46 protein-coding genes (1 of these 46 running past the window's edge) are annotated in these 57671 nt (G+C 66.8%); 29 read left to right on the top strand and 17 right to left on the bottom strand.

The window, feature by feature from the left end; all coding sequences use genetic code 11:
* The 8 genes from ACTOXK_RS08785 to ACTOXK_RS08820 all read left to right on the top strand — a co-directional run.
* Positions 1-510 (top strand): hypothetical protein (locus ACTOXK_RS08785; protein WP_482279903.1); only part of this gene is annotated, 510 nt, incomplete at its 5' end.
* Positions 511-1206: a 7-cyano-7-deazaguanine synthase QueC gene (gene queC / locus ACTOXK_RS08790; protein ID WP_482277782.1), complete on the top strand. Its 696-nt coding sequence runs from the start codon at positions 511-513 to the stop codon at positions 1204-1206.
* A 3-nt stretch (positions 1207-1209) separates the two neighbouring features.
* Positions 1210-2151: a preQ(1) synthase gene (gene queF, locus ACTOXK_RS08795; protein ID WP_482277783.1), complete on the top strand. Its 942-nt coding sequence runs from the start codon at positions 1210-1212 to the stop codon at positions 2149-2151.
* A 93-nt stretch (positions 2152-2244) separates the two neighbouring features.
* Positions 2245-5586 (top strand): single-stranded-DNA-specific exonuclease RecJ, encoded by a 3342-nt coding sequence (recJ, locus tag ACTOXK_RS08800; protein ID WP_482279904.1) that lies wholly within the window; start codon positions 2245-2247, stop codon positions 5584-5586.
* A gap of 88 nt (positions 5587-5674) precedes the next feature.
* Entirely contained in the window at positions 5675-7984 is a 2310-nt protein-coding gene (locus ACTOXK_RS08805) for a RelA/SpoT family protein (protein ID WP_482277828.1), read from the top strand.
* Positions 7985-8170: 186 nt separating this feature from the next.
* Entirely contained in the window at positions 8171-8845 is a 675-nt protein-coding gene (locus ACTOXK_RS08810; RefSeq protein ID WP_482277785.1) for an MBL fold metallo-hydrolase, read from the top strand.
* Between the two features lie 118 nt (positions 8846-8963).
* Entirely contained in the window at positions 8964-10019 is a 1056-nt protein-coding gene (locus ACTOXK_RS08815; protein ID WP_482277786.1) for an inorganic phosphate transporter, read from the top strand.
* A gap of 18 nt (positions 10020-10037) precedes the next feature.
* Complete coding sequence (locus tag ACTOXK_RS08820) at positions 10038-10667, top strand: DUF47 domain-containing protein (RefSeq protein ID WP_482277787.1); 630 nt, start codon at positions 10038-10040, stop codon at positions 10665-10667.
* Between the two features lie 89 nt (positions 10668-10756).
* Here the strand turns inward: ACTOXK_RS08820 and ACTOXK_RS08825 are convergent, their stop codons facing one another.
* Positions 10757-11968, bottom strand: a complete 1212-nt coding sequence (locus ACTOXK_RS08825) for a trimeric intracellular cation channel family protein (protein ID WP_482277788.1) — start codon at positions 11966-11968, stop codon at positions 10757-10759.
* On the bottom strand, positions 11962-12129 hold the full coding sequence (locus ACTOXK_RS08830; RefSeq protein ID WP_482277789.1) for a hypothetical protein: 168 nt from the start codon (positions 12127-12129) through the stop codon (positions 11962-11964). The genes ACTOXK_RS08825 and ACTOXK_RS08830 overlap by 7 nt, the downstream gene beginning before the upstream one ends.
* A gap of 222 nt (positions 12130-12351) precedes the next feature.
* Between ACTOXK_RS08830 and ACTOXK_RS08835 the strand changes: the two genes are divergently transcribed.
* The 3 genes from ACTOXK_RS08835 to ACTOXK_RS08845 all read left to right on the top strand — a co-directional run bounded on the left by ACTOXK_RS08835 (position 12352) and on the right by ACTOXK_RS08845 (position 16459).
* Positions 12352-13629, top strand: coding sequence for an aspartate kinase (locus ACTOXK_RS08835; protein WP_482277790.1), 1278 nt, complete (start codon positions 12352-12354; stop codon positions 13627-13629).
* Positions 13630-13876: 247 nt separating this feature from the next.
* On the top strand, positions 13877-14926 hold the full coding sequence (locus tag ACTOXK_RS08840) for an aspartate-semialdehyde dehydrogenase (protein WP_482277791.1): 1050 nt from the start codon (positions 13877-13879) through the stop codon (positions 14924-14926).
* Between the two features lie 444 nt (positions 14927-15370).
* Entirely contained in the window at positions 15371-16459 is a 1089-nt protein-coding gene (locus ACTOXK_RS08845) for a hypothetical protein (protein ID WP_482277792.1), read from the top strand.
* A gap of 342 nt (positions 16460-16801) precedes the next feature.
* Here the strand turns inward: ACTOXK_RS08845 and ACTOXK_RS08850 are convergent, their stop codons facing one another.
* Positions 16802-17536: a TlyA family RNA methyltransferase gene (locus tag ACTOXK_RS08850; RefSeq protein ID WP_482279423.1), complete on the bottom strand. Its 735-nt coding sequence runs from the start codon at positions 17534-17536 to the stop codon at positions 16802-16804.
* A gap of 349 nt (positions 17537-17885) precedes the next feature.
* Positions 17886-20207, bottom strand: coding sequence for an FAD-dependent oxidoreductase (locus ACTOXK_RS08855; protein WP_482277794.1), 2322 nt, complete (start codon positions 20205-20207; stop codon positions 17886-17888).
* Between the two features lie 268 nt (positions 20208-20475).
* Here ACTOXK_RS08855 and ACTOXK_RS08860 point away from each other — a divergent pair, with 268 nt between their 5' ends.
* Positions 20476-22098, top strand: coding sequence for a helix-turn-helix domain-containing protein (locus tag ACTOXK_RS08860; protein WP_482277795.1), 1623 nt, complete (start codon positions 20476-20478; stop codon positions 22096-22098).
* Positions 22099-22142: 44 nt separating this feature from the next.
* Here ACTOXK_RS08860 and ACTOXK_RS08865 read toward each other — a convergent pair whose 3' ends face one another.
* Both ACTOXK_RS08865 and ACTOXK_RS08870 read right to left on the bottom strand, forming a co-directional pair.
* Entirely contained in the window at positions 22143-22778 is a 636-nt protein-coding gene (locus ACTOXK_RS08865; protein WP_482277796.1) for a 4Fe-4S dicluster domain-containing protein, read from the bottom strand.
* A gap of 24 nt (positions 22779-22802) precedes the next feature.
* Positions 22803-25079, bottom strand: a complete 2277-nt coding sequence (locus ACTOXK_RS08870) for a molybdopterin-containing oxidoreductase family protein (RefSeq protein ID WP_482277797.1) — start codon at positions 25077-25079, stop codon at positions 22803-22805.
* Between the two features lie 253 nt (positions 25080-25332).
* Between ACTOXK_RS08870 and ACTOXK_RS08875 the strand changes: the two genes are divergently transcribed.
* Complete coding sequence (locus ACTOXK_RS08875; RefSeq protein ID WP_482277798.1) at positions 25333-26886, top strand: helix-turn-helix transcriptional regulator; 1554 nt, start codon at positions 25333-25335, stop codon at positions 26884-26886.
* Here the strand turns inward: ACTOXK_RS08875 and ACTOXK_RS08880 are convergent.
* Positions 26883-27638, bottom strand: a complete 756-nt coding sequence (locus tag ACTOXK_RS08880; RefSeq protein ID WP_482279905.1) for a TatD family hydrolase — start codon at positions 27636-27638, stop codon at positions 26883-26885. The genes ACTOXK_RS08875 and ACTOXK_RS08880 overlap by 4 nt on opposite strands.
* A gap of 159 nt (positions 27639-27797) precedes the next feature.
* Between ACTOXK_RS08880 and ACTOXK_RS08885 the strand changes: the two genes are divergently transcribed.
* Positions 27798-28124 (top strand): hypothetical protein, encoded by a 327-nt coding sequence (locus ACTOXK_RS08885; RefSeq protein WP_482277800.1) that lies wholly within the window; start codon positions 27798-27800, stop codon positions 28122-28124.
* An 89-nt stretch (positions 28125-28213) separates the two neighbouring features.
* Here the strand turns inward: ACTOXK_RS08885 and ACTOXK_RS08890 are convergent, their stop codons facing one another.
* Complete coding sequence (locus tag ACTOXK_RS08890) at positions 28214-28606, bottom strand: hypothetical protein (protein ID WP_482277801.1); 393 nt, start codon at positions 28604-28606, stop codon at positions 28214-28216.
* 330 nt (positions 28607-28936) lie between these two features.
* Here ACTOXK_RS08890 and ACTOXK_RS08895 point away from each other — a divergent pair, with 330 nt between their 5' ends.
* Entirely contained in the window at positions 28937-31351 is a 2415-nt protein-coding gene (locus ACTOXK_RS08895; RefSeq protein WP_482277802.1) for an ATP-dependent helicase, read from the top strand.
* A 104-nt stretch (positions 31352-31455) separates the two neighbouring features.
* Here the strand turns inward: ACTOXK_RS08895 and sdaAA are convergent, their stop codons facing one another.
* On the bottom strand, positions 31456-33066 hold the full coding sequence (sdaAA, locus tag ACTOXK_RS08900; protein ID WP_482277803.1) for an L-serine ammonia-lyase, iron-sulfur-dependent, subunit alpha: 1611 nt from the start codon (positions 33064-33066) through the stop codon (positions 31456-31458).
* A 219-nt stretch (positions 33067-33285) separates the two neighbouring features.
* Between sdaAA and ACTOXK_RS08905 the strand changes: the two genes are divergently transcribed.
* Together ACTOXK_RS08905 and ACTOXK_RS08910 are read left to right on the top strand one after the other, a co-directional pair.
* The gene (locus ACTOXK_RS08905) at positions 33286-34254 is read left to right on the top strand and encodes a manganese-dependent inorganic pyrophosphatase (protein ID WP_482277804.1); all 969 of its coding nucleotides are present in this window, start codon (positions 33286-33288) and stop codon (positions 34252-34254) included.
* A 250-nt stretch (positions 34255-34504) separates the two neighbouring features.
* Complete coding sequence (locus tag ACTOXK_RS08910) at positions 34505-35728, top strand: M20/M25/M40 family metallo-hydrolase (RefSeq protein ID WP_482277805.1); 1224 nt, start codon at positions 34505-34507, stop codon at positions 35726-35728.
* Positions 35729-35956: 228 nt separating this feature from the next.
* On the opposite strand, the gene ACTOXK_RS08915 is transcribed toward ACTOXK_RS08910, so the two are convergent.
* The 4 genes from ACTOXK_RS08915 to ACTOXK_RS08930 form a co-directional block, all read right to left on the bottom strand.
* Positions 35957-36673, bottom strand: coding sequence for a helix-turn-helix domain-containing protein (locus ACTOXK_RS08915; protein ID WP_482277806.1), 717 nt, complete (start codon positions 36671-36673; stop codon positions 35957-35959).
* Between the two features lie 18 nt (positions 36674-36691).
* Positions 36692-37834, bottom strand: coding sequence for a U32 family peptidase (locus tag ACTOXK_RS08920; RefSeq protein ID WP_482277807.1), 1143 nt, complete (start codon positions 37832-37834; stop codon positions 36692-36694).
* Between the two features lie 80 nt (positions 37835-37914).
* Entirely contained in the window at positions 37915-39579 is a 1665-nt protein-coding gene (locus tag ACTOXK_RS08925; RefSeq protein WP_482277808.1) for an FAD-dependent oxidoreductase, read from the bottom strand.
* 138 nt (positions 39580-39717) lie between these two features.
* Complete coding sequence (locus ACTOXK_RS08930) at positions 39718-40350, bottom strand: cytochrome c3 family protein (protein ID WP_482277809.1); 633 nt, start codon at positions 40348-40350, stop codon at positions 39718-39720.
* Between the two features lie 282 nt (positions 40351-40632).
* Here ACTOXK_RS08930 and ACTOXK_RS08935 point away from each other — a divergent pair, with 282 nt between their 5' ends.
* The 8 genes from ACTOXK_RS08935 to rplW all read left to right on the top strand — a co-directional run bounded on the left by ACTOXK_RS08935 (position 40633) and on the right by rplW (position 47363).
* Complete coding sequence (locus ACTOXK_RS08935) at positions 40633-42120, top strand: response regulator transcription factor (RefSeq protein WP_482277810.1); 1488 nt, start codon at positions 40633-40635, stop codon at positions 42118-42120.
* Between the two features lie 253 nt (positions 42121-42373).
* Positions 42374-42745, top strand: coding sequence for a 30S ribosomal protein S12 (gene rpsL / locus ACTOXK_RS08940; RefSeq protein WP_016309240.1), 372 nt, complete (start codon positions 42374-42376; stop codon positions 42743-42745).
* An 87-nt stretch (positions 42746-42832) separates the two neighbouring features.
* Positions 42833-43303, top strand: coding sequence for a 30S ribosomal protein S7 (rpsG, locus tag ACTOXK_RS08945; protein WP_016309239.1), 471 nt, complete (start codon positions 42833-42835; stop codon positions 43301-43303).
* 14 nt (positions 43304-43317) lie between these two features.
* Positions 43318-45435, top strand: a complete 2118-nt coding sequence (gene fusA / locus ACTOXK_RS08950; protein WP_482277811.1) for an elongation factor G — start codon at positions 43318-43320, stop codon at positions 45433-45435.
* 37 nt (positions 45436-45472) lie between these two features.
* Positions 45473-45781 (top strand): 30S ribosomal protein S10, encoded by a 309-nt coding sequence (gene rpsJ / locus ACTOXK_RS08955; protein ID WP_016309237.1) that lies wholly within the window; start codon positions 45473-45475, stop codon positions 45779-45781.
* Between the two features lie 14 nt (positions 45782-45795).
* Positions 45796-46416 (top strand): 50S ribosomal protein L3, encoded by a 621-nt coding sequence (gene rplC, locus ACTOXK_RS08960; protein ID WP_482277812.1) that lies wholly within the window; start codon positions 45796-45798, stop codon positions 46414-46416.
* A 33-nt stretch (positions 46417-46449) separates the two neighbouring features.
* The gene (gene rplD / locus ACTOXK_RS08965) at positions 46450-47076 is read left to right on the top strand and encodes a 50S ribosomal protein L4 (protein WP_482277813.1); all 627 of its coding nucleotides are present in this window, start codon (positions 46450-46452) and stop codon (positions 47074-47076) included.
* Positions 47076-47363: a 50S ribosomal protein L23 gene (gene rplW / locus ACTOXK_RS08970; RefSeq protein WP_482277814.1), complete on the top strand. Its 288-nt coding sequence runs from the start codon at positions 47076-47078 to the stop codon at positions 47361-47363. The genes rplD and rplW overlap by 1 nt, the downstream gene beginning before the upstream one ends.
* A 139-nt stretch (positions 47364-47502) precedes the next feature.
* On the opposite strand, the gene ACTOXK_RS08975 is transcribed toward rplW, so the two are convergent.
* Positions 47503-47994, bottom strand: coding sequence for a molybdopterin-binding protein (locus ACTOXK_RS08975; protein ID WP_482277815.1), 492 nt, complete (start codon positions 47992-47994; stop codon positions 47503-47505).
* 15 nt (positions 47995-48009) lie between these two features.
* Positions 48010-49596 (bottom strand): molybdopterin-dependent oxidoreductase, encoded by a 1587-nt coding sequence (locus ACTOXK_RS08980; RefSeq protein WP_482277816.1) that lies wholly within the window; start codon positions 49594-49596, stop codon positions 48010-48012.
* A 319-nt stretch (positions 49597-49915) separates the two neighbouring features.
* Between ACTOXK_RS08980 and ACTOXK_RS08985 the strand changes: the two genes are divergently transcribed.
* The 3 genes from ACTOXK_RS08985 to ACTOXK_RS08995 all read left to right on the top strand — a co-directional run bounded on the left by ACTOXK_RS08985 (position 49916) and on the right by ACTOXK_RS08995 (position 55687).
* Positions 49916-51484 (top strand): helix-turn-helix transcriptional regulator, encoded by a 1569-nt coding sequence (locus tag ACTOXK_RS08985; protein ID WP_482279906.1) that lies wholly within the window; start codon positions 49916-49918, stop codon positions 51482-51484.
* 185 nt (positions 51485-51669) lie between these two features.
* Positions 51670-52371 (top strand): ABC transporter ATP-binding protein, encoded by a 702-nt coding sequence (locus tag ACTOXK_RS08990; RefSeq protein ID WP_482277818.1) that lies wholly within the window; start codon positions 51670-51672, stop codon positions 52369-52371.
* Between the two features lie 46 nt (positions 52372-52417).
* Complete coding sequence (locus ACTOXK_RS08995; protein WP_482277819.1) at positions 52418-55687, top strand: ABC transporter permease; 3270 nt, start codon at positions 52418-52420, stop codon at positions 55685-55687.
* Between the two features lie 24 nt (positions 55688-55711).
* Here ACTOXK_RS08995 and ACTOXK_RS09000 read toward each other — a convergent pair whose 3' ends face one another.
* Both ACTOXK_RS09000 and ACTOXK_RS09005 read right to left on the bottom strand, forming a co-directional pair.
* On the bottom strand, positions 55712-56344 hold the full coding sequence (locus ACTOXK_RS09000; protein WP_482277820.1) for a TatD family nuclease-associated radical SAM protein: 633 nt from the start codon (positions 56342-56344) through the stop codon (positions 55712-55714).
* Between the two features lie 33 nt (positions 56345-56377).
* Positions 56378-57205, bottom strand: coding sequence for a pyridoxamine kinase (locus ACTOXK_RS09005; protein ID WP_482277821.1), 828 nt, complete (start codon positions 57203-57205; stop codon positions 56378-56380).
* Positions 57206-57421: 216 nt separating this feature from the next.
* On the opposite strand from ACTOXK_RS09005, the gene ACTOXK_RS09010 reads away from it, so the two are divergent.
* Positions 57422-57671, top strand: the start of a protein-coding gene (locus ACTOXK_RS09010) for a trigger factor (RefSeq protein ID WP_482277822.1). 1097 nt of this gene lie beyond the right edge of the window; only the first 250 of its 1347 coding nucleotides appear in the window; the start codon lies at positions 57422-57424; its stop codon lies beyond the right edge, outside the window.

Consider the following 57671-nt stretch of genomic DNA (forward strand, 5'->3'; position numbering starts at 1 on the left):
GTGTCCTGCGTGACGCTCACCGGCGGCGAGCCGCTTCTGCAGCCCTACCTGCCCGATCTGGTGCAGGCGCTGCTGTCGGTGGAGAGCCCCTGTCCCCTGCGGGTGGAGATCGAGACCAACGGCTCGCGCGATCTGGCCCCCCTGGCCCACTTGCGCGAGGCCTGCGCCGAGGCGGGGCTGCCGGGCAGCCTGCACTTCACCGTGGATTGGAAGACGCCTACGGCCGGTGAGGCCGTGTCGGCCGCCATGCGCCGCGAGAACTACGATTTGCTGGACGACCGCGATGCCGTGAAGTTCGTCGTGGGCAGCGAGGAGGACCTGGCCTTCATGGAGCGTATGGCCGACGAGGCGGCGCTGTGGGATCGCTGCACGGTGCTCGCGAGCCCCGTGTGGGGCACCCTGGAGCCGGCCGCCATCGCCGCCTACCTCATCGAGCACGGCCTGGATCGCGCCCGCTTGCAGCTGCAGCTGCACAAGATCATCTGGCCTAACGAGACCAAGGGAGTGTAGATGAGCCATCGGGAAAAGGCCCTCGTGCTGTGCTCGGGCGGCGTGGATTCCACGACGCTGCTCGCCGGGGCCGTGGAGCGCTTCGGCGCCGAGAACGTGTACGCTCTGTCCATCAGCTACGGGCAGAGGCACATCCGCGAGATCGAGGCGGCCCGGGCCGTGGCGGCCCACTACGGGGTGGAGCAGCGCTTCCTGGACTTGGGGGCCATCTTCGCCGACAGCGCCTGCTCGCTTTTGTCCCACTCCGACGAGGCGGTGCCCGCGGGCTCCTACGGGGAGCAGCAGGAAGCGGCCGAGGGGGGCATCGTGAGCACCTACGTGCCCTTCCGCAACGGGCTGTTCCTGTCCTCGGCGGCTTCCATGGCCCTTTCCCTGGGCTGCTCGGTGGTGCTCTACGGCGCCCACCACGACGACTGGGCCGGCGCCGCCTACCCCGATTGCTCGCCGGCGTTCGTGGAGGCCATGGCCGCCGCCATCGCCGAGGGCACCGGCGGTGAGTTGCGTCTGGAGGCCCCGTTCGTGACCTGGTCGAAGGCAGACATCGTGGCCGAGGGGCTGCGCCTGGCTGTGCCCTACGAGCTGACCTGGTCCTGCTACGAGGGGGGTGCGGCCCCCTGCGGCGCGTGCGCCACCTGCCTCGACCGGGCGGCGGCCTTCGCCGCCAACCATGTTGAAGACCCCGCGTTGAAGGGATAGCCCATGAAACCGATGGAAATGGCCGAAGCGCTGTTCGGGGAAGATACCGATGGGGCGGCAACGGCGAGCACCGAGGGGTCAGTGGACTCCTCGGCCCTGGCCGCCATCGCGGCCCACTTGGAGCGGGAACAGCCCGCCCCGACCTTGTCGTCCGCGCGGGCCGCGACTCGCGGCAGCGAGGCCATCGACTTGGCCAGCGCCCGCGAAGAGGGCCTGCGCACGGCCACGGCACCCCAGCACTACGTAGATGCGGTGAAGCGCCAGAAGATCGCCGCCGGTACGGCCAAGAAGGCGAAGGCGGCGGCTTCGGAGGATGAGGCCGCCCCGAAGGCGACGGAGGCCGCGCCCGCAAAGACGGCGAAGTCCGCGAAGGCCCCGGCGAAGAAGGCCGCGAAAGCCGTCGGCAGCGCCCGGGCCGCGAAGGCCCCCGCTCCGGCCCCGGCCGCGGGCCGCGACGAGGACGAGGCCCGGGCCGGCGGCGTCACGCACCTGGGCAGCCAGGGCACCCAGTACCCGACCGATTACGATCCGAGCGTGCTGGAGACCTTCGAGAACAAGCACCCGGGCAACGACTACTTCGTGAAGTTCAACTGCCCCGAGTTCACGAGCCTATGCCCCATCACCGGCCAGCCGGACTTCGCCACCATCTACATCTCCTACGTGCCCGGCGAGCGCATGGTGGAATCCAAGAGCCTGAAGCTGTACCTGTTCAGCTTCCGCAACCACGGCGACTTCCACGAGGACTGCATGAACATCATCATGAAGGACCTCATCGCGCTCATGGATCCGAAGTACATCGAGGTGTGGGGCAAGTTCACGCCCCGGGGCGGCATCTCCATCGACCCGTACTGCAACTACGGCCGTCCCGGCACCCGGTGGGAGGAAGTGGCCTGGACGCGCCTGGCCAACCACGACCTGTACCCCGAGAAGGTGGACAATCGGTAAAACGGCGCGCGGTCGATGACAGCGGGGGCGCTTTGTGGGAGAATGGCCCATGAGAAACAAGAGCATTTCGCACGTTAGGTAGCCCGAAAGACCATGACAGCGCAGTTCAGTATCAGGGAAGCCGCTCCCGAGGCCGTCCGTTGCCTCCAGCGCGAGCTGGCCCTGCCCCGCTTCATCGCCGCCACCCTCGTCGGCCGCGGCATCGACACGCCCGCGGCGGCGCGGCACTTCCTGAGCCCCTCGCTCGACCGCGACTGGCTGAACCCCCGCGACATCCCCGGGCTGCCCGAGCTGGCCGACGGTTTGGCGGCGGCCCTCGAGGCGAAGAAGCGCATCCTCGTATTCGGCGACTTCGACCTGGACGGCATCTCCGCCACCACGGTGCTCACCCGCGGCCTGCGGGCCCTGGGCGGCTGCGCCTTCCCCTTCATCCCGCGCCGCTTCGAGGAGGGCTACGGCATCACGGCCGCCGCCTTCGAGCGGGCCCGGGAGCTGGAGCCGGACGTCATCGTCACCGTGGACTGCGGCATCGCCTGCAAGCACGAGGTGGCCGAGATCGTGAAGACCGGCATCGAGGTGTACATCACCGACCACCACGAGGCCGCCGACCTGGTGCCCGAGGGGGTGTGCGTGGCCGACCCGAAGATGGAGCCGGGCTGCCCGAGCGCCATTCTGGCCGGCGTGGGCGTGGCCCTGAAGCTCATGCAGATGCTCGGCGCGCGCCTCGGGTTCCCGCACCTGTGGCGCAGCTACACCGACTTCGCCACCTTGGGCACCGTGGCCGACCTCATGCCCATGCGCGACGAGAACCGGGCCCTCGTGGCCGACGGCCTGGCCCGCATGAACGCGAACCCACGGCCCTGTATCGCAGCCCTGCTGGCCACCACGGGCCAGGCGGGCAAGCCCATGACCGCTACCAACCTGTCCTTCTCCCTCATCCCGCGCCTGAACGCCGCCGGGCGCATGGGCAATGCCGATCTGGCCCTGGATCTGCTCATGTGCGACAACTACGGCGAGTGCTGCGCCATGGCCGAGCGCCTGGAAGAGGTGAACAACCAGCGCCGGGCCATCGAGGCCGAGCTCTCCGACATCGCCCGCGCCCAGGCCAGCGAGATCTACCACGGCCAGCGGGCCCTGGTGGTGGCCGGCGAGGGCTGGCACGAGGGCGTGAAGGGCATCGTGGCCTCCCGCCTCGTGAACACCTACGGGGTGCCCTCGCTGCTGTTCACCGTGGACGGCGACGAGGCCCGGGGCTCGGGCCGGTCCGTGGGCAACGTGAACCTGTTCGAGGCCGTGGAGTCGCTCTCGCACCTCACCACCCGCTTCGGCGGCCACGGGGCCGCCGTGGGGGTCACTATCCCCGTGGAGAACCTGCGCGCCTTCGCCGAGGGGCTCGACGCCTACATGCAGCGGCTGCCCGAGGCGGCCTTCCATCCCCTCACCACCGTGGACGCCGCCGTGAGCCTGGACGAGCTGACGCTGGAGACCGTGGCCATGGTGGACCGCCTGGCTCCTTTCGGCCAGGAGAACCCCCAGCCGGTCTTTCTCGCCCGCAACGTCACCCTGGCGAACACCCGGGCCGTGGGCCAGACCAAGGACCACTTCGCCTGCACCCTCACCAACGGCCGGGCCTCGGTGGCCGGCATCATGTTCCACTGCGCCGCCATTGAGGCGCTGCTCGTGAACGATGCCGTGGTGGACGCCGCCTTCACGGTGCAGATCGACGAGTGGCGCGGCCGCCATTCGGTGAAGGCCATGCTGGAGACCATCGCCCCGGCCCGCACCTGCGGCGCCCTGGAGGCCTGCCTCGACCCGGAGGCCCGCACCTTCTGCGAGGAGCTCTTCGCCGAGCGCGACGGGGCCGAGGGCGACGCTGCCCCCGCCCGCGAGGCCATGCCCGATGCCGAGGCGCCCGACCTGGCCGCGGTGCGCCGTCGTTGGGAGGCCGTGGCCGAGCGCGATCCGGCGGGGCTGGAGGCGCAGATCGTGGCCGCCATCATCGGCGAGGCGCCCCTGCACCCGGCCCAGCGCCGCATCCTCGACGCCCTGGCCGCCGGCCAGTCCACCTTCGCCGTCATGGCCACGGGCCGCGGCAAGTCGCTGTGCTTCCAGGTGCACGCCGCCGTGCGCGCCCTGGCGGCCCGCGAGGCGAGCCTGTTCATCTACCCGCTGCGAGCCCTCATCGCCGACCAGGTGTTCCACCTGCGCGCCGGCCTGGAGCGCTTCGGCATTGCGAGCGCGGTCATCACGGGGGAGAGCACCCCCGAGGAGCGGGCCCGGGTGTACGCGGGGCTGGCCGACGGCTCGGTGGACATCGTGCTCACCACCCCGGAGTACCTCATGTTCCACACCGACGAGCTGGCCGCCTCCGGGCGCATCGGCTTCGTCGTGGTGGACGAGGCCCATCACATCGGCCAGGCCAAGGCTGGCCAGCGCGTGGCCTACACCCAGCTGGGACGGGCGCTCGCGCGGCTCGGGGAGCCCACGGTGCTCGCCGTGACGGCGACGGCCAACGACTGCATCGCCGACGATATCGGGGCCGTGCTGCCCCTGAGCGCGTCGGTCATCGACGAGACGGGCCGCGACAACCTGTACCTGGACGACCAGCGCAACATCGCCCATCGGGACGACTACCTGGCCAACTTGGTGGCCTCCGGCGAGAAGACCGTCGTGTACGTGAACTCGCGGGAGCACTCCGTGGCCCTGGCCCGGCTGCTGCGGCGCCGGGTGCCCCAGCTGGCCTGCCTCATCGGCTTCTACAACGCCGGGCTGTCCCGGGCCGAGCGCCAGCGGGTGGAGGAGCTGTTCCGCAACGACGACCTGAAGGTGCTCGTGGCCACCTCGGCCTTCGGCGAGGGGGTGGACATCCCCAACATCCGCCATGTGGTGCTGTACCACCTGCCCTTCAGCGATGTGGAGTTCAACCAGATGAGCGGCCGAGCGGGCCGCGACGGGAAGCCCGCGTGGGTGCACCTGCTCTACGGCCGGGGCGACGCGGCCTTGAACGAGCGCATCCTGGCCGAGGCTACGCCGGACCACGACGTGATGGCCCAGGTGTACCGCCGTCTGCGCCACTTGCAGCGGGAATGCCCCAACGACTACTTCTGCGCCGGGCCGGCCGACCTGGCCCACGGTGCTTCTGACGGCTTCCATACGGTCAGCCCCGTATCCGCCGCCTGCGGCCTGGCGGTCTTCCGCGAGCTCGGTCTCATCGAGACGCGCACCGTGCGGGAAGCCGGCCGGGAGGCCCTGTGGGTGCGGGTGCAGGAGGGGGCCGACCGCGTGGAGCTCACCGACTCGGTGCGCTATCGCGAGGGCATCGACGAGAGAACGGGATTCGGCGGCTTCCGCGATTGGGCCCTGGGGCTCGATGCCCAAGGGCTCACCGTGCACCTGTCGCATCCCATCGTGCCGCAGCGCGGCCGCAACGATTAGGAAGGGGAGCGCTGTGAGCGCTGAGAGAGACGAGATCAACGCCTGCCCGGCCCCGGGCGCGCCGAGCGGCGCGGCCACCAAGCAGACCGTGGACGCCCTGCTCGGGCGCCCCGATCCCACGGGCCAGTCCGCCGCCTCGGCGGCTTCCACTCCCGCCGACCGCTTCGCCGAGCTGCAACGGCTCACGGCCGCCTACATGGACGAGGCCGAGGAGGCCATACTGAAGCGGGCCTTCGAGTTCGCGGCCGAGGCCCATGCGGGCCAGTGCCGCAAGTCCGGTGAGCCCTTCATCATCCACCCCATCGAGGTGAGCATCATCCTGGCCGATCTGCGTATGGATGCCGAGACCATCGCCGCGGCGCTGCTCCACGACACGGTGGAGGACACGAAGGTAACCGGCGAGGAGGTGGAGCGCGTCTTCAACCCCCAGGTGAGAGCTTTGGTGGAGGGGGTCACCAAGATCACCCGCATCGAGGTGGAGTCGCTCACCGACGAGCAGGCCGCCACCATTCGCAAGATGTTCGTGGCCATGTCCAAGGACATCCGCGTCATCGTCATCAAGCTGGCCGACCGCCTGCACAACATGCGCACGCTCGCGGCCCTGCGGGAGGATCGGCGCATCTTCAAGTCCCGCGAGACGCTGGAGATCTATGCTCCCATCGCCCACCGCCTCGGCATCAACTCCATCAAGTGGGAGCTGGAGGACCTGTCCTTCTTCTACCTGGAGCCCAACAAGTACAAGCAGGTGTCCCGCATGGTCACCGAGTCTCGCGCCGAGCGCGAGAAGTACCTGGCCGACGTCATCGCGGTGCTCCACGACGAGATGGACAAGCTCGGCATCACCGCCCAGATCATGGGCCGGCCCAAGCACCTGTACTCCATCTACCAGAAGATGACCAAGAAGGGGAAGGGCTTCTCGGAGATCTACGACCTCATCGCCGTGCGCATCATCACGAGCTCGGTGAAGGACTGCTACTCGGCCCTGGGCGCGGTGCACACCATCTGGCATCCCATGCCCGGCCGCTTCAAAGACTACATCGCCATGCCGAAGTTCAACATGTACCAGTCGCTGCACACGACGGTCATGGGCCCGACGGGCCGGCCCTTGGAGGTGCAGATCCGCACCGAGGAGATGCACCGCAACTCCGAGTACGGCGTGGCGGCCCACTGGCGCTACAAGGAGACGGGCGGCTCGCGCCCCGGCGGCAAGGACAACCTGGACGCCCAGCTGGCGTGGCTGCGCCAGATGGTGGACTGGCAGGACGAGACCGAGGACTCCCGAGAGTTCTTGAAGTCCCTCAAGATGGACCTCGACAACTCCGAGGTGTTCGTCTTCACGCCCCAGGGCGAGGTCATCTCCCTGCGGGCCGGTTCCACCCCCATCGACTTCGCCTACGCCATCCACACCGAGGTGGGCAACCACTGCGTCGGGGCCAAGGTGAACGGCTCCATCGTGCCCCTCTCCTACAAGCTGCAGGTGGGCGACCGCGTGGAGATTCTCACCCAGAAGAGCGCCGGGCCCTCCCGAGACTGGCTGGGGCTCGTGAAGACCCCCTCGGCCCGCAGCAAGATTCGCTCCTACTTCTCGAAGGTGACGCGCTCCGACGATCTTCAGATGGGCCGCGACATGCTGGCCCGGGAGATGCGCAAGCACGGCCTGGGCATCTCCAACGCCCAGTCGCTGCGGGCGCTGAAGCTGGTGGCCGAGGCCATGGGCTTCAAGGATCCCGACGATATGTTCGTGCAGGTGGGCGCTGGTAAGGAGCGGGCCCAGCACGTGAGCAACCGCCTGCTGAAGATCCTCGTGGACAAGGGCAACGAGGAGGCGGGCAAGCCCTCGGTGGGCTCCTCGGCCTCTTCCACGGGCATCATGCCCCCCATGCTCACGAGCGTGAAGCGCCCCAAGAAGCACGAGACCCACACCTCCCAGGGCATTGTGGTGAAGGGGGTCGACGACGTGCTCGTGCGCCTGTCGCGCTGCTGCAACCCCGTGCCCGGCGATGACATTCTGGGGTTTGTGACCCGGGGCCGCGGCGTGTCGGTGCACCGGGCCGACTGCCCCAACGCCATCGACCTGAAGCGCCATCCCGAGCGCATCATCGACGTGGAATGGGAGGGTAGCCCCTCGGCGGCGGCCACCTACCAGGTGGAGATCTACATCGAGGCCCTCGACCGCATGAACCTGCTGCTGGACGTGACCCGGGTGATCTCCGAGATGGGGGCCAACGTGCTGTCCTGCAACACCACCACCCATCGCGACAGCATGGTGGAGATGCGCTTTTTGTTCCAGCTGAGCGATCTGTCGATCATCAAGCGCATGACAAAGCGCCTGACCGATGTGGACGGCGTCTTCGATGCCCATAGAATGATGCCCAACGGGTCTCGTTCGGCTAAGTAGCCGACCGGGACGCCCCGGATGACCTCAAGAAAGAATGAGCTTGGGGGAAGACGTCGGGTGCCTTGACCGAGCGAGTTCCGCAGCGAACGAAACAGTCCGGCGGACTGTTTCGCAGAGCGAGGACTGTTTGAGCGAATCAAGGTATCTGGCGGCTCCCCTCCGGATGATCTCAAGAAAGGACGAGCAATGGCTGTGGAATTGTATGACGTGAGCGGGCTGTGCGTTGATGTGAGGTACATGGTGATGGGGGTGCTCGCCAACAACGTGTACCTCGTCTCCGACGGGGAGGGCACCTTCGTGGTGGACCCCTCCTGCGATGCCGAGAAGATCCTCGCGGCTCTGGGCGAGGCGAGGCTCGACGCCATCGTGCTCACCCACGGCCACTTCGACCACACCGGGGCCGCAGCGGCCCTGCGGGAGGCCACGGGCGCTCCGGTCATCGCCTCGGTGCTCGATGCCCCCCAGATCGAGAACCCCGCCGGCGCCGATCTGGCCAGTCGCGGCGTCCCTTGCCCGGTGGACCGCACCGTGGCCCAGGGCGACATCGTGGAGGTGGGCTCCATGAAGTGGAAGGTCATCGAGACCCCGGGGCACACCCCCGGTTCCCTCTGCCTGTTCAACATCCCTCAATTCGGCAACCATCCCGAGGGGCTGCCGGTGCTCATCTCCGGCGACACCCTGTTCGCCGGCACCATCGGCCGCACCGACTTCGAGGGCGGTTCCATGGCCGATATGCGCGCCTCCCTGAAGAAGCTGGCGGCCCTGCCCGATGACACGGCCGTGCTGCCCGGCCACAACAGCCTCACCACCATCGGCGCCGAGCGCCGCCGCGTCTTCGCCCTCTACGGCGACCCGGAGTAGGGCTCGTGCCAAGATTGACAAAAAACACGGGGAGTTTGCACGGTAAGGCGCCTTGTCATAGGGTAGACTTAGGGCGGTACGCTTTTTCGGCACCGAACCGTCCGTTGGAAGGAACTCCGTGACCATCGAGTGGACTTTTTTCCTCTCTGAGTTGATGCAGAACCCCATCTTGCTGGTGGTGACGCTGCTCAACATCGGCGTCATCATCGTGAATGGCGCCACCGATGCCCCCAACGCCATTGCCACGGCGGTGTCCACCCGTGCCATGAAGCCGCGCCACGCCATCATCATGGCGGCCGTCTTCAACTTCCTCGGGCTCCTGCTCGTGTCTCTCGTGTCCACGGCCGTGGCCCACACCATCTTCTCCATGGTGAACTTCGGCGGCGATTCCCATCAGGCCCTGACGGCTCTCATGGCGGCCATGGTGGCCATCATCGTATGGGGCGCGGCGGCCTGGTGGTTCGGCATTCCCACCTCCCAGTCCCATTCGCTCATTGCCGGTCTTACCGGCGCGGCCATCGCCGTGCAGGGCAGCCTGGACGCCATCAACGGCGCTGAGTGGATGAAGGTGGTCTACGGCATCTTGCTGTCCACCCTGCTCGGCTTCGGCCTCGGCTGGATCAACTACAAGGTCATCGGGCGCGTGTTCCGCAACGCCGACCGGGTCCGGGCCAACCGGTTCTTCAAGTGGGCCCAGGTGGGCTCGGGGGCCGCGGTGGCTTTCATGCACGGTGCCCAGGACGGTCAGAAGTTCATGTCCATCTTCATGCTGGCCATCATGATGACCGCCGGCATGGGCATGGATCTCTCTGGCGTGGCCATGCCCATGTGGCTCATGATCTTCTGCGCGTTCAACATGGGTTTCGGCACCGCCGTGGGCGGCGAGCGCATCATTAAGTCCGTGGGCATGGATATGGTGAAGCTGGAGGCCTTCCAGGGCTTCGCCGCCTCGTTGTCCACGTTCATCAGCCTTTTTCTGGCCACCTTCGGCGGCCTTCCCGTTTCGACCACCCACACCAACACTACGGCCATCATGGGCGTGGGGGCGGCCAAGAGCCCCAAGAGCGTGAAGTGGTCCATCGCCATCGACATGGTGAAGACGTGGGTGCTCACCTTCCCCGGGTGCGGCATTCTCGGCTACATCTGCGCGAAGTTGTTTCTTATGATCCTGTAACGCGAAAAGGAGAACACAGTGGGTAAGAAGCACAAGTACGATTATTTCAGCGCCTACGAGGAGCTGTCCGATCTGGCCGTCCAGGAGGCCGGCGTGCTCATCCGTGCCATGGACGAGTTCACCGATGCCGCGGCCCTGCGTCCCATGCTCGAGGAGGCCCACGAGCTGGAGCATGCTGGCGATACCATCAACCACGACATCTACAAGCACGTGGCCGGCGACTTCATGCCGCCGTTCGACCGCGAGGACATCGTGGCCTTGGCCCAGGCCCTCGACAACATCCTCGACGAGATGGAGGACGTGCTCCAGTACCTGTACATGTACGATGTGCACCAGATTCCCGATGACGCCAAGCGCTTCGCCACGATCATCCGCAAGTCCTGCAAGGCGGTGCACGTGGCCATGGAGGACTTCCGCAACTTCAAGCGCTCCAAGAGCTTCAAGCAGCTGGTCATCGAGGTGAGCAACTACGAGGACGAGGCCGACACACTGTACGTGGAAGTTATCCGCAACCTGCACGTGAACCACGCCGACGAGCCGGTGCACGTGCTGAAGTGGTCGCGCCTGTACGATCACATGGAGAGCTGCTGCGATGCCTGCGAGCACACGGCCGATCTCATGAGCACTATCCTGCTGAAGAACATGTAGCGTTTCGGCCGGCCGCCCCTGCGAGGGCGGTGGACAAGCACGTTATAAAGGCGAGGGCCCCGACACGGTGTCGGGGCCCTCGTGCTGTGCTAGGACGGCTGATTGGGCTGATCGGTCGGATCGGGAGCCGGTTCGTCGGGGGCGGTCGCGGCATCTTCCCCGACGCCGCCGTCTTCCCCGGCCTCGGCGTCTCGGGGCTTTGCGGCCGCTGGCTCCTGCGTCCCCGCCTCCGCTTTCTTGCGGGCGCGGGGGTTGCCGGCCTTCACCTGGCTCTTGGAGCGATGGCGGACCGGCTCGGGGGTCTGGGGCTCGAAGGGATCGCAGGGCGGCTCGGGCTCGGGGGTCGGATCCAGGCCGATGATGCGGTAGAGCTCGTCGCGATCCACGAAGAGGCGGTCGGAGGGGTCGGGGCCGGCGCCCTCGGCGCCGCGGGCTGCAGCAGGGGCCTCCACCACGGGCAACTCCAGCTTGTCCATGAGCACCGTGGGCTGCATCTGCTCGCCGGTTTCATCCATCCACCGGCCGCTCAGGCGGTCGTAGAGGCGCTTGCCCTGGCGCTTGAAGCGCTCGAGGCGGGTATTTCCCTGGCGCTCGCGGGCCGTCTTGCCCACGGGCACGTGCACCTTGCGGGCGATGAAGCGGGCGGGCCGCACGACGCTTTCCACCACGCGGTCGGAGTAGTCCCGCGGCGGCTTGGTGCGCCAGCCCATGATGAGAGACAGGTAGCGCAGGGCCATGATGAGGGCCGCGCAGAGGAACCCTGCCGAATCGGGCAGGATGCCGTTCACCTTCAGCGGGCAGTACACGATGCAGCCGATGAGGGCCGCGCTGCCGTAGATGGGGCCGGTCTGGAAGGCCACGGGCGGCCGGTTCATGAGCACGTCGCGGGAGATGCCCCCGCCGATGGCGGTGATGGTGCCGAGCACCACCGAGGGAATGATGGTGAGGCCGGCCGACAGGCTCTTCGACGCGCCGATGATGGCCCACAGGGCCACGGAGATGTTGTCGAGCAGATCCACGATGGGATCCAGGTAGGTGGCCAGCTTGCCGAAGTAGAACACCACCACGCCGGCCACGGCGCAGGACAGAAGGAACCAGGGGCTCTGGAAGGCGTAGAGGCCGTAGTTCTGCAGGAGGATGTCGCGGATGATGCCGCCCCCCATACCGGTGATGCAGGCGATGGCCACGGTGCCGAAGATGTCGTAGCGGGCCCGCACGGCGGACATGCCGCCGGACAGGCCGCCGGTGACCGTAGCGGCGAACTCGAACCAGAAGGGGAGGGTGAAGGCGGTCTCTAGCACGACGGCGCCCCCGCCTTCGTCGTGAGGGTGCCGGCGGGCGCGACCGTTTGGGGACGGCCTGCGACGGGCGCGGGGCGCAGGGCGCAGAGCCTCCGTCGGCGCTCGATGGGGCAGCGGTGCGGGCCCGCGACAAGGGGGTCGCAGGCGGTGGTGGTCGGCATACAGGCTCCTCCCGATGGCTTCGGATGGCAGGGCGCCGAGGCCCGGGGCGCTCGGCGAAGTGCCTATAGTACGCAACAGGGCCATCATAAACAATGGACGTTCCGTCAGCGGCCCGCGCCCGTCTACCGTCGGAAAACCGACACATGGCCTTGTTTTTGTTATAGTGGGGCTCACTATTATCCGCAAGGCAATTCCCCGCATGCTGAAGAGGAGAGGGTGCCATGTCTTTGATCGTAGCGAAGTTCGGCGGTACCTCGGTCGCGTCGCCCGAGCGCATCAAGAACGTCGCGAAGCGTTTGGTGCGCATGCGGCAGCAGGGGGTGGAGGTCGTGGCCGTGGTATCGGCCATGGGCAAGACCACCGACGAGCTCATGGGCCTCGCGAGCGCCGTGACCGCGGCCCCGCCCTCCCGCGAGCTGGATCGGCTCCTGTCCACCGGCGAGCAGGTGTCCATGACCCTTTTGGCCATGGCCATCGAGTCCATGGGCTACAAGTCCATGAGCTTCACTGGTCGCCAGGCCGGCATCGAGACCGACGGCACCCACAACAAGGCCAAGATCATCAAGGTGCACAACGAGCGTATCTTGGATGCGCTCGAGGCCGGCTACATTCCCGTTGTGGCCGGGTTCCAGGGCATCGACGCCAACGGCGACATCACCACCCTGGGGCGCGGCGGCTCGGACACCACGGCCGTGGCCATCGCCTGGGGCATCAACGCCGATGTGTGCGAGATCTATTCCGATGTGGACGGCGTCTACACCACCGACCCCCGTGTGGCCCCGCGGGCCCGCAAGCTCGATTCCGTCTGCTACGACGACATGCTGGAGCTCTCCAGCGCCGGCTCGGGGGTGCTCCAGAGCCGTGCGGTGGAGTTCGCGCGCAAGTGGAAGGTGGTCATCCATTCCCGCTCGGCGTTCTCCGAGGCGGAAGGCACCTATATCAAGGAGGAGTACGAAATGGAAGAAGCCGTCATCACCGGCATCGCGAGCGACACGTCCGAGGTGAAGGTCACCGTGCGCGGGCTGCCCGACGCCCCGGCCGTGGCCGCGAAGATGTTCTCGGCCCTAGCCGCGAACAATGTGAACCTGGACATGATCATCCAGAACGTGGCCGAGGGCGGCGTCACCGACATCTCGTTCACCACCCCCGGTGCCGATCTGGGCCGGGCCCGGGAGACCCTGGCCCGCGTGGTGCCCGAGATCGGCGGCCGCGAGTTCATCGTGGACGAGGATATCGCGAAGGTGAGCCTCGTGGGCACCGGTATGAAGTCGTCTCCGGGCGTGGCCTCGCGGGCCTTCCAGACCCTGGGCGATAACAACATCAACATCGTGGCCATCTCCACGTCCCCCATCCGCCTGTCGGTGATCGTGGACGCGGCCCAGGCTGCTCAGGCGGTCCAGTGCCTGCACACCGCCTTCGGCCTGGATTCCGACGACCTGTTCGTGGAGACCCAGCTGTCCGCCGAGGAGATTGCCGCGAAGATGAAGAAGGGGCGGTGATGTTCCGTCGTTGCTACGCAACGACGGAACGGGCCGACGCTGCGGTTCCGACGGGCACCTGGCCTTGCGCTTCACCGCTTTCCCTCGCGGCACGAAGGCCGCTCGGCCGCGGTTCGGCCCCATGCCAGGCACCGGTCGAGCCCTCGCTGACTTCCTTGGGCGAACCGGTGATGTGAAGAAGTAGGGCAAGGGCCCATGCCCTTGCCGGACAACCGAGCAGAACACATGAGAGAAGGGGAGAGAACCCATGGCTTGGACGAAAGAGATGCCGAAAAATCCGGTGGTGGCGGTGGCCGGTGCCACGGGCGCGGTGGGGCAGGAGTTTTTGCGCGTGCTGCACGACGTGGACTTCCCGGCTGCTGAGGTGCGGGCTTTGGCCAGTGCGCGGTCGGCGGGCAAGAAGGTGCCCTTCGAGGGCTGCGGCCTGGTGCCGGCCGGCGAGCTGGTGGTGCAGGAGATGACTCCGGCGGCCTTCGAGGGCGTGGACATCGCCCTGTTCTCCGCCGGCGGCTCGGTGTCCAAGGAGATGCGCGATGCCGTGGTGGCGGCCGGCGCCGTCATGATCGACAACTCGAGCGCCTTCCGCATGGACGAGGACGTGCCGCTCGTGGTGCCCGAGGTGAACCCTCAGGACGTGGCCTGGCATTCCGGCGTCATCGCGAACCCGAACTGCTCCACCATCCAGATGGTAGTGGCCCTAAAGCCGCTCTACGATCTGTCGCCCATCAAGCGCGTCGTGGTGTCCACCTACCAGGCGGCTTCGGGTGCCGGCGCCCCGGCCATGGCCGAGCTGTACGATCAGACTCGCGCCTTCCTGGACGGCACGCCCGAGGACGAGCTGGTCATCGACGCCTTCGCCCATCGCATCTCGTTCAACTGCATCCCGCATATCGACGTGTTCTTGGACGACGGCTCCACCAAGGAAGAGTGGAAAATGGTCGTGGAGACCAAGAAGATCATGGGCGACGAGGACATTCAGGTGAGCGCCACCTGCGTGCGCGTGCCGGTGCTGCGTTGCCACGGCGAGGCCATCAACGTGGAGTTCGCCAACGAGGTGACCGTGGACGCGGCCCGCGCCGCCCTGGAAGCCGCCCCGGGCGTGGTGGTCATGGACGACACCGACAACAAGGTATACCCCATGCCCGGCCTGCTCGCCGGTACCGACGGCACCTTCATCGGTCGTTTGCGCCAGGATCCCACGGTGCCCCACGGCATCGCCTTCTGGAACGTGGCCGACCAGATTCGCAAGGGCGCCGCGCTGAACGCCGTGCAGATCGCCCAGCTGCTGCTGCCCTAGGGCATGGCTGGTCCAACTCCGATATCGTAGGCGGCCTTCGGGCCGTCTTTTTTGTCGGCAACATGGGGTCGCGTGCGGGGAGGGGAATGCCCGGCTTTTCCGCTCGGTATCCGAAAGGGACCTTTTCTGCGCAAGATCGCGAGTTATAAGCGCCTCGGGGGACGATTTTTGTTCTGCCGAGAAAGTCTGGCGGTTCATCTGACCGTTTGACCAGGAGTTTTTCGGAGATCCTCCCCAAGCTGTGATTGCGGTGCAGTAGTCGAGACGCTTATAACTCGCGATCTCGTGCAAAACGAGGTGTCTTCGTTGACCGCGCGTGCTCTCAAATGTCCTAGGGGCACGGCGGGGGTAGCCCAAAGAACAGCGCTTCGCTCATGAATGTCAGTTCGATAGATTTGCGACGATTGTCGTCGCCGGCGCGCGAGGCCTGTTATCTTGCAGGACATGGAAACGATCTTCAGCCATACAACGGCCCTCGGCCTTCTCAGAACATGGTCGTGCAACCATCCTCTGACGTTGCGCTCCTTTCACGATCTGCGTACTCGCGATGTGGGGCATCTCCCTTCCGCTCATTTGAAGGGCTTTGGTTCGCTTGCGCGCGCGGCAGATACTGAAGCCGCCGTCCGCGCGGCAATTGCAGACGTAAAGAAGGCCAGCTTGAGGCGTATACTCGAAAAGCTGTGGGAAGATGCTACGGCTGAGAACCCCATCCACGTCATCGCGCGACCTAGAACGGGACGTCACTCCACGAAGCGCATTCGCTTTCATCAGCTTGCTGCAGCGCTTCCGCGCGGGGCTTTCCTTAAAATCGCTCCAGGTGTTGCCGTGTGCTCTCCCGAGCTTGTGTTCGTTCAAATGGCCGAGACCCTTTCCGTCGGCGAGCTTATCGCTTTGGGCTACGAGCTTTGCGGATGCTATCCTTTAGACGGAGAACGGCCAGGTACGCTCGTGAGGGCGCAGCTCACGACATCGGATCGGCTTGCTGCGTTTATCAACCGCGTCAAGCGCGTGAAGGGGCTTCATAAGGCGCGCATTGCCGTGCAATTCGTTGGCGTGAAGTCTGCCTCTGTGAAGGAAACGGAAATGGGCGCCCTGCTTATGACGCCCATGCGATGGGGCGGCCTGGGCTTGCCGTTGGCGCTCGCCAACGAGCCGGTTGTGCTTTCGGAAGGGGCGGCACGCATCGCGCGGGGCAATCGGGTGGTGTGCGACCTGCTGTGGCCGCAGGCGCGCGTTGCGGCAGAGTACGATGGTCGCGCCTACCATACCGAACGACATCAGCAGGCGCACGACTCCCGACGGCGCGATGCCCTGCTCGCCGACGGCTTCGATGTCGTGACGGTTACTTCCTCGCAGCTTGACAGCATCTCCGAGTTTATCGAGATAGCCGACACCCTCTCGAGCAAAACGAGGGGCAGAGCCTCTGCCCGCCCTGCTTCTTTTCCCAGCCGCCACGCGCAACTCCGTCATGATTTACGTGTATTTCATCACCGGCGCCTCTCGTTGTCCGCCCTGGATACAAGCGATACTTAGCTCCGTTTGACTACGGCGAACGGCAGGTAGCTTCTTTGCCTTCGGGGAGGGGGCGGCTTTCTCCCGCTGAAGGACGTCTTCCGTATAGAAGGTGCCAGCCACACCCGTTGTGGTTGGTGCCGTGCGCCTGGCCCTCGGTCGGCGAACTGCCCCGAAATTGCAGCGGATCACGAGTTATAAGCGCCCGATATTGAGGATCGGCGGCGCAGCCGTTTGATGAAAAGTGTCTGACTTGGGATTCTGTCAACGCTCCCTTTCGAAAGACGGAAAGGGGGCGTGCTCAGACGCTGATAACTCGCGATCTCGTGCAGAAACGGAAAGGTTCGTTGGCCGAGGCGGCCGTCAACCTCTTGAATCGTCGCGGTACACGGCGCGGACGAGGTACTCGACGTTGCCCTCGGGGCCGGTGATGGGGGATTCTGCGACGCCGGTCACGGTGAATCCGACGGTCGCAAGGGCCTCCTTCACCTCTTCGACGGTGCGCAGGCGTACGGCCTCATCGCGCACGACGCCGCGGTCGGTCTCGTCGTGGGCCGATTCAAACTGGGGCTTCACCAGGCCGATGAAGACGGTGCCCGCGCGGCTGAAGCGGGGGAAGACCGGAGCCAGGGCTGCCAGGCCGATGAAGGACACATCGATGACGATGAGGTCGAAGGGGGCGCCCAGGGCCGCCGGGTCGGCGTCCTTGATGTTGGTGCGCTCGAAGACGGCCACTCGCGGGTCCTGGCGGATCTTCCAGGCCAGCTGCCCGTAGTTCACATCCAGGGCCGCCACCCGCGCCGCGCCGGCTTGCAGGAGGCAGTCGGTGAAGCCGCCGGTGGACGAGCCGATATCGAGGCAGTTCAGGCCCGCTGCCCCTTGGCCGAAGGCATCGAGGGCCCCCTGGAGCTTCTTGCCCCCGCGCGAGACGAACCGCTTGCGGCCTCGGATGAAGACATCGGCATCGGGCGCCACCTTCGCGGCGGCGCTCGTCGCGTACACATCGTTTACGCGCACTTCCCGGGCTATGACCGCCCGCAGGGCGCCGTCGCGGGTGGGGAAGTCTCCCCGTTCTACGAGCAGGTCGTCCAGGCGCATTTTTTTCGGCTTCTTATCCATGGGGCCATTATAGCGCGACCGGGCCGTTGCGGGGCGCGACCCGCCAGAGGATGGCTCCAGAGGGGAGGGCGTCCGCTGCGACCCAGGGCTTCCCGCTCCGGGCGGCTGCCGTGCGACGGTTGCGCGAGACGGCCCTGCCGATACGGGGGACGGCCGTTGCGGGGCGGCTGTGGTGGCCCGAGGAGGGGGCGACCGCGCTGACGGAAAGGGCGGCCGCGCCGATCGGAGAGAGGGGATCGGCGCGGCCGGGGAGGGAGCCGGAGAATCGCGCGGCCGCGGGGAGCGTCGGGGCTGTCGCGGGGACGGCGGCCCCGACGCAGCGGCGCGGCTACTTGCCGAGGAACGCGGCGATGGAGTCGGCGGCGAGCATGCCCGAGGTGAGGCAGTAGCTCGAGGAGGAGCCGAGGAAGTTGGAGTAGGGGTAGGTGAAGTAGCCGCCGCTGTCCATGCCGGCGAGGTAGAGACCGGGGAAGGCCGGCTGGAGACGGGCGTCCAGGGCGCGGAAGGAGGTGTCCACCCGCACGCCGTTGTAGGTGTTGTCGATGGGCGAGATGATGCGCACGGCGTAGAAGGGGCCCTCGTCGAGCGGGTAGAGCAGGCGCGGGTCCTTGCCGAAGAGCGGGTCGGCGCCGTTGGCGACGGCGGCCCGGTAGTCGGCGATCGCGGCGCTGTAGGAGGCCTCGTCGAAGCCCACGGCCCGGCCGAGCTCCTCCAGGGTGTCGGCCCGGTAGGCCTGGCCATAGGCGATGCACTGCTCCATCTCGTCGGCGATGGTGGCGTAGACCGGCTCGATGATGCGGCTGCGCATCTCGTACTGGTCGCAGTACTCCTTGGTGAGGTGGCCCCACACGCCCTTCTCCCGCAGGCTGTCCAGATCCTTCTGGGTGAGGACGACCCAGCTCCAGGAGGCGCGGCGCATAGCGGCGGCGCCTATGCTGTTGCTCTCGGTGAGGCAGAGCTCCTCGTTCATGAAGCGGGCGCCGGCCGGGTCCAGCATGAGGAAGCCGAGCTGGTTGATGAACTTCATGTAGCCGGCGTAGTAGTCGAGCACGTCGTTGCCGCAGAACTCGGCCAGGGCCGGCGACAGGTCGTCGGACAGCTTGCAGCCGAGCTCTTCGCACAGCACGATGGCGTCGCCGGTGTTGGAGGCCAGGCCGACGTTGTCGAACACGCCGTTGAGGCGCTCGGCCATCATGGAGGGGTTGCCGCCGAAGCCGCCGGTGCACAGCAGCACGGCCTTGCAGGCCACCGTGACCGTGGAGCCGTCCTCGCGGGTGGCGGTCACCGCGGTCACCGAGCCGTCCTCGGCCGTGTCGATGGCCGTGAGCTTCGTGCCGAAGAGCACCGAGGCCCCGGCGGGCAGGATGTAGCCGTCGTAGAGATCCTGGAACTTCTGGGTGCCCTTCCCGTACATGTGCATGAGGTTCATGGGGTCCTTGCTCGGCTTGATGGAGAAGCCCTTGCCCCCGATGGCCTCCCATCGCTCCTGCAGCCAGTCGATCATGGGGCCGGTGCCGTCGATGACGCGGCGCACGAGCGGGGCGTTGGTGCGGCCCTGGTCCTCGGCCATGCGCAGGGAGAAGGCCTCGTCGGCGGTCAGGGTGATGCCGGCCTCGGCGTCCATGGCGGCCCCGACGGCGAAGGGGCCCGAGGAGCAGGCGCCGGTGCCGGAGACGCGGTGGGTGCGCTCGATGACAATGGTGTCGATGCCGGCCTCGGTGGCGCGCAGAGCCGCGGCGGTGCCCGTGAGCCCGGCGCCCACGATGACGAGCTCGCAGCTCAGCTCCTCGGTGGCATCGCTGCGGGCCGGGGCCTTCGCGAAGCCGGCGAGGTCGGCCCCGGCCTCCTGGAGGCATTGGCAGGTGGCGGCGGCGATGGCGGCCGCGGTGAGGGTGGCGCCCGATACGGTGTCCACGGCGAGGGACTGGGCCTCGATGATGCGCCCGGGCATCTGCTCGAGGGCCGGCTCCATGAAGCCGGGGGTGTCCGAGCAGGTGAGCACGGTGATGGCCTCGATGGCGCTCTCGCTGACGGTCACTTCCACCTCGGTGGGCTCGATGGGGGCCGGGGCACCGTGGCGCTCGCCCTCGATGGAGCTCTCCTTCCACTTGCCCCAGGCCTGGGCACGGTAGGTGCCGGGGGTCATGGCCTGGGCGGCCTCGTAGGCGGCCGGGGCGCGGCGCAGGGCCTCCTCGTCGGCCCCGGCGGCCACGGCGGCGTCGGCCACGGCGGCCATGAGGCCGAGGGAGGTGAGGGTGGCTCCGGAGATGGCGTCCACGGCCAGGGACTGGTTGGCGACGATGGCCGCGGGCAGCACCGCGAGGGCCACGTCGCTGAGGTCGGCCGTCTCGGTGTGGCTCTTGACCGCCACGGCCTCGATGGCGTCGGTCGTGAACGTGGCCTCCACGACGATGGGGCCGTGCTTGCCGGTGGCGGTGCCCTCGTAGGTGCCGGCCGTGAACGAGAGGGGCTCGGCGCCCTTCTCGCCGGCGCTCTCGCTGTTCTCGGCGCATCCCGTCAGGTTCCCGGCGGCAAGGCCCGCCAGGCCCGCGGCCCCGGCTACGACCAGGGTGCCCTTGAGGAATCCGCGCCGCGTGGGTACGATGCGCTCGAGGGGCCGGGGTACGTTCACGTGCTGCTCTGACTGCATGGTTGTCCTCCTCCTTTGGTGGGGCGGGGCGCGCTCGCGCTCCGCCGTTTCGGGCCGCCGGGTCCGGGACCCTGTGCGGCCCTGCCAGCATGGCCCAGGGAGGGGCGCCCGCGCAACACCCCCTGGTGGGGATAGGGTCTCGCCGTCACCCCTGAGGGGTGGTTTTTCCCGTCCGGCCTCGGGGAGCGCCCCTCCGCGCCCGCTCCGGTGCCCGCTGCGTGCTACCATGGAGGGAATGGGGTTGGCGAGCGAGCGGAGGGAGGCGCCCGTGGAAAAGGGATACCGGTCCCTTACCGTGGAGAGCGCCCTCTCCACGGTGGTGGGTATGGCCCTGTTCTGGCAGGTGCTCCGCTTCCGGAATGTGACGGCGCTCTTTCCCGAGCAGAGCCCCGCGCTGTTCGCCTTCGTGTGCGCCCTCGCTGTGGGGGCCCTGGCCTGCGCCGCCGCACCGCAACGGATGCGGCGGCTCGTGGCGGACGGCCGCTTCGTCATGGGCTGCGCCGGGGGAGCCTCGGCGGCCCTCGCCCTTCAGGGGATTGCCCTGGCTGCGGGCTGGTGGTCGGCCGCCTCGCCCGCTCCGTGCCTGCTGGGCTTCGGGGCCGGCCTGGGAAACGCCGTGGTGCTCATCGCCTGGTACACGCGGCTCGCCGCCACCGGCACTCCCAGCGACGGGACGACCATGATCCTGCTCTTCGGCTCGGCCGCCCTGAGCTTCTTCATGGGTATCGTGATGTTCTCCCTCTCGCCGGCTCCCGAGCTCTTCACCGTGATGGTGCCGGTGCTGGCCGGCGCGTGCTACCGGCTCGGCGCTGGCGGCCCGGAGGCGGACGAGGGGCCCGACGAATCCGCACCGGGGCCCGTGGCCCTGCCCGACGAGGTGCTCGCCCGCCTGTCGAACTTCGGCGCGCCGCCCTCGGGGACGCTGCTCGTGCTGCTCGTGGTCAGCGGGCTTCTGGGGAACATGGTGCTCGTGGGCGCGCCGCGCACGGTGCTGCCCGAGTACACCCTGTGGCTGAAGTACCTGCTGAGCATCGCGGTGGTGGCCGCGGCCTTCGGGGCGCTGTACCGGGCGGCCAACGAGCGCAAGACCGCGTTCGCCATCGGGCTGTGCCTGGCCGTGGCCCTGGCCGCCGGCATGGCCATGCTCGGCGCGGGGGTGCCCGTGGTGGTGGCCACCGGGGTGGCCGTGGTCACGAGCTGCCGGACCGGCGGGGAGGTGCTCGTCGTATTCCTGCTCGTGCGGGACTCCTTCGACTGCCGCGCCGCCTACCGGAACTTCGCCGTGCTGTTTTTGGCCCCGGTCGTGGTGGCCTTCTCCCTGGGGTGCTGGCTCGTGCCCGCCCTGTGCGCGGCGGCCGGCACGACGGCCCCGACGGCCCTGCCGGTGCTGGCTGTGGCCCTCAGCCTGGCCGTGGTGCTCGCGCTCGTGGCCGTGCTCGGGGTGCTCGTGGTGCGCAGCTTCGATTTGGAGGGAACGCCCGACTGGAACGAGGGCGCCGAGGACACCAGCGGCAGCGAGAAGGCCGCCGGGGCAGCCGGAGCCGAGAAGGAGGCGGCTCCCAGGGCGGCGGCCCCGCAAGTCGCAGGGCCCGCGACGGCACCCGGGGCGCCCCCGATGGCGCGGCGTCCCGAGGAGGACGGGGCCATTCCCGACGATACCCTGCGCCGCATCGCCGCCGAGCGGGGCCTCACGGCCCGGGAGACCCAGATCCTCGTCTACGCCTTCCGCGGCTATGCCCTCGCCCACATCGCCGCCCTGGACGTGGTGTCCATCAACACCGTGAAGAGCCACTGGAAGAACCTCTACCGCAAGCTGGATGTGCACACCCGCCAAGAGCTCATCGATTTCGTGGAGGCCCGCCTCGACGCCGGCGCCCCCACCGTACCCTGAGGCGCGGCGGGGGCGTTCGGAGGCTGGGGAAAACGGGCGCGGGCCTAGGCCATGAAGGCCTCGTCGAGATCGTTGCCGCCCGTGTAGAGGTAGTAGACGGCCGGCTCCGTGCCCCCGTCTTCCAGCAGGCGCCGCCCCGCGGCGGCCGCCTGGGCCACGGCCGAGGCCGGATCGTCCAGGTCGCCGAAGACGCGGGCGTCGGCCACGCAGGTCTTCACGCAGAGGGGCTCCTCGCCGGCGGCGCGGCGGTCGGAACAGAAGGCGCACTTCTCGGCCACACCCTCGGTGCGGGCGGCGAAGAACAGCTCCTCGGGCGGGGTGGGACCGGCGTCCCCGTGGTTCGACACCACGGCCCCCAGCACCGTGCGGGCGCCGTAGGGGCAGGCGCTCTCGCAGGCGCCACAGCCGATGCACTGGGCCTTGTCCACCTGGACGACGCCCTCTCCGTCGATGTAGGTGGCCCCGGTCGGGCAGGCCTCCTGACAGGCGGGGGCGCTGCACTGCATGCAGAGGATGGGCAGGTAGGTGATCTCAAGGGCGGGGAAGGTGCCGGTGACGTACTCCTTCACGGAGGACCAGCGGTCGCCGGCGGGAAGGGCCCGGGACACGGCGCAGCCCACCGAGCAGGCATGGCAGCCGATGCACCGATCCAGGTTGATAACCATTCCGAGACGTGTCATGGAACATCACTCCTTACAAAAGCGCTAGGCTTTGACGACTTCGAGCAAAAACGAGGAAATGTCCGGAGATTGGGAGATGGGGTCGCGGGCGACGTTGTCCACGAGCACGTTCATGTTGCTCTCCGGCGCATCCCACGGATTGCCCCAGCCGCCGTCCACCCAGGCCACGCCTGGCATGACCCGCTCGGACACCCGCAGGGTGAACCGCGCCTCCCCGCGATGGGAGAGCGCCCGCACCGCATCGCCGTCGGCCAGGCTGCGGGCCGCGGCATCGTCGGGGTGCAGCGTCAGCTCCGGCTCGGGGTGGTTCTCCAGGAGATAGGGGTTGTTGCGGTGCTTGTAGTGCACGAAGTGCACGGTGCGGCGGTTGGTGCCGATGAGCGGGTAGTCCCGGGCCAGCTCCGGGCTGCCCTCCGGCGTGCCGAAGCCGGGCACGTAGTTCGGCAGGGGGTCCTGGCCGTTCTTCCCGAAGGGAAGGTTCACGAGCAGCACCTTGCCGTTGGCGGTGTCGAAGCCGGGCTCGCCATCGGGGCGCAGGCCGCCAGTCTCGTACTTGCGGTACTCGTGGGTGCCCACGATGCGCACCGGATCCTCCTGGTAGTCGGCCAGGGTCAGCCCGCTCGGGGCGAGGGCGTACTCGATGAACTCCTCGTCGGTGGACCAGGGATAGTCGGCGTCGAGCCCCATGGCCCGCGCGATCCCCAGTTCCATCTGGTAGGGGGTCATGCACTCGTAGAGCGGCTCGATGGCCGGCTGCCGCAGGGCCACCACGGCCCCCTGCTCCGAGGGGTAGGTGCGGTAGTCGTAGCGCTCGGCCCAGGACACGTCGGGCAGCACCACGTCGGCCAGCTGGTTGCAGGTCTCGGTCATGAACAGCTCGGTGTAGCAGATGAAGTCGAGGGTGCGCAGCAGCTCCAGGTTGCGGTGGTAGTCGCCCTGGGCCATGATGGTGTTGGTGTGGTAGCCCATGAGGGCCCGGGGCGTGTAGGGCTCGCCGGTCTCGATGGCGTCCAGGGCCCCGGGCAGGCCGTTCAGGAACAGCGGGTAGCGCTCGGCGTTCACGTTGGGGGCCTCCACCTTCACCGTGGTCTTGATGCCCGTGGGATTGCCGTTCTCCACGGCCACGGGGTGTCCCACCACCGTGGGGAAGCAGACGCTGCAGCCCTCCTTGTCCAGCTTGCCGCAGATGGCGCGCAAGCATCCGATGGAGCGCACGGCCTGCACGCAGTTGCTGTGCAGCGCCAGGCTGTTCCCCTCGTGCAGGGCCGCCCGCTCCGTGGTGGCGTACAGCCGCGCCAGCTCGCGGATGGTGTCGGCCGGCACGCTGGTGACGGGCTCGGCCCACTCGGGGCTGTACTGCTCCATGCAAGCGCGGTACTCGTCGAAGCCGTGGCACCAGGTTTCCACGAACCCGTGGTCGTAGAGGTCCTCGGCGAGGATGACGTTGGCCATGGCGTTGGCCAGCGCCCCGTCGGTGGAGGGCTTGATGGGGATGAACTGGTCGGCCTTGGCCGCCGTCTCGGTGAAGATGGGATCGATGACGATGAGCTTGGCGCCGCGCTCCTTGGCATCGAGGATGGGGGAGGCGTTGCCGTGCTTGCCGTAGCACATGTAGGCGCCGGGGCGCAGCGACGCGAAGGGGTTGCCGCCCCAGCAGATGATGAGGTCGGTGTTGTTGTAGTCCTCCTCGTCGCGGAAGCCGTAGGTGGTCTTCAGGGCCACGAGGCGCGGCACGAAGCACAGGTTGGGCGCGCCCACCATGTTGTTGGTGCCGTAGCGGGCGTAGAACTCGCAGAAGGCGTTGCGCACGATGTTCTGCACCGGGGCGCCGTTGGTGTACAGCAGCGTGTGGGCGCCGTACTTCTCCTTCACGGCGGTCAGCTGCTCGGCGATGTAGGCGAAGGCCTCGTCCCAGGTGCAGCGCTCCCACTTGGAGCTGTCGCCGCGGTAGCGGGGGTCGCGCTTCATGGGGTACTGCAAGCGGTCCGGCGCGTAGATGACGTCCACGAAGGCCTGGCCCTTCGGGCAGAGGGCTCCCTTGTTGAAGGGGTGCTCGGGGTCGCCCTCGATGGAGACGGCCACGCCGTCGGAGACCGTGACGACGACGCCGCAGTCGTTGTGGCAGTTGCCGCAGGTGGTGCGCACTCGGCTCACGTTGGTCAGGGCCAGCGGCACCTCCGGCTCGTGGGCCGGCTCTGCCGGCTCGCTTTCCGCTTGGCAGCCGATCAGGCTCAGGGAGGCAAGGGCCCCGGCCCCCGCCATGGTGCCGAGGAACTTCCTCCGGCTCAGATTCAGGCTCATTCCCGCTCCTCTCGCTAGGGATCGTCTCGGGCCGCTGGAACCGGGCGGCGCGTCCGGGGAAGGGGGTCGCGCCAAGGCGCCAGCGGCTGCGTTGTATGCTACGACGAGGGAAAAGGGGAAACTTCACCCCGCTGGTGGTAGATTGAAATACCACCCCGGTATGGGGGTGTAGGCCCCGTCGTGATAGGATGGGACCGATAGGGGTTTCAGGAAACGCGGCCGCGGAAGGCCGCGGGCACGGGGAGGAGCGGCCATGGGGCGCGCAGCGGGGAAGGGACTGCTTTCGGGGGATCGCCGCCAGGGCGTGGCGGGGGCCGTCGGCCTCGGCTGCTTCTTCACGTGGTTCTGGGCCGCCCTGCAAAATCCCGACCTGCCCCTCTACCGGCCGAGCGGCCTGCTGCCCGATTCCGCCTACTGGCTCTGCGCCCTGACGAGCGCCGTGGCGGCCGCGGCCGCCTACCTGCTGCTGGGCCGCCGCCAGGGACGGCCGCCGGCGCCGGCCATCGGGCTGGGGCTGACGGGGCTCTACGTGGCCCTCTATGTGCTCGCAACCATGGAGGGGGCCCGTACTGTGCTCGACGGGGCCCTCATCGTGGGCACCGGGGTGCTGGCGGGATGGCTGTTCGTATCCTGGGGCACGGCGGTGGGGGCCCGTAACCCCCGGGCCGTGCTGGGGGCCGTCTGTGTGGCCATGGTGGCGGCCTTCTGCCTCGCCGCGGTGCTCTACCAGCTTGGCCGGAGCTGGTGCGCGGCGATCATCTCGCTGCTGCCCCTCGTCTCGGCCGGGGCGCTCGGGGCGCTGGGGCCGGGCACCGATGGGGCGACCGCCCCCGCCTGCCCGTCGCCGGAGGGTAGGGCGGGGCGCCAACGGTTAAAGCTGCTCGCGACCATCTTCGCCCAGGGCATGGCCTTCGGGCTTCTGCACGCCCTCTACGGCAGCGTGTCCCTGGAGAAGTGCGCCGACCCCTTCTGCCCCCTGCGCTTCCTGAACGGGCTGTTCCCGGCCGTGGCGGTGGAGAACTTCTACGGCTTCATGAGCATTGCGGGCATGCTGCTGGCGACCGCGGTGGTGCTCGTGGGGGCCAGCGTGCTGCGGCTGAACTTCCGCAAGCTCATCTACGTGGTGGGATTTCCCCTCATGGCCCTCGGCTTCCTCGTGCTGACGGCCGATGCGGGGCTGCGGGAACCCGGGGTTGCCAGCCATGCGTCGGGGGTGAACTTCACCATGGGCGAGGTGGTCTATCTGGCCGGCTACTACTACGCCGTGGCCACCCTGTGGGCGCTGTGCTCCTATCTGGCCCGCACGGGGAAGGAGGATCGGGCGGCCATCTACGGCTGGACGGGGCTGGCGCTGTTCGCGGGCCAGCTCGTGGGGTTCATCGTGAGCGCGGCGGTGGGGTTCGCGGTGCTCTCCGGGGCCGTCTTCTGCGTCATCGCCCTGTTCCTGCTCATGCTCGTGAGCCTGCTCATCGCCACCGACGAGGGGCTGTGGGGCGCCTGGGGCGGCGTGCGGCCCGACGACCGGGAACGGCCGAGCGCCTTCAAGGCGGCCTGCGATTCCCTGGCGCGGGAGAGCCGCCTCACGCCGCGGGAACGCGACGTGTTCGTGCTGCTGGCCCGGGGGCGCAACGCCTCGGTGGTGGCCGAGCAGCTGGTGGTGACCAAGGACACGGTGAAGACCCACAGCCGCAGCCTCTACCACAAGCTCGGCGTCCATTCCCAGCAGGAGCTCATCGACCGGGTGGAGGCCGAGATCGATCTCGGGCGCGACCAGCGGCTGCGCCGCGATCGGGGCCAGAGGGGCTAGCGGTCGCCGGCCCGGAGCAGGGCGGCGCTCGTGGCGGCGATGCGCTCGGCGAGGGCGTCGCGGGGCACGGCCTTGAGCTGGGAGATGCCCGAGAGCGCGTTGTTCAGCTCCGCTTGCCAGACGGGGGCGGGAAGGCCGTCGCCGGCCCGGCTCGGCATGTCGGTCTCCAAGAGCAATCGGTCGAGGGGGATCTGGCGGGCGTAGGCGCGCCCGCGCCGCGAGGCCAGCATGCGGGGGCCCACGGAGAAGTAGCAGCCGAGGTCGCGGGCCCGGTTCAGCTCGTCGGACGTGCCCGAGAACCAGTGGAAGACGCAGCGGTGCCGCTGGGTCGCGCCGGCCGCTTCCAGCAGGTCGAGCACGGTGCCTGCGGCGTTCACGGCGTGGAGCGAGATGAGCTTGGGGGCGCCGCCGTCGCAGGCGGCGAGGATGCGCTCGAGGGCCGCCGTCTGCACGGCGCGGCTTCCGTCGTCCTCGCGCGGGCCGGCGAAGTCGAGTCCCACCTCGCCGATGAAGGCCGTGGCGGCGGCGAGCTCGCAGAAGCGCGCTAGGGAGCCGTCGCCCACCGAGCCGTCGGCGATCTGCCACGGGTGGGCGCCGAGCCCCACGGCCACGGCGGCCTCGCCGGCCAGGAGGGAGGCGAGGCGCTCGTACTCTTCCGGCGAGACCGTGCAGGAGAAGGCGCCGATGGCCGCTTGGGCGCCGGCGCGGGCGGTCGCCGCCGGGTCGGGCGCGAATCCGAGGTGGCAATGCATGTCGTACCAAGTTTCCATAGGGGTAAGCATAGCAGAGGATCCGTGGAAGGGCCGTGGCCGAAAGGTAACGGATGGCGCCGCTCGCGCCGTGCGGGTTGACCTGGCGGCCGCGGGGCCTAGAATCGAAACCCGTTGGAATCCTCTGCAAAGGTAAGGGAAGTGGTCGGAGTTATGGCGGAAGTGCTCGAAGCCATCATGCTCATCTGTTTCGGTCTGTCGTGGCCGTTGAACGCCTACAAGAACTATCGCGCGGCGACGGCCGTGGGCACGAGCTGGCAGTTCATCGCGCTCATCACCGCCGGCTACTTCGCCGGCATCGCGGCCAAATTCGCCGCGGGGAACCTGAACTGGGTGCTCGCAGTCTACGTCATCAACGTGGTGTGCATCGCCGCCAACTGGGTCGTCTACTTCCGCAACCGCCGCCTCGACGTCCTGCGCGGTGCCGAGGGCTGCGAGGAAGAGGCCATCGTCATCGTCGCCGAATAGGCCGCCGAGCGGCTGAGCCGCCGCCTGCGCCGCTCCGGAGGCCGAGGGGCGAGGCGGGTCTGCGGTTCTGATAGGGCGGCCCTGGGGCCCTAGGACACGATGGTGCGCCAGGTTTCGGCGTCGGCGGCCTCGGGGTTCTCATTGGCGCCGAGGTCCTCGGGCACGGTCTGCTCCTCGAACTCCGTCTGTCCGACGCGCTCGGCCTGGGTGGGGGTCATCCAGTCGCCGGCCGCCATGAAGGCGATGCAGAGTCCCACGACGGCGATGATGGCGATGACGGCCCAGATGAGGCCCGGGTGCTTGCGCGTGTTCGCCTGCGGGCCTCCGCGATCCACCTCGAACTCCTCCATGGCGGGGAATTCCGGATCGTCGGCCGACGATTCCAGCACGTCGGGCTCCTCGGCGGCCAAGGGATCGCGCTCGGCGAAGGTCTCGCGGTGCTCGGGTTCCCGCCCGTTCTCGTGGTGCTTGTGTGCGCCCATGGTGCTCTCCTTCTCGCGTAATGGCATGGGCCCCATGGTAGGGCCTGCGCCCCTTCCCCCTTTCCGCGCGGGCCAGCGGATGGGAATTGTTGGGCAAATTGCTTCGATTTCGTTGAAATTCCCCCTCCGGGGATGATGCCGTTGGCGGTGCAGGATTCCACGGGCACCTAGGGCAGCCGCGGCCGTCGTTTATCGAACAGGCGGTGAAACCTTGATGGGTCTTTCGCCGCAGCGCCCCAGGGGGCGATAGAATGGAGAGCCGTCCTTCGGGACGGCTTTCCCGTTGTCTGGGGCCGAGGGCCCCTGCTTGCGAAGTTAAAGGACGGACCTGTGCCCATCGACATCGACACCCTGAACGAGCCGCAGCGCGAGGCGGTCGTCACCACCGAGGGCCCGCTGCTCGTGCTGGCCGGCGCTGGAAGCGGCAAGACCCGCGTGCTCACCTACCGCATCGCCAACATTCTGGAGCAGAACCTGGCGGCGCCCTGGGAGATTCTGGCCATCACCTTCACCAACAAGGCGGCGGCCGAGATGCGCGAGCGCCTGGCCCAGCTCGTGGGCGGCCGGGCCCGGGGCATGTGGGTGTCCACCTTTCACTCCATGTGCGTGCGCATCCTGCGGGCCGATGCCGACCGCCTGGGCTTCACGAAGAGCTTCACCATCTACGATGTGGACGACATGAAGCGCCTGTACAAGGACATCATGGCCGAGCTGAACATCGACCCGAAGCGCTTCCCGGTCAACCAGCTCATGAACCGCATCTCGAGCGCGAAGAACGACCTCATCGTGCCCGGCGACTTCGAGGGCCGGGCCACCGACCCGGTGGGGCGCGTGGCCGCCCAGGTGTACACGCGGCTCCAGGAGCGCTTGAAAGCGGCCAACGCCGTGGACTTCGACGACCTGCTGCTGTACGCCTACCTGCTGCTCAAGCAGCACGAGGACGTGCGCGCCGCCTACCAGGAGCGCTTCCGCTACATCATGGTGGACGAGTACCAGGACACCAACCGCGCCCAGTACGCCATCACCATGCTTCTGGCCGCCGGCCACCGCAACGTCATGGTGGTGGGCGACGACGACCAGTCCATCTATTCGTGGCGCGGCGCCGACCTGCGCAACATCCTGGAGTTCGAGAGCGATTACCCCGAGGCGCGCGTGGTGAAGCTGGAGCAGAACTACCGCAGCGTGGGCAATATCCTGAACGCCGCCAACGCCGTGATCGCCAACAACCAGCACCGCAAGGCGAAGCGCCTGTTCACCTCGTCCGGCGACGGCGACAAGATCTCGGTGTACATGGCCTCTGACGAGCGCGACGAGGGCCGCTGGATCGCCGGCGAGATCGAGAAGCGCTGCGCCGACGGTGTGTCCTACAACAACATGGCCGTGTTCTACCGCACCAACGCCCAGTCGCGCATGCTGGAAGACATGCTGCTGCGGGCCGGCGTGCCCTACCGCATCGTCGGCGGCACCCGCTTCTTCGACCGCGCCGAGATCCGCGATGTGATGGCCTACCTCACCCTCGTGGTGAACCCAGCCGACGACATTGCCGCCAAGCGCGTGGTGAACGTGCCGCGCCGCGGCATCGGCAAGGCCACCATCGAGCGCATCGACCAGTTCGGGCGCGAGCTGAACATGCCCTTCCTCACCGCTGCCGAGCTGGCCATCGTGGACGAGGACATCCGCCCGGCCACCCGCCGGGCTGTGGGCGAGTTCGTGCAGGTCCTCAAGGACGGCGCCAGCTACGGGGGCGATCTGCGGAAGGTGATCGAGCGCATCATCGACCAGGCCGGGCTCATTGGCGCCCTGGAGGCCGAGGGCACCGACGAGGCCCGCGGGCGCATCGAGAACATCCAGGAGTTTCTGGGCGTTGTGGACGAGTTCGTGGAGACCCACGATGCCGAGGACGCCGACTATGCCGCGCCCACGGCCGGCGAGAGCCCCGAGGCCGAGCCGGTGCGGGTGCTGCGGGGCGATTCCCTGGCCGACTTCATCGAGTGGGTGCGCCTGCGCACCGACCTGGACACGGTGACCGAGGACGGCCAGGCCGTTACCCTCATGACCGTGCACTCCTCCAAGGGCCTGGAGTTCGACTGCGTGTGGGTGGCCGGCATGGAGGAGACCCTGTTCCCCCACATGAACTCCGTGGGCGACGCCGCGGCCGTGGAAGAGGAGCGGCGCCTGGCCTACGTGGCCATCACCCGCGCCCGCAAGAAGCTGTACCTCACCTGTGCCCAGCAGCGCCAGATCTTCGGCCAGACCCATGCGAACCCGGTCTCGCGCTTTATCGGCGAGATCCCGAGCGAACTGCGCCAGACCACGGGCCTGGGCTCGGCGGGCTTCTCCGGCACCGGTTGGGAGAAGCGGGGAAGCCGCCGAGGCATCGCCGGCTCGGGCACCGAGGCGGGGGAGGGCCGCGTGTTCGGCCGGTCGAGCGCCTCGGGTTCCGGTGGCCGCTCCTTCGCCGAGTACCGCGCCGCTACCGGCTCGGGGCGCGCGGCTGCCAGCAGCGGGTCCGCCTCGCGGGGCGGGGCCCCGTCGGGCCGCGTCGGTGCCGGGGTGAACCCGAACGCGGGGAAGAAGGCCGCGGCCAAGGCCGCCTTCGCCGCCGGCGATACCGTGGACCACAAGACCTTCGGCCGCGGCAAAGTGGTGAAGGTGGACGGCGACACCCTACACGTGAAGTTCGCCAAGACCGGTCAGACCAAGAAGCTCTTGAAAGACTACGCCCCCATTGTGAAGATCGGCTAGGAGGCTTCGGCGCACCGCAGCGGAAGGGCCCGGATCGCTCGATGGAGCGGTTCGGGCCCTTCTCTTAGGCGAGTTCTCGTTTCAGCTCCCTGAGATGGGTGCTCCTAGCAGCCCGCGCAGAAGCTGCAGGCGGAGGGGGCGGTGGCGATGCCGCCGCGGGCGGTCTCGCGCAGCTCCATGGGCAGCTCGCGGCCCACCTTGTCCATGACGGCCACGTTCTCGTCGAAGGGCACGAGGTTGCTCACGCCCGCGAGCGCGATCTGGGCGCACACGAGCGCCAAAGGCGCGGCGGTGGCGTCGCGCTTCTGGCAGGGCAGTTCCACCAGGCCGCCCACCGGGTCGCACACGAGTCCCAGCAGGCACTGGATGACGTTGGAGGCCGCATCGAGGGCCTGGATGGGCGTGCCGCCGGCCATGGCCACGGCCGCCGCGGCCGCCATGGCTGCGGCGCTTCCCACCTCGGCCTGGCAGCCGCCCTCGGCTCCGGACACGCTGGCGTTGCGGGCCACGATGTAGCCCACGGCCGCCGCCGTGAGGATGCCCTCGCGCAGCTCGTCGTGGCTATAGCCGCGCACGTCGCGCATGGCCAGCAGCACGCCGGGCAGGACGCCCGAGGAGCCGGCCGTGGGGGTGGCCACGATGATGCCCATCTTGGCGTTGGTCTCCAAGGTGGCCAGGGCGTACACGGCCGCCTTGGCCGTGAGCGGGTCCATGAGGCGCCGCTTGGCGTCGTCGGTCTCCAGGCTCGCGGTCACCTTCGCCGCCTCTCCGCCGATGAGGCCGCCGATGGAACGCTCCGGGGCCTCGATGGGCACCGTGGCCGCCGCGTCCATGACGGCGAGCGCCCGATCCAGGTAGGCGTCTACGTCGGCCGCCACTCCCTGTTTGGCGCACAGGGCCTCCTCGCGGGCGCGGAAGGCCTCGGCGATGGTCACGCCCTCTCGCTCGCACAGGGTCAGAAGCTCCGCCCCGCTCGTGTAGTTCCAGCGGGCGAACACCTCGTCGGCGTCGGCCGGTATCGCCACGGCCTCGCCGTCGGTGGCGCTCATGGCCGGGATGATGCGGGCGTTCAAGATATCCGGGTGCAGGATGAGGTACTCGCGCACCTTGCCGTCCACGTCGTCGTCGGTTTCCAGCACGGTGAAGGCGTCGCCGCGCTTCTCGGTGCGGTGCAGGTTGGCCGTGGCGATGTTGATGCCGCAGCTGGCGAGCACCGAGGAGATGTGGGCCAGCACGCCGCGCACGTCGTGCTGGTGCACCACGACGCTCGTGTGCTCGCCGGTGATGTCCACGTCGATGCCGTTGATGCGGCGGATGACCGCCGCGCCGCCGCCGATGGAGACGCCGCGCATATCGAGCACGTTGCCGGCGCCGTCCTCGCAGTGCACGTCCACGGTGTTGGGGTGGTCGCACGGGGTGGCGGTGTCCCAGACGATGCCCACGTCCACGCCGGCCTGCTCGGCCAGGGCGAAGGAGCGCGATACGTCCGGGTCGTCGGCGGCCAGGCCGATGATGCCGGCCACGAGGGCCTTGTCGGTGCCGTGGCCGCTGCCCGTGGCGGCGAAGGAGCCGTAGAGCGTGAAGGTCACGCGCTCGGGGTTGCCTCCGAAGAGCTTGCGCGCAATGGAGGAGATGCGCAGGGCTCCGGCCGTGTGCGAGCTGGACGGGCCCACCATGATGGGGCCGATAATGTCCCGCAGACCGTAGGTTTTCATGCTTCTCCTTTCGCGGGGGCCGAGGTGTCGGCCGCCCAATAGCCCGTGGAACCGGGGCGCTCGCGGGGGCGGCGGCCATGCCGTCGGCCGCGCGAGCATTTGTTTTCATCGCAGAACGCTATCATAGCCCATCGCCACCGGGGGCTGGGAGGGGTATACTGCCTCAAAACCGTAAATTGGTACAAGGTGAGATTGGTACAAGAACAGAAAGGGGCACCAATGACCACCAAGATTCTCGTCGTGGGCCATCGCAATCCCGACAACGACTCCATTTCCGCCGCTGTGGGGTACGCGTACCTGAAGAACGCCCTGGCCGCCCGCGACGGCGAGGCCGAGGCCGTCGAGTACGTGCCCGCCCGCCTGGGGCCGCTGCCCGTGGAGAGCGCCTGGCTCTTGGAGCGCAACGACATTCCCGAGCCGGTGCTCATCGAGAACGTGAACCCCCAGGAGCGCGACGGCGAGACGGTGCGCCAGAAGGTCATCCTCGTGGACCACAACGAGGTGGCCCAGGCCGCCCCGGGCATCGAGGAGGCCGAGGTCGTGGAGGTCATCGACCACCACCGCATCGCCGATATCACCACCGCCAACCCCATCCTGTTCCTGAACCTGCCCATCGGTTCCACGGCCACCATCGTCACGCTGCAGTTCCGCCAGACCGGCATCGAGCTGCCCGACGCCATCGCCCGGGTGCTCCTGTCCGCCATCCTCACCGACACGGTCATCATGAAGTCCCCCACCTGCACCCAGGTGGATATCGACCAGGTGAACTTCCTGGCCGACAAGCTCGGCATCGACGCCGTCGAGTTCGGCATGGAGATCTTCCGCACCCGCGGCGGCGAGGACACCATGCCCATCGCCAAGCTCGTGGAGGCCGACTCCAAGGAGTTCAAGGTCAACGACGACGTGACCGTGCTCATCGCCCAGCGCGAGACCGTGGATCTGCCCTGCGTGATGAACCGCGAGGCTGAGATTCGCGCGCACATGAAGAAACTTGTGGAAGACAACGGCTACGAGTTCGCCCTGCTGCTGGTCACCGACATTCTGGCCGAGGGCTCCCAGTTCATCGTGGAGGGCGACCCCGCCCGCGTGAACCGCGTCTTCGAGATCGAGTGCTGCGAGGGCGGCAACTGGATGCCCGGCGTGCTCTCCCGCAAGAAGCAGGTGGCGGCGCCCATTCTCGCCTCGTAAACCTCGTTCACTCCATCCCTTCGGGCCCGATCAGGGGGCAAGGGCGCCGTGCTCGGGCAGTCCTCGCTCGGCGGAACAGTCCACTGGACTGTTCCGTTCGCTGCGGAATCTGCGCGCGGACCCTCGCCCCCTGGTCGGGTCCTGCTCTATCTCGGTCGGGCAACGTCAAGCGTTTGTCGGACCCTCGCTGTTTTTCCTTAGGCGCATCCCTGCGACAAAAGATTAGGAATTTTGGAAAGAAGGAAACCCTATGAACCCCCAGCGTGTGCTTGATTCGTTTCTGGAGATGGTGGCCATCGAGAGCCCCTCGTGGCACGAGGCGCCCATGGCTGCCCATTGCGCTGGGCAGCTGGCGGAGATGGGCTTCTTCGTCACCTTCGACGCCTCGGCGGCGGAGACCGGGTCGGACACGGGCAATCTCATCGCCCACTTGCCGGGCACGGTGCCGGGCCGCATCGCCTTCGCAGCCCATTTGGACACGGTGAAGCCCTGCGCGGGCATCGAGGCCGTGGTGGAGACGCGGCATATCTGCGATGAGGTGACCTGCCGTATGGCCGAGGTGGTGTGCTCGGCGGGGGACACCATCCTCTCGGCTGACGACAAGGCTGGCATCGCCGCCATCTTCGAGGGCCTGCGCTCGGTGCTGGAAACGGGCTCGCCCCGTCCCGACATCACGGTGCTGCTCACCACCTGCGAGGAGCAGAGCCTGCTTGGCTCCTCCGCCTTGGCCGACGACGCGCTCGTGTGGCCGGCCGATCTTCCAGCGGCCTCGCGGAATACGGAATGCGAGGGGCTGCTCGCTGCTGCGGGGGACGACGGCGCGCTGCCGCTGTTCGTGCTGGACGCCGACGGGGCGCCGGGCACTATCATCATGGGAGCGCCCTACCACTGGACGCTGCGCGCCCGCATCGAGGGCCGCGCCGCCCACGCCGGGGTGGAGCCGGAAGAGGGGGTATCCGCCATCCAGATCGCCGCGGCGGCGGTGGCGGCCATGCCGCTCGGGCGCATCGACGAGTGCACCACCGCCAACATCGGCCGCATCGAGGGCGGCGTGGCCGTGAACATCGTGCCGGCTGCCGTGACTCTGGAGGGGGAGTGCCGCTCGCTCTACGAGGACCGCGTGCTCGCCCAGCGCGACGCCATGACGGCGGCCCTGGAGGACGCGGCCGCCCAGCTCGGTGGCCAGGTGGAGGTGGCCTGGGAACTGGACTACCCCGCCGTTGTGCACGAGTCGGGCGACGCCATCGTGGAGCACCTCGCCGCAGCGGCCCACGCGTCCGGCCTTGAGCCCCGGCGCGCCATCTCGGGCGGCGGCGCCGACGCCAACGTGCTCGGCACCAAGGGGGCCGACGCCATCACGCTCGGCGTCGGCATGACCAACTTCCATTCCACCGACGAGTACATCGAGCTGGCCGATCTACGTGCCATGGCCCGCTATGTGGAGGCCATCATCGCCGAGTACGCCGTCAAATAGTGCAAAACGTGCATTTTCCTGCATCGCGCTGATCTGACAATATGCGACATAATGGCAGGTAGATCACCTAAAATGATTTTGCTGAAAAATGCACGTTTTGCATAGCTTCCCCTGTCCAGCAGTTCGAGTAAGGAGATTCCCTCGCTTACGCGACCACGTTCGGTCAGGCGGGCGGATCTCCGTTGTGGCTGAAAAGGATATGGGGGTGGCTAGAGAGGGGGCAAATGATCAGACGACGAGCTCCGAAACGCGTAGCGAGACGCGTTGGGTACGCTCGCGGGCAAGACTCGCGAAGGTCGCGTGGCTGAACTCGAACTCGTTCTCATGGTTGCGCAGGAAGTTGCGCATGCGCAGGTAGTCTCGCACTTCCACGGCATCGTCGCTGTCGTCTTCCATGACCTCCTGAACGAAGGTGCGGGCGCGTTCGATGGTATCGACGTTGTCGGCTTCAAGCTCGGCTACGTATTGAACGCGCTCGTCGGCGGGGGCGTAGAACAGGAAGAGGCTCGCGAACTTCCCCTGTGGTCCCTCGGAGGAGCCCTGGGCGGCTTTGCGCTCCACTGCGGCGCGATCCACAAGAATCTTCCCGTTGTCGCGGCGGCCGGGTAGCACGCCCGAGGCAACCATGGCGTTCACGCGGAAGCGGCTTATGCCAAGCATCTCGCCGGCCTCGGTGGTTGAGATGAGGTCGCTGTCCTCGTTGGCTATCTTCTCCACCTTAAGTCCCGCCGTCGAAATCGGCGGCGCGAGCTCCAGACAGCGCTTCGCCTCATCGAGGGTGGCATGCGTCTTAGATGCGAGGTGGGGGTAATGAATCTCGAAGCCGTCGGCGGTCTTCTCGATGTAGCCGCCCGGGACAGGGCGGTCGTTGATGGCGAGCTCCCAGCGCAAGGGCTCGCCCTCGGCGTTGCAGTGTTCGGTCCAGGTTCGTATTTGCGTAGACATGTGGGTTCCTCCTTGCCGTTACAGGGGTTGAAAGGGGTTCTCGAGAGGGGTTTTCGAATAGGTGCGGCAGACGGGATAGGCGCCGCCGAACTGCGCCTCGATGGCAGCGATCATCTGCGTCTGGCCCATATCCTCCAGCATCTCGCGCGTGATCCAGCCGTACCCGAGTAGTTCGTCTGCCAGATCCACGCAATAGGTGCAGCGCTGGCACTGACGGTTGCAAGTTGAGGTGCGTTTGAAGAATCTCGTCTTGTCGAGCGCCTTGTTGTCGATATGCGCGCGGAATTCGATGCCGTAGTATCCGATGGAGCTGCACAGCAGGTCGAAGAGGTTGCCGTCGTAGGACTCGTCCAGGTAGGCCTCCGTGCAGCGGAGCACCTTGCTCGGCATCATGTCACGGCCGACGATTTTGAAAAAGCTCGTGATGTCCTCGTAGCGCCGCAGATCCTCGGGTCTGATCCAGTTCGACTTGAAGATCTGCCCGGCATCGCGTCCGATGATGTCGCCGCAGGCGAAGGAGAACGAGGTGCCCTCGTCGCGCTCCTCCTGGGATTTATGCGAGATAAGGTTCATATGGAACTTGCGAAAGGGGCACTTGTTTAGGCATCCCTCATTCACCATGAGCTTGAGCACCACGCCGAGTTTCTCTCGAATTTGCCGCAAAAGTTTCAGGTCGCGGTTGACGCTCGTGTCCATCGTCATGGTGGTAGCCCCTGCCAGCGCGAAGGCCTCGGCACGGGAGAAGCAGTCGATGTCAGCGAGAACCGAGGCGCTGATTTCCAAGTCGGGGCACGCCTCGCGTGCCTGCCCGATAAGGAAGGGGTTGGCGAGCGTGATTGCCTCCACGCCCTGCCGTTCGTGCATGTCGCGAATGAAGCCGATCTGACGATCAAGGGTCTCCTTCTCGTACCAGTCCCCGCCGTCGCAGGTGGAGTTCATCGTGATGTCGACGCGGATGCCCGCCTCGCGAATGATTCCGACCACTTCGACGAACTCGTCCAAGGTCGTCACGTTTCCGACGCGCCCCGAGCCGGTGATGACCTGGGGTGCGTTCAGGTAGATCTCGCGGATGGTGTTGCCGCCTCGCCCTTGAAGGGAGATAAGGCGCTTGAGCGTGTCGGCATCCCCATTGTAGGGAACGGAAAACTCGAGCTGAGTCACAGGGCCCTCTCCTCTCTTGTTAGAAGAAGGGCCCGCCTAACGAGCGGGCCCGCTTGTGCTTGCTAGCGCCGGGCGAGGGCTTAGGCCTCAGCCGTAGCGTCCCAGGACTCAAGACCGGCGGCGTTGCGGCCAGCGATGCGGCCAACGCACCAGTTCTCGGAGCCGTTGCCGCCGGTGATGGCGTAGGTGTGGCCGTTCATGTTGCCGAACGAGCCGGCGGAGTATAGGCGCGGAATCGGATTGCCGCTCGGGTCAACGATGTTGGCGTTTTCGTTGCGGCGAGCACCGCCGATGGTGTTGCAGATGCCTGGGTACAGCGGGATGGCGTAGAACGGGCCGGTCTCTACCTTGGCCAGCTGCTCGCGGCCGAAGTCCTCGTCGACGCCCTTGTCGCACAACTCGTTCCAACGGGCGACCGAGGCCTTCAGCTTTTCAGCGTCCATCTTGTCATCCCACTTGCTGGCGGCGATGTTGGCGGCCAGCTCGTCCAGGGTGGCCCCGGTGGTGATCCAGCCGCGCTCGAGCTCCCACTTGTTGTCGGCGGACCAGCCGGCCCAGCCGCCGAGCTCCGGATCGAGGCCCTCGGTCATATACCCGATGCCCATGCCGCCATTCTCGGTGGCCGCGCCGCCGACCATGCCGCCCCAGGAGCCGCCGTCGAAGGAGGTCTGGTCGAAGATGTACCAAGAGGGGATACGGTCGAAGTCACAGATCTCCTCGTCAAAGTTGGCGTAGGGCTTCCAGCCGCCGTGGGGGCTGAAGATTTCCTCATTGCCCCAGCGCTCGCCGAGACGACTCACCTTGATGTAGTTGGGGGTGGGGCTGCCCACGGACACGCCGCCGGGTACGATCTCCGGATCGTCGAACCAGGCGTCGTCGCCGCCGCAGACCTGCTGCATGTGCCACAGGTCGGCGCCCACCTTCTGGGCCATGGTGATGCCGTCGCCGGTGTTGTACTTCCAGCCGTAGAAGCCGCGCATTGGGTAGCACTTCAAGTACTTGGCCTGCAGTTCCTCGTTGAACTCGAAGCCGCCGGTGCACAGGATGACTCCCTTGGAGGCCTTCACGGCCTTGGGGGTCTCGTCGGCGCCCATGAGGGTGTAGCAGCCGATGATCTCCTTGGTGATTGGGTTCTGGATGAGCTCCTCGTCATGGCAGTCGAACAGCACCTCGATGCCGCGGTCCTGGCGATGCTGGTCCATGGCCTCGAAGAAGCCGGCACCGTAGCCGTCGCCGGAGCCGATGTACATCTCCTCGTAGCCGGTGAAGATGTTGTACTCGGCACGGGGGCTGTCGCCCAGGGTGTACTCGAGACCGTATTCGTCGGCATAGTCGGGGTTCTGCACGGCCTCCTCAGCCCAGGCCTGGCAGACCTCCATGGGGGTCTGGCCGTGGAAGGCCTCGAAGGCGAACTGGGCGGCTGCGTCGGCATCGTGGGGGGCGGTCCACTGGCCCATGTTGATGGACGAGGATCCGCCGCCGCGGAACGGTGACTTCTCCAGGTAGAGCACCTGGGCGCCCTCGTCGAAGGCGGTGATGCCGGCCCACAGGCCCGCTCCGCCGTAGCCGATTACCAAAACGTCGGTCTCGTAGTCCCAGGTCGCGGGCATCCACTCGGGGGTGCTGCCGGTCTCAGACAGCGCGGCGTCGTTGCCGGCGCACCCGGCCAGGGCGGCGGCGCCGGCAACGCCGGCGGCGGCCAGGGCGGAGCCCTTCAGAAAAGAGCGGCGAGATACTTCCTCCATGTTTTCCTCCTTAACAAGGCTTGCTATGCCATCCGCCGGAATGCGGATGATGCTGAAGTGGGAATGGCCGCACCCGGGCCCCGCAGAGGGAGGGATTGACGGGGCCGGGCGGAACCGGGTTCAATGAAAAGCGCTGTCTTACTCGTGGCAGGTGTTGCACTCGTAGACGTCCATGTGGTGGCAGCCCTTGCATGCCTTCTTCGCCGTGTTCTCGATGGCGTCGTCGGAGTGCATGCTGTGGCAGCTGCCGCAGTCGATGGTCGTGTGATCTTCGTTCTCGGGCAGGGCGTGGGGGTTCACCACGGTGCCGTTGGTGTCGGTGAGAACGGCGCAGGATTCGGTCTTGGCGGCCAGATCCTCCTGGCTGCCGTGGCAGCCGCTGCTGAAGCAGGCGGTGGTATCGACGGTGGTTGTCTTCAGTCGCTTGGGCGTCTTGTCGCCGAACTGCACGCCATCGTGGGCGGTCGCGAGGCCGTCGACGTCGCTATGGCAGGTGGTGCACTCTTGCGTCGCATGGTTGGATGCGGGCATGGTCGCGTCGCCGAGAGAGTCGCCCTCGGTGCTGTGGCAGGTGGCGCAGTCGGCGTCTGCGGAGAACGTGAAGTCCCCCGTCATTACGGCGCTCTCGTCGGCTTCTGTCTGCGAGCCTGTGTCCGTCTCACTGAGATTCGCCGTTTTCGGGGCGCAGCCGACCGTCCCCAGGGACATGAGCGCGATGGCGCTCGCGACGGCGGAGGCAAGAGCGATCTTGCGCAGGGATACGTGGGCCATGTTCCTCTCCTTCCAAGTGGCTCCGGCGGCTCTCTCGTCGTCCCGCCGGATTGAATCCGCTGGGCGGCATTGTGCGTCCCCGGTACCGAAATGCCATCATCCAAAGCCGATGCTTCGCGGGACAAGGCAGATTATTTTGGTGGTACCCCATCATCTAAAAGGGATGAAAGGCCAGGTAGAGAGCGGGATGACGTAGGTCGGATTGTGGTCGGTTGCCGGCCTTGCCCTTGCTATACTGCCCTTTGACCGCACATCGATACGGGAGGGTCGACGATGGTAGGAATGACGAAGGATGGCGGCGCACTGCCGTCCCAAGGGTCGGAAGGCGCTTCCGCAAAGGGCGTACTCTTGGTTGTTGTCGGGTGCGTTGGCGCTCAAACGTGGCTTCTCATTGTCGGCGTGATCGCCGACATGTATCGGGGCGGCGCCCTGGCGCTGTCGGGGTTGAACCCCCTTCTCTTCTCTTATCTCGTCGTTTTGGGGGCGACGGCGTGCGGAGCATCCTTCGCTCGCTGGAGGGGGGAGTGGGCTCGAGGCGTTTACGGGGCGTTTGCGGGAACACTGGCGGCCATTGTTGGCGCAGCGCTTCTACTTGTTCCCGAGCAGGACGGCTCGGTGGCGGTCGCAGTTTTGCGCATCATGTCCGGCGCGCTGCTCGGCCTGGGTGGCGGCTTGCTCTCCATGGCATGGAGCGAGCGCTTCGGGCGGTTGGACGCCCCCGCGCGCTCTCGGGCATCCTTTCTCATTGTGCTCGCCGCCTGCCTGCTGGCGGCCTTCGCCCAGTCCATGGGCATCCATTGGTCTCTGCTTGCAGCGGTCGTCGTGCTCTCGGTTGCCTCTAATGTGCTGTTCCTAGTATCGGCGTCTCACGGTGCGAGTCCTGCAGGGGCTCCTTTGCCGACGGCGCGGCTGAGAGGGGCTTTTGCCCGCATTGCCGTGTCCTACGGACTGTTCGGCCTCGTCTTTGCCATGATGATCACTCAGTTTCTCATTGCACGTCACGGTCACGCACTGTCGTGGACGTGGTTGTTGAGCCTTGGCGGCGTCGTTGTCGCACTCGCGGCCGTGCTTGTGGCGAGGGCGGTGCTGAATCAGGGATTCAGCTGGCTGCTCATTCTGCGCTTCGCGGTCATCCCTGTACTTGTGGCCTTCTACCCCTTCGATGCCGGAAGCGAGTTTTCCCTGCGCTTTGCCATGGGAGCCTCGGCGGTGGCCCTGTGGATATATCTTTCTTTGATGGCGGGGGTAGCGGCGGAGGCGGCCGGACAAATTCGCGCGCCCTTTGCCCTTGTGTGGGGCGTGGCCTTAGGTGCGCTTGCTTTGGGCGCGGCTTCGGGGTCGAGTTTGGCGCTTATGATGGAGAGCTTCGATATCCAGGGTCATGTGAGCGTGACGGCAATTGCAGCCATGGTACTTGCCGTTATCGCGTCGGATGTGGTGCTCACGCGTGGAGGTTTGGCTAGGGCTTACAAAAAGGCTGTAACTGCCGCAGGGGGCAAGGAGGCGGAGCCTGCCGACGACGGCGCATCATTCGACGAGCGGGTAGCTGCCGTGGTCGAGGCCTACGCGCTGACCGATCGCGAGGCGGAGGTGCTGGGGATTTTGGCACGCGGCCACGGTCTGGTTCGGGTGCAGGAGTCCCTCTTCATCGCCGAGGGTACCGCGATCACCCATCGTCGCCACATCTACCAGAAGCTGGGGGTTCACTCCAAGGCCGAGCTTATCGATCTGGTGGCCACATTCGGCGATGAGGGGATCGACGAGGACTGAGTGCCGCGCGGCCTCCCCGCTGAACGTCGGTCCTCCCTGGCGAACGGCAGTTTCCCCTGGCTCTTTCAATCGACTTCCTCGCGGGCCCAGCCAAATGTGAACATTTTGTGCCGCTCGTCGGAGGATATAGATACGCCCGGGTGCGTGGCGTTTGACACACGGCCTGAACCCCCGTAATATGCTCCGTCGCGCCTCGCCGAGGCGTTTGTTTTGTGCAGTGTAAGCTCGTGGATAAAAGGAAAGGAAAAGAGTCTTGCCTACAATCAACCAGCTGGTCCGCAAGGGCCGCAAGAAGTCGGTCGACAAGTCGAAGACCCCGGCTCTCAAGGGTAACCCGCAGAAGCGCGGCGTGTGCACTCGCGTGTACACCACCACCCCGAAGAAGCCGAACTCCGCTCTTCGCAAGGTCTGCCGTGTGCGTCTCGTCAACGGTATGGAGGTCACGGCCTACATCCCCGGCGAGGGCCACAACCTCCAGGAGCACTCCATGGTGCTCATCCGCGGCGGCCGTGTAAAGGACCTTCCCGGTGTCCGTTACAAGGTCATCCGCGCGGCGCTCGACTGCGCTGCGGTGGACAACCGCAAGCAGGCCCGCAGCCGCTACGGCGCCAAGCGCCCGAAATAACATTCGTTAAGCCGCGCGGGCCGAGCGTGTTCGGCCTAATGGACGGGGCACCGTCCCGAAGCGCGCAGAAGCAAAAGGAGAAACTACATGCCGCGTCGTGCAGCAGCAGTCCGCCGCGAAACGCAGCCGGACGCAAAGTTCAACAACCGTCTCGTCACGCAGCTGATCAACAAGGTCCTGCTTGACGGTAAGAAGTCCATCGCCGAGAACATCGTCTACGGCGCCTTCGACCTCGTCGCCGAGAAGACCGGCGAGGATCCGCTGGCCGTGTTCAAGAAGGCCATGGACAACGTGCGCCCCACCCTCGAGTGCAAGCCGAAGCGCGTGGGCGGCGCCACCTACCAGGTGCCGATGGAGGTCAACTCCCGTCGCGCCACCACCCTGGCCATCCGTTGGATCGTCGACTTCTCGCGCAAGCGCAAGGAGCACACCATGATCCAGCGTCTCGCCAACGAGATCATCGACGCTTCCGAGAACACCGGCGCCGCCGTGAAGAAGCGCGAGGATATGTACAAGATGGCCGAGGCCAACCGTGCGTTCTCGCACTATCGCTTCTAAGGCTGGTGTGATATATGGCTAAAATCGATCTGAAGGATACGCGCAACATCGGCATCATGGCCCACATCGATGCAGGCAAGACCACCACGACCGAGCGCATCCTCTACTACACGGGCAAGACTCACAAGATCGGCGAGGTGCACGACGGCGCCGCTACCATGGACTGGATGGTCCAGGAGCAGGAGCGCGGCGTGACCATCACCGCTGCCGCCACCACCTGCTTTTGGAAGTACCCCGGCGGCAAGGCCGACGGTAAGGAGTACCGCTTCCAGATCATCGACACCCCCGGCCACGTGGACTTCACGGCCGAGGTGGAGCGCTCCCTGCGCGTGCTCGACGGCACCGTGGCCGTGTTCGACGCCGTTGCCGGCGTGCAGCCGCAGTCCGAGACCGTGTGGCGCCAGGCCGAGCGCTACGGCGTGCCCCGCATCGCCTTCATCAACAAGTACGACCGCGTGGGCGCCGACTTCTTCCGCGCCATCCAGACCATGCGCGATCGTCTGGGCGCCAAGGCCGTGGCCGCTCAGGTCCCCATGGGCGCCGAGGACAACTTCTGGGGCGTCATCGATCTGGTGACCATGACCGCGTGGGACTTCAAGGCCGACGACAAGGGCATGACCTACCCCGAGCCCATGGATGCCATCCCGGCCGAATTCGCCGATGATGCCGCCATGTACCGCCAGGAGCTTCTGGAGGCCGCCGCCGACTGCGACGACGACCTCATGGAGAAGGTCCTGATGGAGGAAGAGGTCACCGTCGAGGAGCTGAAGGCCGCCATCCGCAAGGGTGTCATCGCCTGCCAGATCAACCCCGTGTTCGTGGGCTCCGCCTACAAGAACAAGGGCGTGCAGGAGCTGCTGGACGCCGTGGTCGACTACATGCCGTCCCCCGTGGACATCCCCGCCATCAAGGGCACCAACCCCGACACCGATGCCGAGGAGGAGCGCCCCGCAGACGTGAAGGCCCCGTTCTCTTCCCTGGCCTTCAAGATCATGACCGACCCCTACGTGGGCAAGCTCACCTACCTGCGCGTCTACTCCGGCGCCCTGGACGCGGGCAGCTACGTGCTGAACGCCGTGAAGGGCAAGAAGGAGCGCATCGGGCGTCTGCTGCAGATGCACTCCAACCAGCGCGTGGACATCGACGCCTGCCAGGCCGGCGACATCGTCGCCGTCGTGGGCCTGAAGGACACCTCCACCGGTGACACCCTGTGCGCCGAGAACGCGCCGATCATCCTGGAGTCCATGGAGTTCGCCGATCCGGTTATCGACATCGCCGTGGAGCCCAAGACCAAGGCCGAGCAGGACAAGATGGGCGTGGCCCTGGCCAAGCTGGCCGAGGAGGACCCGACCTTCCGCGTGTCCACCAACCACGAGACCGGCCAGACCATCATCGCCGGCATGGGCGAGCTGCACCTGGAGATCATCGTCGACCGCCTGCTGCGCGAGTTCAAGGTGGAGGCCAACGTGGGCAAGCCCCAGGTTGCCTACCGCGAGCGTCCGGGCCACGAGGTGCTGAACGCCGAGGGCAAGTTCGTGCGCCAGTCCGGTGGTCGCGGCCAGTACGGCCATGCGGTCATCAACATGTACCCGCAGGAGGCCGGCAAGGGCTACGAGTTCGTCAACAAGATCGTCGGCGGCGTGGTGCCCAAGGAGTACATCCCCTCCATCGACAAGGGCATCCAGGAGGCGCTGAACTCTGGTGTTCTGGCCGGCTACCCGGTCGAGGACGTGAAGGTCGAGCTCATCGACGGCTCCTACCACGACGTTGACTCCTCCGAGGCTGCCTTCAAGGTGGCCGGCTCCATGGCCATCAAGGACGCCCTGCGCAAGTCCAACCCGGTCATCCTCGAGCCGGTCATGGCCGTCGAGGTGGAGACTCCCGAGGAGTACACCGGCTTCGTCATGGGCGATATCCCGTCCCGCCGCGGCCTCATCCAGGGCCAGGAGCAGCGCAGCTCTTCGGTCGTCATCGAGGCGAAGGTCCCGCTGGGCAACATGTTCGGCTACGCGACCGACCTGCGCTCCGGCACCCAGGGCCGCGCGGTGTACACCATGCAGTTCGACTCCTACGAGCCCGTGCCCAAGTCCGTGCAGGACGAGATCATCAGCAAGGCCGGCGGCAACGCCTAGGGCGCCCGTCAGCAACTTCTATTTGGAGGTAATGTAAGTGGCAAGTCAGAAGATTCGCATCCGCCTGAAGGGGTACGATCATGAGATCGTGGATCAGTCCACGCGCCTCATCGTCGACACCGCTCAGAAGACGGGTGCCAAGGTTTCCGGTCCTATTCCGCTGCCGACGGAGCGCAATCTGTACTGCGTCATCCGCGGACCCCACGTGAACAAGGACTCCCGCGAGCAGTTCGAGATGCGCACCCACAAGCGCCTCATCGACATCCTGGAGCCGACCCCCAACACGGTCGATTCCCTGATGCGTCTCGATCTCCCCGCTGGCGTTGACATCGAGATCAAGCTGTAAAGGAGGTTTGGGACATGATTAACGCTATCTATGGCAAGAAGATCGGCATGACCCAGATCTTCGACGAGGACGACCGCATCGTCCCCGTGACGGTCATCCAGGCCGAGCCGAACACGGTGTGCCAGGTGAAGACCGTGGACACCGACGGCTACGAGGCCGTGCAGATGGGCTTCGGCTACATCAAGCCGCGCCGCGTGAACCGCCCCATGCAGGGTCACTTCGACAAGCAGGGCGCCGAGCCGAAGCGCTATCTGCGCGAGGTGCGCGTGGAGAACGCCGGCGAGTACAAGGTGGGCGACACCCAGACGGTGGCCGCTTTCGCCGAGGTGAAGAAGGTGGACGTCACCGGTACGTCCAAGGGTAAGGGCTTTGCCGGCGTCATGAAGCGCTACGGCTTCCGCGGCGGCCCGGGCGGCCATGGTGCGCACTTCCACCGCGCTCCCGGTTCCGTCGGCCAGTGCGCCACGCCCTCTCGCGTGTTCAAGGGCCTGCGCCTGCCGGGCCACATGGGCTGCGATACCGTGACCGTGAAGAACCTCGAGGTCGTGCGCATCGACGAGGAGCAGAACCTGATCCTCGTGAAGGGCGCTGTCCCCGGTGGCAAGAACGGCATCGTGCGCGTGCGCATGGCTTAGTGAATCGATCGGTAACAAGGAGTTACAGAAATTATGGCAACTATTGAGATTAAGGACGTGAAGGGCGCTGCCGCTGGCACGGTCGATGTGAACGACGCCGTGTTCGGTATCGAGCCGAACGTGCCTGTCATGCACCGCACGGTGAAGGCGCAGCAGGCCGGTTGGCGTCAGGGCACCGCTAACACGCGCACCCGCGGCATGGTCCGCGGCGGCGGCAAGAAGCCGTGGCGTCAGAAGGGCACCGGTCGTGCCCGCCAGGGTACCATCCGCGCTCCCCAGTGGGCCGGCGGCGGTACTGTGTTCGGCCCGCACACCCGCTCCTACGACCAGAAGGTCAACAAGAAGGAGATCAAGCTAGCCATGCGCAGCGCCCTGTCCGCGAAGCTGGCCGACGGCGAACTCGTGGTGGTCAAGGACTTCAACTTCGAGAAGCCCTGCACCAAGGACGCCGTGGCGCTGATCAAGGCCCTGGGTCTGGAAGGCAAGCGCATCTGCGTGGTCATCGGCAACGAGGACATCGAGGCGTTCCTGTCCTTCCGCAACATCCCCGAGGTGAACATCCTGCCGGTGGGCGATATCAACACCTACGAGCTGATCGACAACAAGACGCTCGTCATCGCCGAGCCGTGCCTGGCCCGCATCGAGGAGGTGCTTGCATAATGGAGAAGAATCCCCGCGACGTCATCATCCGCCCCGTCATCACGGAGCACAGCTACGATGCCATGGAGAACAACGTGTACACCTTCGAGGTGGCCAAGGATGCCAACAAGGTTGAGATTCGCCAGGCCATCGAGGCTATCTTCAAGGTGAAGGTGGTCAAGGTGAACACCCTGAACGTGAAGTCGAAGCCGAAGCGCGTTCGCTACCAGGAGGGTCGTACCCGCACCTGGAAGAAGGCCATGGTCACCCTGGCCGAGGGCGAGACCATCGAGATCTTCGCCAGCTAGTCGTCGCTTTCACGCGATAGGCTGAACGAACGGCGCCCCCGCCTCATCCGAGGCGGGGGCGCTTTGCGTGTGGGAGCGTGGCGCGGACGGGAGGGAGAGGCGCCGCGGGCCCCGATGGGTGCTGGGGGATGGGGTGCCCTTAGGCGGCGGCCATCTTCAGGATCGTGGCCAGGCTCACACCCTCCACCTCGGCATTGGCGATGGCACCGCCGCCGGGGACGTTGCTCGCGCAGGAACAGGCCATGATGTAGCTCTCGGCCCCCTCCTCGCTGGCCATTTCATCAACTGTGGCCGTAAAGGAGGCGCCGCCCGGAGCGCTCACGTCAATGGCGCTCGCGGCTTGGGTCTCGTAGGCGGGCATGGCGGTGCAGAGCACGGCTGCTGCCTTCGCGAACACACCGGCGATGCTCTCGGTGGCGGTCAGTGAGCCCTGGTCGAAGGAGAAGGTCCCCTCGACGGGAACGGCCTCTACAACGGTAGAGCCGGCGGCCTCCCGGGCCGTGACAGCGGTGGGTGTCGACCCTGCATCGGGGGCATCGGCGGGGGCGGCGACGGCCATGGTGGCACCGCCGGAGACGAGGGCGACGGCGGATAGGGCGCTGCCAACGATCTTCAGAGTGTCCTTGTGCATGACGGTAAATCCTTCCTACTCTTCCACGTTCACGAACAGCGTGACGGGCTTCTTCATCTGCGTGCCATTCACATCAGTGGCCTGCAGTTTCACCTGGTACTTGCCGGCTTCGGCGGGCGTCCAGTCCATGGAGTAGGTGACCCACTGGAAGGGATCGAAGTTCGTGATCTGGTCTCTAACGGGAAACTCCTGCCAGGTCTTGCCCATGTCGAAGCTGAAGGACACGCTGGCCAGATCACCCACTACGCGGTTCCAGCTGTACACGGCGCCGGTGAGGTTCACCGGCTCGCCCACCTTGGCGGTGATGCCGTCCTCTTGGAACCACATGCCGTTGATGGGGTAGCTTGGGGAGGGCTCGTCGGATTCGGCCATCATCGGGCCCTTGAAGTAGCTCTCGTCCTGGGTGAAATCGATGGACTGGATGTGCTTCACCTGCCGGGCGCCGGGGTTGCCCAGGGACACGAGCGTCATAGGGGCGCCGTCGTCGTCACTCAAGTCCTCGCCGTAGTACTTCAGGGCGATGTAGGCATCCTCGGTGTAGGTGCTCGCTTCCAGATTCATGGGCGGGAAGGCCTGCCAGCCGTCGGCGCCGGTGGCGTTCACAGCGTTCACGCCCTCGGCCAGGCCGCCGCATTGCTCGATCAGGTAGGCCACCGACACGCCCGACATGGGGATGTTGGACACGAGGGAGCCGCCGCGGCCGTTGGTGGCGCAGGCCAGCGCCATGGTGAACTCGGTCTGGGGCATGGCCTCCAACTCGGCCTTAGTGAAAGAGCGCGGGTTCTTCACGCCAGTCAGGCTCACGGTGTTGTTCTCGTCGCACACGGCATCGAAGCTGAAGGGCTCGCCGTTCTTCTCGGTGACCTCGGGGCCCCAGTTGTTCACGATGAAAACGTCGTCATGATCGGTGACGGCCTGGTCGAGTTTCACGTCGAGGGTCGGGGCACTGTCCTGGGTCATGCCGTTGATGAAGCCGCCGAAGAAGCCGCGGGAGTCGACCCAGTTCTGCTCCATCTCGTTGCCGTCGATGTTGGGATAGCCGCCCAGGGCCGGCTCGTCGTAGAAATCATCCCACAGGATCATCTGGTAATCGCCCTGACCGCCGGCGGAGTTCATGGCATGACAACTCCAGCAGTTTCCGTTGGCCTCCACGAAGGCGGCGCTGCCGTAATGGCTTGCGTGAATGAGATCGCCCAGATAGGGTCCGGTGAGCGCCGTGTGGCCTCGATGGCAGGGCTCGCAGTCCTGATAGGTCAGTGCCTTGTCGTAGCCCACATGGGTCAGGATGTGGCTGTAGCCATCCTTCATGTTCATAACGTCCCACAGATCTTCGTGGCATGAGTTGCAGCCGCGGTTGCCGGCGTTCAGCATATCGGTGGTGCTGAAGGTATCGTTGAAGTTGCCCGCCGACTTCTCGGTGAAGTCGGGGCACATTCCCTCGATCTCCTCTGCCGGGGCGCCCCCCTCCTCGGCTGTCCCCGTGGCGGGCGTGGTGGCTTTGGGGGCGCACCCCCACAGCGCGAGCGCTATGGCGAGCACCGCGGCGGCTATGGCGAGCGCCATAGCGAGCTTCGAGAACCGCATGGCTTCCCTCTTCCCCATGTTCCTCTCCTTTCTCGATTTATTCGGGCCCGCGCCATCTTTCTTTCCGTTACTTGGGCTGCGGGCTGCTCCCACCATAGGGAAGGAGCCTCCCCTTGAAATCAGTAAGGGTTGTTGATCTTTTCATGCCGTCTCAACAACTCTTGTTGATTCGCCAGAAATGCCCGGTGATATGATGAAGTCGGATAGAAAGAGCTCGAGGACGCGAGAGGGGATCGGCGTGATGCGAGGGGAGCGAGAGGAGCGGAGATCGTCGGAGGATACGCCTCGAAACGGTCGGAGTGCGGCCCCCTCGGGGCTCGGGTGGACGTTGACGGCGATGGTGGCCCTCGTGTCCTCGGCCATGCTGCTGCACGAATCGGCGAGCTGGGAGCTCGGCTATGTGGTGCTGGCGGGTTCGCCTGTGAACGTGCGCGCCTACTCGTGCGACGCCCATTCGCTGGGCCTGGTGTTCGGCTACGCCCTTACCCAGGCATGGGGCCCGCGGTTCGCCCTCAGCATCCGCGACATGACGGCGTGGCTCGTCTTCTTCGTCGTACAGTTTGTAGACGTGCTGGCGTTCTATTGGCTCATGGGCGGCGCCGGCCCGTTGTTCGCCGTTGTGGTGGTGCAGTTCGTGGGCGCCGCATCGGGGGCGATGTTCTTTGTGGCGGCCAGTCAGACGGCCTCCGTACTCTCTCCGCGGCAATTCCTGCTGTCGGTGGTGGCGGTTATTGGGGGCACGACCCTGATCGTGCAGGGACTGTTCAGTGTGCTGGAAACCAACGCGCCCCTTGTCGTATCGGAGTTTTTGCATTTGGGATTGGTGGGCGCAGCAGCGTTCGCCACGGCGCGCGCGACGCGGCCGGGATCCTGCCTTGTGGCCGCCTACGAGGCGGTGGCCTATCTGCCCATTCGCTGCCAGGGGCCTCGCGGGGACGATGGGGCTGAAGGGCCATCTGGCACGAGCGCAACTCCGCGCGCTCTTGCAAGTGGTTGGCGCAGCGAGGCGCGGGAGGAGGCCGGCGCGATGCCATCGTTCGTCCAGCTTGGCGGCGTTCTGCGTCGTGGTCCGCTCTGCGTGCGGCTCTTCCTCATTGTGGGAGCCTACGGTGCGGTATTCGGTTTTCTGCATGTGGTGCCGTTGGCCCTGCCCCTCGGTGTGGTGGCCCGGGTAAGCTCGTTTCTCATGGGAGCGGCTGTGGCTCTGGCGCTGTTCGTCGCTACCATGCCGCCCAGCCATGCTCGGGATGTCTCCTGGATATGGAATCGCTTCTATCGCTTCGTGTTTCCGGTGGTTACCGTAGCGGCCCTTCTGGGTCCCCTGACGGCTTCCACTGAGTTCCTGCCAGCGCTTATCATGCAGATGTGCGCGCTGTACTACTTCGACGCGCTTCTGGCCACCGCCTGCTATGCGGTGTGCCGCGCTATCCACGCCGCTCCCTTCCAAGTATTCGGGCGCGCCTTTCTCATCCGTTCGGTGGGCTTTCTGGCTGGCAATGTCATCGGCTCGGTCGTGCATGATACCGTGGTGCTGGATGCGGCGGTATTCAGCGTCGTCGGCACGGCGGTGTTCGTGCTGCTCGTGCTCGTCACCTTCAACACGAACTCCGAGCGCTACGCTAAGACAGTCTGGGGCCTTCTGCCCCACGAGGATCCCCGCGGCCGCTATGAGCGCCGTCACGCCGAACGCTGCGATGCTTTGGCCGCAGATTGGGGGCTGACCGGGCGCGAGAGCGAGGTGCTGCGGTTCTTGGCCGAGGGACGCCGCCCCAAGGAAATCAGTGAGACCCTCGTGGTGTCGGTGGCTACGGTGCGCTCCCATGTGCATGCTATCTACACCAAGGCCGGTGTGCATTCCGCCGATGAGCTGGCGGCTCTCATTCGGGAAGAGGGCGGGGAGGGGTAGCTCTGCTGGCTCGTTCGTCCGTGACGGAGCCGTTCGGTGAATGGCGGCTTGCCTCGTAAGGGGCCGCCCTTGGAAAGCCCGCGCCCTTGACGGGCTTTTCCCGTGTTTCGCGGCCGGGGAGGTGACCGGCACGGGGTTCTCGTGTATCGTAGGGAAGAAGTATCCGAACGGAATGCGGAGGCGTTATGGCGTTCGTTGAGTTTCGCGACGTGAGCAAGATGTACCAGATGGGCGAAGTGTCGGTGGCCGCCGTGCGCGACATGAGCTTCCAGATAGAACAGGGAGAGTTCGTCGTCATCGTGGGGCCGTCCGGCGCCGGCAAGACGACGCTGTTGAACATGCTCGGGGGCATGGACTCGGCCACCTCGGGCACCATTCTGCTCGATGGCGCCGAGGTGAGCTCTTTCAACCGCAAGCAGCTGACCCAGTACCGCCGCCACGACATCGGCTTCGTGTTCCAATTCTACAACCTCGTGCAGAACCTCACGGCCCGGGAGAACGTGGAGCTGGCGAGCCAGATCTGCCGCGACCCGCTGCCGGCCGACGAGGTGCTGGCCGCCGTGGGCCTCGAGCAACGGGCCCGCAACTTCCCCGGGCAGCTCTCGGGCGGCGAGCAGCAACGGGTGGCCATCGCCCGCGCCTTGGCGAAGAACCCCAAGCTCCTGCTCTGCGACGAGCCCACGGGCGCCCTGGACTACGAGACGGGCAAGGCCATCCTGAAGCTCCTGCAAGATACCTGCCGCACGACGGGCCGCACCGTGGTGGTGGTCACCCACAACAGCGCCTTCACGGCCATTGCCGACCGAGTCATCCATGTGCGCGAGGGATCGGTGGCCGCTGTGGAGCGCAACGAGGCGCCCCTGTCCGCCGAGGTGCTGGAATGGTAGGCGGCCGCCCGGCCTGCGCTCCCTTCGCGAAGGCGGAGGGGTGCCGATGAGGGCCTTCAGCAAGGACGTCGTCCGTTCCATCCGCCACTCCCTCGGCCGCTTCGTGGCCCTGGCCGCCATCGTGGCCCTGGGCACCGGCTTCTACGCCGGCCTGCGCATGGCGCCCCCCGACATGAACCTGGCCGCCGACGCCTACTACGACGGTGCCGCCCTCATGGACGTGCGCGTCGTCTCCACCTTGGGGCTCACCGAGGAGGACATCGAGGCCCTGCGGGCCGTGGACGGCGTGGAAGGGGTCATGGGGGCCTACTCCGCCGACGTGCTGGCCACCATGAACGACGAGCAGTACGTCATGCGCGTGCACTCCCTCTCGCCGAGCGCCGCCACAAGCGTTCAGGAGGGCTCTGCCGTCGTCTCCGATGACGGCGACTACCTGAACCGCCTCGAACTGGCCGAGGGGCGCTGGCCGGCGGCCCCGGGGGAGTGCGTCATCTTCAACGACAAGGTCATGAGCGGCCCCTCCGAGCTGGGGGACACCATCGTGGTGGACGGCTCGGTGGGCGAGGGGGCCGACGCTCTGGCGCGCACGGAGTTCACCGTAGTGGGCCGCGTGCACTCGCCGCTCTACGTGAGCTCCACGGCCATGGGCACGTCCACCATCGGCTCGGGCACGGTGGAGCAGTTCATGTACGTGATGCCCGAGGACTTCGATCCCGACCTGCCCTTCGTGGAGGCCTACCTCACCGTGGCCGGCGCCGCCGAGCTGCCGGCGAACAGCGCCGCCTACGATGAGCGTGTGGCCGCGGTGGTGGCCGCCGTCGAGGCTATCGCCCCCGAGCGGGAGCAGGCCCGCGTGGCGGGGCTCCAGGCCGAGGCCCAGGCCGATCTGGACGAGGCGCGGGCCGAGTTCGAGGAGGAGAAGGCCCGCGCTCAGACCGAGCTGGGGGATGCCCGCGCTGAGCTGGATGCGGCCAAGGCCGAGCTGGACGACGGCCAGCGACAGCTGGATTCCGCGGCGAGTACCCTGGCGGCCAATGAAAAGAAGATCAGCGACGGCGAGAAGCAGTACGTCCAGGGCACCGACGCCCTCGCGAAGCGCCGGGCCGATGCCGATGCGCAGTTCGCCGAGGCCCAGGCGGCGGTGGAGGCCAACGAGGCGAACCTGGCCGAAGCGAAGGCGGCCCTGCCGACCCTGGAGGCCTCCCTGGCCCAGGTGGAGGCGGCCCTGGCCGCTCCGGATCTGCCGGCCGAGCAGCGGGCCCAGCTCGAGGCCCAGAAGGCCGAGCTGGAGAAGAACATCGCCGACATCGGCGCGGCTGCGGTGGCCCTGGAAGAGGCCAAGGCCCAGCTGGCGGCCCAGCGCACGGCCGCCGAGGAGCAGATGGCCGCGGCCCAGAAGCAGCTCGACCAGGGCAAGCTGGACGTGGAAGAGGGCAAGACGCGCCTGGAAGAGGGCCGGGCCGAGTACGAGCAGGCCAAGGCCGACCTGGAAGCGGGCCGCGCCGAGTACGAACGAGGCGTGGCCGACTACGACGCCGCAGCCGCCGAGGCCAACGAGAAGCTCGATAAGGCCGAACGGGAGCTGGCCGATGCCCAGCAAGAGATCGACGACATCGAGCCGCCGGACTGGCTCGTTATGGACCGCTCAAAGAACTTCGGTCTGGTCAGCTTCGAGAACGACGCTGCTCGCGTCGACGCCATCGCCTCCTTCTTCCCCCTCATCTTCTTCCTCGTGGCGGCATTGGTGGCCCTCACCACCATGACCCGCATGGTGGAGGAGGAGCGCATGCTCATCGGTACCTTCAAGGCCCTCGGCTACTCCCGGGCGCGCATCACGTCGAAGTACCTCATCTACGCGGCCCTGGCCGCCGGCCTCGGCAGCCTCATCGGTATCGGGGTCCTCTCCCAGCTGCTGCCGTGGGTGGTCATGGAGGCCTACTCCATCGTCTACTACGTGCCGAACGGCCCTCTGGCTGTGGACTGGCCCATCGCCCTGGCCGCTGCCGGCATCGGCGTGGGCATCACCCTGGCCGCCACTTGGGCCGCTGCGGCCGCCACCCTGCGCGAGACTCCGGCCGCCCTCATGCAGCCGCCGGCGCCCAAGGCGGGCAAGCGCATTCTCCTGGAGCATATCGGCCCCCTGTGGCGGCGCCTGTCGTTCTCGTGGAAGGTCACCTTCCGCAACATCTTCCGCTACAAGCGCCGCCTCATCATGACCTGCGTGGGCATTGCCGGCTGCACGGCCCTGCTGCTCACGGGTCTGGGGCTCCAGAACTCCATCAACGACATCATCGACGTGCAGTACGGCGAGATCGTGGACTACAACGTCGTCATCACCGAGAAAGAGGACGCCGCCGACGCCGATCGCGAGGCCGCGCGCGCCCTGTTGGACGATAAGGACCAGCTGCCCGTGGCCGTGCGCGCCACCGAGGCCTCCCTGATCGCGGTGGGCGCCAATGGCACCGAGGCCATGACCACCATTGTGGCCCCCGACGACCCCTTGGCCTTCCAGGGGCTCTGGCACTTCCGCGCCCGGGAAGGCCACGAGGCGCGCGACCTGACCGATGAGGGAGCTATCGTCACCGAGAAGCTCGCGGTGAAGCTGGGGCTTTCCGTGGGCGACGAGATCACCTTCGCCGAGCAGGACGACCTGGGCAACGCCACGGCCGTCACCTACACCGTGCCCGTGGCCGCCGTCGTCGAGAACTACATCGGCGACTACGCCTTCATGACGCCCGCGGTCTTCGAGCGCACCTTCGGCGAGGAGCCGGACAACCTTACAGTATACGCCCGGGCCACCGACGACGGGGAAGCGCGGGCGGCCCTCTCCGAGGCCCTGCGCGCGACCGGGGCCGTGGACACCGTGGCCTTCAACGACGAGGTCATCGACTCCTATCGCCAGATGCTGAAGTCGGTGGACATGGTCGTGGTGGTGCTCGTGGTGGCCGCGGCGGCGCTGGCCTTCATCGTGCTGTACAACCTCACGAACATCAATATCACCGAGCGGGCCCGCGAGATCGCCACGCTGAAGGTGCTCGGCTTCACGCCCCGGGAGGTGAACGCCTACATCTTCCGCGAGATCGTGCTGCTCACCATCCTGGGGGCGCTTGTGGGACTGGGGCTCGGCGTGGTGCTGGAAGGGTTCGTGGTGGTCACCGCCGAGGTGGACCAGGTGATGTTCGGCCGCACCATCCATGCCGCGAGCTTCGGGATCGCCTTTGCGCTCACCATGGTGTTCACCGCCGTGGTCATGGTGGCCATGCGACCCAAGCTGGCGAAGATCGACATGGTGGAGAGCCTGAAGAGCAACGAATAGCCGTCCGGCTGTCGGGATTGCTCGCTACTTCGTGATCTTTCCCTGCTCGACCCACCGGCGGATGCGGTAGCTCACTCCCAGGTCGTCGCAGATGGTCTGGCAGGCGGCCTCTTCTTCGGGGGTGAGGGTGGTCTCCACCGTGGTCATGGTCACCTCGGGCACATATCGGCTGACCTTGCGGGCGAAATCCAGCATGGCGGGGAAGGCCTCCTCGCCGAAGCGGCTGCGCGTCAGCTCGGCGTAGCGCTCGGGGCTTGGGGTGTTCAGCGAGATGGATACCGCATCGACGATGCCCGCGAACTCGGGCGCGATATCGCGGTCGCAGATCAGCGATCCCTGGCCGTTGGTGTTCACGCGCACGGGCAACCCGTAGGTCTCCTTCACGTAGGCGGCCACGGGCTTCAGCACCTCCCATGCCTCGGTGGGCTCGCCGAAGCCGCAGAAGACCACTTCGCCGTAGCGGCTCATGTCGAATTTCGCGAACTCGTCGCGCACTTCCTCGAACGTGGGCTCGCGCTCAAGCCACAGGCTGTCCGATCCACAGACCGATTCTCCCTGGCTGCGCAGGCAGAAGGTGCAGCGGCACGAGCAGCGGTTCGTCAGGTTCACGTACAGGCCGTCATACACCTCGTACAGCATGGTCATGGCTTTCGACACGGTGCGTCCTTTCTCGTTCGGCGTGTCCGGCTTCTAATCCAGTTCTCGAATGACTTCCTCGAAGGCCACCCCGTCGGTGACGGGAATGCCCATCGCGGCCGAGCGCTCGATGCAGCGCCCGATGAACGTGGCGGCCTTCTCCACCGAAGTGCGGAAGGGCAGGCCCTTTACCGCGTCGGCGGCAATGATGGCGGCGAATACGTCGCCGGTGCCCGAGCGGTCGCCGCCCTGCTGGGGTGTGCGCACGGTGAAGGCGCCCCCGCCGCGCTCGTAGCCCACGTTCACGACGGCGCCCTCGCGCACGACGCCGGTGATCACCACAGAGCGCGGCCCCGCGGCGGCCACGCGCTCGGCCATGGCGGCCACGGTCTCCAGCGAGGCATCGGCGGGGTAGGGCTCGCCGAGCAGCAGCGCCGCCTCGGTCAGGTTGGGCGTGACGATATCGGCGGCGGCCACCAAACGGCCCATAGAGGCGCACATGGCAGGGGTGTAGGTGGCATAGGGGCGCCCATAGTCGCCCATCACGGGATCGACCACCACCACGGTGCCGTCCGTCGCGAACTCGCGGAGGAAGCTCTCCACGATGGCGATCTGATCGGCCGACCCGAGAAAGCCCGTGCAGATGCCCGCGAATTGCAGGCCGAGCTTGCGCCACTCGGCGATGTGCTCTTCCATGTGCGCGGTGAAATCCTGGAAGCTGAAGCTGTCGAACATCGTGTGGTTGGACAGCACCGCCGTGGGCAGCGGGCAGCACTGCACGCCCAAATGAGAGATGATCGGCAGCTGCACGGCCACCGAGCAGCGCCCGAACCCGGTGTAGTCGTTCACGAGCGCGATCTTCTTCTGTCGGTTGTGCGGCATGGGGCCTCCTTTTCCGGCGTCGAGCGCATCCCGGCCCCGCATCGCAGCGAGCCGCAGGCGAGGTTGCGCAGTCTCTCATGATACACCCCTGTGTTGCGCCTCTGTTTCCGGATTGCCGCCCCGGGCTTCGGGCGGCGTGTGTGCTACCATAGCGCCCAAACCTTTTGAGGGGTCGCACAGGAGCGGCCCCCGTTCATGGAGAAGGAGCATTCAACCGTGAAAGTAACCGAGAAGAAGTTGGCCGACGGCGTCATCAAGCTGGATTGCGAGGCGACGGCCATCGAGGTGAACAATGCCCTGAAAGAGGCCGGCGAGGCCTTTGCGCTGTCCATGGGCGTGCGCCCCCAGCCCGGCAAGAGCATCGAGCAGCTGTGCCAGGAGCAGATGGGCATCGCCGATCTGGACAAGATCGTGGAGACGAGCGCCATCGAGATCCTCGTGCCCCGGGCGCTCGACCGCCGCAACC

Source organism: Adlercreutzia sp. (assembly GCF_056795635.1).

What these genes read in the sequence shown, in the direction of transcription:
- ACTOXK_RS08980 (WP_482277816.1), bottom strand. Translation starts at nt 49,596, where the DNA reads ATGGGGAAGAGGGAAGCCATGCGGTTCTCGAAGCTCGCTATGGCGCTC.
- rpsG (WP_016309239.1), top strand. Translation starts at nt 42,833, where the DNA reads ATGCCGCGTCGTGCAGCAGCAGTCCGCCGCGAAACGCAGCCGGACGCA.
- ACTOXK_RS08925 (WP_482277808.1), bottom strand. Translation starts at nt 39,579, where the DNA reads ATGGAGGAAGTATCTCGCCGCTCTTTTCTGAAGGGCTCCGCCCTGGCC.
- ACTOXK_RS08935 (WP_482277810.1), top strand. Translation starts at nt 40,633, where the DNA reads ATGACGAAGGATGGCGGCGCACTGCCGTCCCAAGGGTCGGAAGGCGCT.
- rplD (WP_482277813.1), top strand. Translation starts at nt 46,450, where the DNA reads ATGGCAACTATTGAGATTAAGGACGTGAAGGGCGCTGCCGCTGGCACG.
- ACTOXK_RS08875 (WP_482277798.1), top strand. Translation starts at nt 25,333, where the DNA reads ATGGGGCGCGCAGCGGGGAAGGGACTGCTTTCGGGGGATCGCCGCCAG.
- rplC (WP_482277812.1), top strand. Translation starts at nt 45,796, where the DNA reads ATGATTAACGCTATCTATGGCAAGAAGATCGGCATGACCCAGATCTTC.
- ACTOXK_RS08915 (WP_482277806.1), bottom strand. Translation starts at nt 36,673, where the DNA reads ATGTCTACGCAAATACGAACCTGGACCGAACACTGCAACGCCGAGGGC.
- ACTOXK_RS08905 (WP_482277804.1), top strand. Translation starts at nt 33,286, where the DNA reads ATGACCACCAAGATTCTCGTCGTGGGCCATCGCAATCCCGACAACGAC.
- ACTOXK_RS08835 (WP_482277790.1), top strand. Translation starts at nt 12,352, where the DNA reads ATGTCTTTGATCGTAGCGAAGTTCGGCGGTACCTCGGTCGCGTCGCCC.
- ACTOXK_RS08850 (WP_482279423.1), bottom strand. Translation starts at nt 17,536, where the DNA reads ATGCGCCTGGACGACCTGCTCGTAGAACGGGGAGACTTCCCCACCCGC.
- ACTOXK_RS08845 (WP_482277792.1), top strand. Translation starts at nt 15,371, where the DNA reads ATGGAAACGATCTTCAGCCATACAACGGCCCTCGGCCTTCTCAGAACA.
- recJ (WP_482279904.1), top strand. Translation starts at nt 2,245, where the DNA reads ATGACAGCGCAGTTCAGTATCAGGGAAGCCGCTCCCGAGGCCGTCCGT.
- rplW (WP_482277814.1), top strand. Translation starts at nt 47,076, where the DNA reads ATGGAGAAGAATCCCCGCGACGTCATCATCCGCCCCGTCATCACGGAG.
- ACTOXK_RS08985 (WP_482279906.1), top strand. Translation starts at nt 49,916, where the DNA reads ATGGTGGCCCTCGTGTCCTCGGCCATGCTGCTGCACGAATCGGCGAGC.
- queC (WP_482277782.1), top strand. Translation starts at nt 511, where the DNA reads ATGAGCCATCGGGAAAAGGCCCTCGTGCTGTGCTCGGGCGGCGTGGAT.
- ACTOXK_RS08975 (WP_482277815.1), bottom strand. Translation starts at nt 47,994, where the DNA reads ATGCACAAGGACACTCTGAAGATCGTTGGCAGCGCCCTATCCGCCGTC.
- ACTOXK_RS08865 (WP_482277796.1), bottom strand. Translation starts at nt 22,778, where the DNA reads ATGACACGTCTCGGAATGGTTATCAACCTGGATCGGTGCATCGGCTGC.
- ACTOXK_RS08990 (WP_482277818.1), top strand. Translation starts at nt 51,670, where the DNA reads ATGGCGTTCGTTGAGTTTCGCGACGTGAGCAAGATGTACCAGATGGGC.
- fusA (WP_482277811.1), top strand. Translation starts at nt 43,318, where the DNA reads ATGGCTAAAATCGATCTGAAGGATACGCGCAACATCGGCATCATGGCC.
- ACTOXK_RS08870 (WP_482277797.1), bottom strand. Translation starts at nt 25,079, where the DNA reads ATGAGCCTGAATCTGAGCCGGAGGAAGTTCCTCGGCACCATGGCGGGG.
- ACTOXK_RS08810 (WP_482277785.1), top strand. Translation starts at nt 8,171, where the DNA reads ATGGCTGTGGAATTGTATGACGTGAGCGGGCTGTGCGTTGATGTGAGG.
- ACTOXK_RS08930 (WP_482277809.1), bottom strand. Translation starts at nt 40,350, where the DNA reads ATGGCCCACGTATCCCTGCGCAAGATCGCTCTTGCCTCCGCCGTCGCG.
- ACTOXK_RS08880 (WP_482279905.1), bottom strand. Translation starts at nt 27,638, where the DNA reads ATGCATTGCCACCTCGGATTCGCGCCCGACCCGGCGGCGACCGCCCGC.
- ACTOXK_RS08890 (WP_482277801.1), bottom strand. Translation starts at nt 28,606, where the DNA reads ATGGGCGCACACAAGCACCACGAGAACGGGCGGGAACCCGAGCACCGC.
- ACTOXK_RS08830 (WP_482277789.1), bottom strand. Translation starts at nt 12,129, where the DNA reads ATGCCGACCACCACCGCCTGCGACCCCCTTGTCGCGGGCCCGCACCGC.
- sdaAA (WP_482277803.1), bottom strand. Translation starts at nt 33,066, where the DNA reads ATGAAAACCTACGGTCTGCGGGACATTATCGGCCCCATCATGGTGGGC.
- ACTOXK_RS08995 (WP_482277819.1), top strand. Translation starts at nt 52,418, where the DNA reads ATGAGGGCCTTCAGCAAGGACGTCGTCCGTTCCATCCGCCACTCCCTC.
- ACTOXK_RS08840 (WP_482277791.1), top strand. Translation starts at nt 13,877, where the DNA reads ATGGCTTGGACGAAAGAGATGCCGAAAAATCCGGTGGTGGCGGTGGCC.
- ACTOXK_RS08910 (WP_482277805.1), top strand. Translation starts at nt 34,505, where the DNA reads ATGAACCCCCAGCGTGTGCTTGATTCGTTTCTGGAGATGGTGGCCATC.
- ACTOXK_RS08855 (WP_482277794.1), bottom strand. Translation starts at nt 20,207, where the DNA reads ATGCAGTCAGAGCAGCACGTGAACGTACCCCGGCCCCTCGAGCGCATC.
- ACTOXK_RS09005 (WP_482277821.1), bottom strand. Translation starts at nt 57,205, where the DNA reads ATGCCGCACAACCGACAGAAGAAGATCGCGCTCGTGAACGACTACACC.
- queF (WP_482277783.1), top strand. Translation starts at nt 1,210, where the DNA reads ATGAAACCGATGGAAATGGCCGAAGCGCTGTTCGGGGAAGATACCGAT.